This is a genomic window from bacterium, assembly GCA_030652805.1.
In the GTDB taxonomy this organism is placed as follows: Bacteria; JAHJDO01; JAHJDO01; order JAHJDO01; family JAHJDO01; genus JAHJDO01.
This window is the reverse complement of the sequence record JAUSPT010000043.1, coordinates 1-47,906: the sequence shown is the minus strand read 5'-3', so window position 1 is coordinate 47,906 and position 47,906 is coordinate 1. Positions and strand designations below refer to the sequence as shown.

Here is a 47,906-nt window from a genome sequence, read left to right as displayed (position 1 = left end):
CGCCATGGCAGTTGGCTAGAGAGAAGGTGCCGGATCTGGACAAGCGCTTGCTTATGATTCCACCTATTGACCTTGATGTCGTGATCAGATTAGATCAGTCTTTTTCTGGCAAGGGGGGTAATGATGTGTTGACCGTTCCCTTAGTCGTAACGCAGAATGGGAATTATTCTTTGTCTGGCTTAAGCTTGTATATTACCTCACCAGACCTTATCAATCCTAATTCCTTACGGGCGAGTTTTTCTATGTACAACGGGTCGTTCTTTAAAGCGAATATCTCTTTAGCAAGTTTCTTATTGGATTCTCGGACTCTTTCAATCTCATTTTCAAGATTTGCAATCTGTTTATTCAGTTTTCTTTGCTCTATTATACAAGGGGTAAAAGCATATATAGCCAGGCATACAAACAGGATAACTATTACAATCAGTAATATCTTCTTTAGGTTGTTTTTTGAAGCATTCTGTTTTTTATTATGCATTAGCAGAGGTTATAGAAAACGCCTTTGCCTTTGTAAATTGCAGTATCACCAAGTTCTTCTTCTATTCTGAGCAACTGATTATACTTTGCGATTCTGTCTGTTCTGCACAAAGAGCCGGATTTAATCTGCCCTGCATTGGTTCCTACCACAACGTCTGCAATTGTTGTATCCGCTGTTTCGCCGGAGCGGTGGGATACTACCGCAGTATATCCTGCCCTTTTTGCCATTTCTATCGCATCCAGTGTTTCTGTCAATGTACCGATTTGATTGAGTTTTATCAGGATTGAGTTTGCTATTCCTTTCTCAATGCCCATCTTAAGTCGTTTAGTGTTTGTAACAAAAAGATCATCTCCAACAATCTGTATTTTACTTCCAAGACGTTTCGTCAGAATTTCCCATCCTTTCCAATCGTCTTCAGCAAGACCATCTTCAATAGAGATTATAGGATACTTATCAACCAGCTTTTCGTAATAATCTGCCATCTGAGAGGATGATTTTCCAACATCTCCTTCTCCAGCCATCACATACTTGCCATTCTTATAAAACTCACTTGCGGCAGGATCAAGAGCTATATAAATATCCTTCCCGGGAATATAACCTGCAAGCTTAATTGCCTCTACTATTACCTTTATTGCTTCCTCGTTTGAGGAGAGATTCGGAGCAAAGCCTCCTTCGTCTCCAACTGCTGTACTATATCCTTTCTTTTTAAGAACTGCTTTTAAACTATGAAATGTTTCGGCAGCCATTCTATAAGCATCTTTGAACGAACCAGCTCCAGCAGGCATAATCATAAACTCCTGCAGATCAACATTGTTGTCTGCATGGCTTCCTCCGTTAATAACATTCATCATTGGTACAGGAAGTTCCTTTGCATTGACGCCGCCTATATACTTATACAAAGGCTGTTCTAGTGCAATGGCTGAAGCTTTTGCAACCGCAAGGGAAACACCAAGAATTGCATTTGCTCCCAGTTTAGCCTTATTAGGAGTGCCGTCTAAAGAAATCATAATACTGTCAATTTCCGCCTGCTCTGTAGCATCCATATCCAGAAGTTCAGGAGCAATTATATCGTTTACATTTTCAACTGCTTTACTAACACCTTTTCCAAGAAATCTTTTTTTATCTCCGTCTCTCAGTTCACAAGCTTCATGCTCTCCTGTAGATGCGCCGGATGGCACAGCCGCTCTTCCCATTGCGCCACATTCCAATTCCACATCAACTTCAATTGTTGGATTACCTCTTGAATCAAGAATTTCCCTCGCAAATATATCCATTATAGCTGTCATTATAGTATTCCTCCTCTATATAGTTATTTCACATTGTAGGGACAGATCGAGACCTGTCCATTGCACTTGGGGATTATAGCAACAATGTTCTCTAAAGAAAAGGGGATTTTATCAAGTATTCTTTGATTCTTTCGCGACCTTCGTTTTCTTTATCACCCTTAAAATATAGCTCAATAAAATCAACTTTATCACTTTGACAATGAAAAGCGTAAATAATTCTCAAAGAAGAACCTTTTAAATACCGACAAAATAAGCGCGCTTTTACAATGACACACTGCTCATTTTTTGTAATGACATTAAAATGTTTGCTGTTTCCCAAGGGCACGACTGCGAGCACTCTCTTGAATTCTGCCAAGTCATCTGGCAGTGATCTATATTTTTTCGCCAGCCGTTTAAATTCCTTGGTGAATTCCAGCGTTTCATTAAATCTCATCGTAATAGTTTCTTACAGAATAGCGTTCGTCGCGATAAAACACGCTTTCATAAGAAAGCTGCTGCCCTTCCTCGGCTGTTTTCCAAGGAATATCTTCGTGCGAATAATTTTCTATTTCTTTGGCGTTTTTATCGGCAAGACGAGCCAACACTTCGTTAATATGCTCTATCTCGCGAGCGGAAAATTTATCTAAATTAGGTCGTTTTAGCGGTAAATACTTTTTTTGTTCATACTTAAAATACTGACTCTTTACCGCTTCAATTTCTCCCTTTTTCTGCATATCCACAAAAATATCCTTTAATTCCACGGAAGTGGGTCCGTGATGATTTTTAATGTAGGTTGCACCCATCAAATTTTCTTCAAATTTTTCGTAATAATCAAAATCAATAAAGTAAAGTAATTTATGAAGCACTGTTTCACCAACATTCGGCTTGCCACCAACTTCTCCCAGTACATACAAAAGAACTTGTTTGAATTTATCAAGATTTTTACTAGTCACACGAATTTGAAGATCACCGGATAATTTTTGCTTTGGTCTTTCTTCAAACACCACCTTGCATTCCGGAGCGTTGCCAGCAAGAAAATTCTCAAACGAAATGTCAAAAATGGAAGCTAGTTTTCCTGCTTCTGAAATAGTTAATTCCCGCTCGCCTTGTTCTATTTGAACATACGTCGGTCGTGAAATGCCAATCTTTGACGCTAGATACTCCTGCGTCAGATTGTGCTTTTTGCGCATTTGTCGGATGAATTTTGAAAGCATAGTTTTATTCCTTTGTTAACTACTTTTATTTTAGCCAATGTAAAATTTTTTGTCAATAGCAATGTAAAGAAATTTAACATAATTATATTTCATTCAGAACATCAACCCAAATAAGCCCGAAATAATATATTCGTATTATCCATAAATGTCCATTTGTCTGCTTTCTGCACATAGCAATTCTACATCAAGTCTCCCTAATTCTTTTTTAATATGGGCAGAAAAGCCAGTATTGGCGACTATCATTTTATCAAATTTAATATTGGAATTTAACATGCTCGTGTAATGAAAAACATCTCTAATTCTTGCTTTCCCTTCAACAAATTCTTCTTTATTTTTCCAAACTTTAATAGTTAATTTTGGTGGCAATTCGTGATATAAATAAAATTTTCCCCAATAGGGAAACATTTTTTGAAAATCAATCTCAAATTCGTCTGAATTTAAGTGTCCTTCTATAAAATTTTGCAAATACTCAAATCTTTCATCTATTAAACTGGCTAATTTTAATAATCCTTTTCTTTTATCAGAAAAATCTACTTGATCCACTAAGTCTGAATAAAGAAATGTTGTGTGCCTAACAAAATTCAGATACAAACCCTGAGCCCACATTTTCCCTCCAAGTAAAATTTGAAAAGCAGTGCTAGGAAATGACATTTCTTCTAACTGTTCATCTTTTAAAATTTTAGCTATTTTTTTTATTCTTACAGAAGCATGACGAAACCAATTTTTATCATAATAAATATATTTTAATGCTTCCTTAATACAATCTTTCTGTATAAAAAAATTAGCGTCATTTCTATAATATTGAATTATTTTAATGATATCCTGCGAATAAGGCGTCGTCCAAATCAATGGTAAATACGATGATGTTTCTAAGCAAATATTCAATTTATTTTTTGTCATAATTATTATGCGTTATAAATTTCAGCAGAAAATTTTTTAATTTTCTTCATAACTTCTTCTTTGCTTTTCCCACTTTTCATCAATTGCAAAACCTCATCAACCATATTGCAAAGAGTTAGTTCGATCCATTCTCTTGTAATTTTTTTTGTAATTTGTTTTTTCATAAGTTTGCTCTTTTATTCAGTTTTTCTAAATTTCCATTAGCTATGTTTGATTTTATATTTTCAATTTCAGTCAAGTGAAAAAAATATTTTGTTTTTTCGCCGAGCGTTTGCAAATATCCACATTTGACCCAGTTTCTAGCCGTTGCCGTTGATATACCTAAAAAATTAGCAGTGCTTGCAAGATTTAGCACTGCCTCGTTTTTATTATTCATTACTAATTTTGGGAAACCATTGGCCATTTATTAGCTAAGTCCTCAGTTGAGCACTCTTCAGCACCCCCAATTCCACACTATAGGACAGGTCGCGACCTGTCTCTACTTGCTTGCAATCCTGTTGACTATTCCTCTTTTTCATCTTCTCTCATAGAAAGATTTTCAAATTTAGCGTACTCCTTAATAAAAGCCAATTCAAAGGATCCAGTTGGCCCATTTCTCTGCTTACCTATATTTATTTCTGCTCTTCCCTTATTCTCTTCAGTTTCTTCATACAATTCTTCTCTCACCAGAAGCAAAACTACATCTGCGTCCTGCTCTATAGCGCCTGATTCCCTGAGATCTGATAACTGAGGTCTGTGTCTTCCTTCTGCCAGACGTCTCAACTGTGAGAGCGCAACAACAGGAATATTTAATTCTTTTGCTAATCCTTTTAATGACCTGGAAATTTCCGATATTTCCTGCTGTCTGTTCTCTGACCCAGATTTGCCGCTCATCAATTGCAAATAGTCTATTATGAGAATCCCTATATTCTTGCTTGCCTTAAGACGCCTCGCTTTTGCACGCACTTCCAGCCCGGAAAGATTAGAACTATCGTCAATATAAATTGGCGATTCAGACAATCTCCCAGCAGCATTAGTAAGCTTTGGCCAGTCCTTTTCTCCAAGATAACCTGTTCTCATTTTGTGCATATCAACTCTGGCTTCTGAGCACAACATGCGTTGTACAAGCTGCTCTTTAGACATTTCCAAGCTCAATATGCCAATAGGTATTTTTTCTTCAACTCCAATATGATGGGCAAGAGAGAGAGCAAAACTTGTTTTACCCATGCTGGGTCTGCCCGCAACAATAATAAGGTCTGAATTCTGCAGCCCTGCCGTTCTGTCATCAAGCTCGTCAAACCCTGTACGAATACCTGTTACATGAATTTTTTTATCAATTATATTCTCTATAGTCTGGAATGTATCCTTTAATATAGACTTTACTGCAACAAATTCCCCTTTCATTTTCTGCTGGCTTACATCAAAAATAAGTTTCTCTGCACTGTCTAATATTACATCAACCTCTTCATCTCCTTCATAGCTCTTTGTAATAATTTGGGTAGATACATTGATTAAATTTCTGAGCGTTGCCTTCTGCTTTACAATTCGCGCATGATGCTCAACATTAGCAGCTGTTGCTACGCTACTGACTAATCCTGATATATAGCTTGGTCCTCCAGCATCCTTTAATTCTTTTCCCTTTGTCAGGTGTTCAGTTAGTGTGACTAAATCCACAGCTTCGTCTTTATCATACAAAGATACTATTGCAGAGAATATTTTCTTATGAGCGTCTTTATAAAAATCCTTGCTATTTAATATTTCAAGTGTCTTTCCAATAGCTTCTTTTTCAATCAGCATAGCTCCCAGCACAGATATCTCTGCGTCTATATTCTGCGGAGGCAGTTTATCTACAGGCATCTTCTTCATTCTTTAATATAGTCCATTTATAAAAAAAGTTTTATATAGTAGTACATTGCTGGTGCTGTAAATAACAGGCTGTCAAACCTGTCCAGAACCCCGCCATGGCCCGGGATGCTACAATCAGTATCCTTTACTTTTGCATCACGCTTCATCAATGATTCAGATAGATCCCCCAGCTGACCAGCCAGGAACATTACTATTGCAAGCGCAATCATATGAATTACAGTAAGTGTTTTCATAAACATTAGTTTCGCAATAATAACTCCAATAAAACTTCCAATACAAGCTCCTATTAATCCTTCATAAGATTTGTTTGGACTTGCCTTCAGAGGCAATTTATGTTTGCCGAACAACGTTCCAACTGCATATGCCCCTGAATCTGTAAGCCATGTAACAGCCAGCATTGTAAAAATATATGCTCTTCCTGACGGCAAATTTCTAAGAGCAACAAGATGCGCTAGGAACCATCCTGTATATATTACTCCAAAACTCGTTATTCCTGTAGTAATTATTGAGCCTGCTATGTCATTCTTGAGGAGCTGGAACGTCAGTACAATGAGAAACACAACAAATAAAATTATGCCAGCTAATATTTGTTCTCCTCCATAAAACGAAAACACCATACATACACAACCTAGAGACCCAATAAGTTTAGGAATATCCTTTTTTATGTGTTTAATTAGATTAGTAAATTCTAAAAATGCAAATACAGACACAGTCGCAGTAAACAATGTAAATGCTATTCCTCCATTGTATGCCAAAAGAAGAAAAATAGGGATGCAAAATACAGCAACTGCTATTCGACTGCGTAACATAGCTACTATTTTATCCGTTATGTTTCCCAAACCGCCTTTGTCTATTTTGATAATCCAAAATCGCTTTTATATACTCTGTTTGCTCAAAATCCGGCCAATATGTATCTGTGACCCAAATCTCAGCGTATGATAATTGCCAGAGCAAAAAATTGCTAATCCTCATTTCTCCGCTTGTTCTGATTAAAAGATCCGGGTCCGGTAAATCAGAGGTATATAAATATTTAGTAATTATATTCTCATTTATATATCTCGTTATAATACCTTTTTCAACATCATTTACAATGTTTTTTACTGCATTCGTAATCTCTTGCCTGCTGCCATAATTGATAGCTAAAGTAAACGTTAAGCCTTTATTTACAGATGTCTTCTTTAGCGCATCATCCAGAGCTTTCTGAATATCATCTGACAATTCTCCTGTATTTCCAATTACATTAAGCCTTACATCATTCTTGTTAAAGGTTGATATTTCTTTTTTGAGATATATCTTAAATAAGGACATAATTGTACTAACTTCATTTTTTGTACGTTTCCAGTTTTCAGTGGAAAATGCATACATGGTCAGAAATTTTATACCAATGTTTGAGGAAGTTTCAACAATGCGCCTAACAGTTTTTACCCCTGCTAGGTGTCCTGCAGATCTTGGTAAATTGCGCTTCTTTGCCCATCTGCCATTCCCATCCATTATAATAGCAATATGTTGAGGAAGCTTCTTATGGTCTAATTTTGACAACAGCTCTTCTTTTTTACTCATCACAGCTCACTTGTTACTGTCTTCCTTAGCTATTGCTTCTACAGGGCATACTTCCACACATTTACCGCATTCTGTGCATTTCTCAGCAACAATGTAGTATTTGTCATCATTTTCTTCAATAGCTTCTGCTTCACACTCATCAACACACGTGCCGCAACCAACACATTCATCTGAGATTTTATGAGCCATGTCTTAGTCCTCCTCTTTTTAGTGTTATCTTAATTAATCTGTTTAAATTATCGTATTCATAAGCCAGGTATGCTCAAGGTTACGATAGGTAAAAATCAGTGAAAAGATTAAGAAAAGTGTTGAGAATTTCTTCATGTTGTGAATAGATTTTTCAAATCGCCATCAACGCCTTTTCCTTGTTGCCTACAACTTCATCAATCTGACCAATGTGCTGATCTGTGATTTTCTGAATATGTTCTTCATCTCTAAAAGCATCGTCTTCAGGCACCTGTCCATTCTTTTGTAGGTTTTTAATTTCTGCAATAGTATCCCGTCGTATTCCTCTTATAGAGATCTTTCCTTCTTCACCTATCTTCTTTACAATCTTTATGAGCTCTTTTCTTCTTTCCTCAGTAGGAGATGGAACAGGTATACGCAACACTTTGCCGTCATTTATAGGTGTCAGTCCAATATTAGCCTTTATTATTGCTTTTTCTACATCAGATATTATGTTTTTATCCCACGGCTGGACAATAATAAGCTGAGTCTCTGGAACAGAAATACCTGCTACCTGATTGAGCGGCGCTGGCGAGCCATAACAGTCAACCATAATATGTTCCACTAAGGAAGCGGATGCTCTTCCAGTTCGTATTGTAGCCAGTTCCACCTTTACTGCCTCAATAGATTTTTTCATTTTGTCTTCAGCTTGCGAAATAATTTGCTTTAGCATTCTATTTTGCCTCCTTTACAAAAGTTCCTATATTCTCTCCCATTATAACTTTTCTAATATTCCCCTTTTGAGCCATATTAAAGACAACAATTGGCAGATTATTATCCATACAAAGAGAAATAGCAGTACTATCCATAACTTTAAGCCTCTTTGTTATTACTTCAATATAGTTAATTGAACTAAATCGTTTTGCTTTCTTATTAGTTAGGGGATCTGAACTGTACACTCCATCAACTTTTGTTGCCTTAAGTACTATTTCAGCTTCTATTTCTACTGCACGCAGGGCAGCTGCAGTATCAGTGCTGAAATACGGATTTCCTGTCCCCCCTGCGAAAATCACAACTCTTCCCTTCTCTAAGTGCCTGACAGCCTTCCTTCTTATATATGGCTCTGCCAGTTTCTGCATTTCTATTGCAGTTTGTACTCTGGTAACTACTCCCATATTCTCTAACGCTCCTTGAAGTGCTAATGCATTAATCATAGTGGCGATCATTCCCATATAATCAGCAGTAACTCTATCTATTCCATTCTTACTTGCTGGCACCCCTCTAAATATATTCCCCCCTCCTATCACAACGGCAATTTCTACACCAAGGGCCTGTATCTCATTAATTTGTTCTGCAATAAGAGCTGTTTCTTCAAAATCTATACCAAATTCTCTTTTGCCTTTGAGAGCTTCTCCACTTAATTTGAGTAAAATCCGTTTATATACAGGCTTTTTCATAAAACAGGTTATCCTCCAAGTTGATATCGAGTAAATCTACGAACCTTGATGTTTTCTCCCAGCTTGGCTACTTTAGACACTATATATTCGCTAACAGACATTTTACTATCTTTAATAAATGTCTGCTGTAACAAACAGAATTGCGAAAAGAATTTCTCTAGTTTGCCATTAACTATTTTTTCAATAGCACGTTCTGGCTTGCCTTTACTTTGCTCCCCATATATCTCCCTTTCCTTTTCAATCACATCACAAGGCACGTCTTCCTTAGAAATATAAGAAGGATTTGTTGCAGCAACATGCATTGCTATATTCCTGGCTAGGTCCTTAAATTCATCTGTTCTAGCAACAAAATCAGTCTCGCAATTAATCTCTACCAATACACCTATTTTATCTCCATGATGTATGTAGGAGGCAATAATGCCTTCCATGGCCTGGCGTCCGGTTCTTTTCTTTGCGCTTGCCAACCCCTTTTTACGCAGAACATTCGTAGCCTTTTCCAAATCCCCGCCTGCTTCTATCAAAGCCGCCTTGCAATCCATAATACCTATAGCAGTCGCTTCCCTTAATTTTTTAACCAAATCTGCACTTATTCCCATTATAGAAAAACTCCTTTATTTATTATCCTTGTTTTTAGCAGTTTCTTTCTTAGCTGTCTGAGTTGCCTTTTTTTCTCCAGAGTCCTTTGCTTTTTCTTCTAATCTACTTTCTTGTTCTTTGCTGGATTCTTTTTTAACCTGTTTCACTTTTTCTTTCTTTTCTTTAGTCTTCTCCTCAAAAATATCCTTTTCCTCTTTTCCTATTGCCTTCTCTTTTTTTTTATCTGTTCTTTCCTTTTTCTCTTCAGGAATTTTCTTCTTCCCTTCAATAATCGCATCAGCCATTCTTGTGGTAAATATTGCGATTGACTTAACAGCATCATCATTACCAGGAATAGAATAGTCTATTCTATCAGGATCGCAATTCGTATCAACAATTGCAACTACAGGAATTCTTAACTTATTTGCCTCCAGGACAGCAATCTTTTCCTTTTGTGTGTCCACTATAAATAATGCACCTGGAAATTCAGTCATTGCCTTAATTCCCCTAAGATATTTATTAAGCTTATCTTTTTCTTTATTTAATCTGATAACTTCTTTCTTAGGTCGCGAGTCAAATTCTCCTTTTTCCTCCATTTGTTCAATTTCAAGCAATCGACTTATACTCTTACGGATCGTCTGAAAATTCGTAAGTGTACCCCCCAGCCATCGTTGATTTACATAATACATTCCACATCTTGTCGCTTGCTCAACAATAGCTATTTGAGCCTGCCTCTTTGTACCGACAAATAAAACGGATTTTCCCTGCGCAGCTAAATTCACCAAGAATTCATATGCTTTCTCTATCTTTTGAACAGTTCTTTCAAGATTTATGATATGCAGACCTCTTTTCTGCCCAAAAATAAATTCTTCCATTTTTGGATTCCATCTATGCGTCTGGTGTCCAAAATGGGCACCTGCCTCCAAGAGGTCTTTGACTGGAATAGTTGACATGCCTTTCTCCTTTTTTTGGTTTTTCCCTCCACCCTTATCGTTTCCCGCCAAAACGCCTTAGAAAAGGCGCACCCTTAGCTGAGATCAAAAGATGTGCGTTTTTACAACTTCAGTTTTTGATGTTATCACAAAGTTTCTTGTATTGGCAAGCAGAATGTAATTTACTGAGCACCTTATATTTTATGCGTGCAGATTTCACTTTTTTAATAAAGGTTCTGGTCTCCTCAAAGGGAATTTCTTTTTTCTGTTTTTGCCATTTTTTTATATTCCCTATCCCTCCATTATAAGCTCCCAGAGATAAGTCAATATCATTATTAAATTCCTGCAATAATTTCTTCAAATAGTATGTACCGATTCTGATATTAATTTCAGGGTTATATAAAGAATTCTTATTGTATTTTTTTATGTTTAGTTCACGTGATAGAGATTTCGCTGTTTTTGGCATAATCTGCATTAAACCTATTGCGCCAGCTTTAGACACTGCTTTGGCATTAAACTTGCTCTCTGTTTCTATAACTGCCATTATGAGAGCTGGATCCATATTATATTTTTGAGCGAATTTACGAACTATTGGTGCGCACTTTATAGGACCTGCTAACGTTTTTGCAAGCAAAAGTATTATGCCTGCAACTATCAAGAATACCGAGTATTTTAATACAGATTTACAATTCATCTCTCAAAAGGAGATTTAAGATAGCCTTCTGAATGTGCAGTCTGTTTTCTGCTTCATCGAATACAATTGCATTAGGACTGTCTATTACTTCATCTGTTATTTCTTCCCCTCTATGTGCAGGCAGGCAGTGCATAATTAACACATCGTGGTTTGTATTTAAGAGAAGCTTTTTATTTATCTGAAATGCCTGAAACATAATTTTTCTATCTGCTTTTTCTGATTCCTGCCCCATGCTTACCCACACATCGGTATAAACAATATCAGAATCCTTGACTGCATCTTCCGGGTTGTGTGTAATAAATAGCTCTTTAGTTATCATCTCTTTGGAAGGCTCATATCCTTCTGGACATGCGATTTTAAGTACTATACCTGTTTTCTCAGCACCATATATCCATGAATTGCAGATATTATTCCCATCACCTATATAAGCAACTTTAATGCCATCTAATCTGCCTTTTTTCTCAAGTATAGTGAACATATCAGTAAGTATCTGACATGGATGCAACAGGTCAGTAAGCGCATTAATTACAGGAATATTTGTAAACTTTGCCAGATCAGTGACATTTTGATGTGAAAAAGTACGCACAACAATGCCATCTACCCAGCGCTCAAGATTTTTGGCTACATCCTGAACCGATTCTCTGTCCCCTATCTTTTCTCCTATCAAGCGCTCATAAACTGTATGGCCTCCAAGCTGATACATGCCCACTTCAAAGGTCATTCTTGTTCTAAGAGAGGGTTTTTCAAAGAGCATGGCTATGGTCTTTCCAGCTAGTAAATGATTATGGCTTTTACCCTGCTTTTGTTCTTTCTTTAATTGCGCTGCAAGGTTGAAGATTTTATAAATCTCTTGTTCTGATAAGTCCTTTATTGATATCAAGTCTTTTTTCATATAAAAATATCCTTTCTGCTATCTATACACTTTCTATGCCAAGTTTTGCTCTCATTTCTTTTGAAGAAATTATCTCGTCATCCTTGTTTTTCATTCGATCCAGAGCTATCTGATAATCGGCAAATTCAGAAAAGTACTTTTCAAGCATCTTTAATACCCCAACTCTTTTTATTCTCTGTTGTAATTATATAACATACTGGATTAGATTTGTAAATTTTTTGTTAATTTTATCTTTAACCTGAAAATCCTCTGTCATTCTTCTGCTTTTACTTGCTTTTTCCGACAGTTGCTTATTCCCCCAGACAGATGAAGCAGTCTGTTGTCCCCTCCACCGCAACCGCCTGCTTTAGCTGGCGGTTATCTATAGATTTGGTAAGAGCAAGAATTTTGTCAACGATTGTGGCAAATGTCGTTGAGGTATTTGGAGAAAAGGTTGCTGTTCACTTTTTAATTTCATATTTTGGTAAAGGGAGAAGATTATAAGATAAATGAGATTATTGGAAGGATAGCAAACAGCAAGTAGTATCATGCCAAGGGCTGAGAGTGATTTTCTTATTTGTTCGTCTTTCTATGATATTCGTCGATAATTTCATCAATATTTTTTTCTTGGTTTTCAACCGTTAGAACAATTTCATATCCACCTTCTTTTTTTAAATCATATAATGCCTCAATAACCTGAGCAAATGCATGATGATCTTTTAAACTTAACCATTTTTCAATTTCAATACAAATTTTTGCCATAATACCCTCCTCACAATTTTAAATTTCTATTAATGTGACACATGTTTTTTACTTTGTCAGTGTTTAGTCTCTTGTTAGCACAAAGTTAGAAATGAAGTTTCTTTCGCTTCCGTTTAGATTTCTTCTCTTGCTTCAATTCTTTTTCTCGGATCTTTCTGCAAACCATGCCTTTTTCTATTTTTCCATCACCTTCAAGGATTTGAGCTTTGGAGAATTTTGCTAGAGCTTTTATAACTTTTATTCTTCCAACCTTTTCTTCTTCCGAACCAAGCACTTCTCCAGTATCTGGATCCGTCACTTTTTCTCCCTGAGAGAAGACGTCTAAAACGTCTCCTTCCATAAGGATACCTTCACCATAGTTGAGCATAATCCCTTTTGTTGTGCTTATTACCTTTATAGGGTATATAGCCGAGACAATCACATTGACAACAGAGTTTGATGTTTTTCTCATTACGTCAGAGAGTACTTGCCCGCTTGCGCTAGCCATATCGACTTTGTCTTCTACTTTTAGGGCTCTTCCTCCTTTTTGGGTTTCTTCAACTGTATCCGCGATCTTAACTGATCCAGACTTAACCTCTATAATCTTTATATCTACCGACATTCGAGCAGTTTCTGCGCCCATCGCGACCCCACCAAATCCCATGGCTTTTTTATCAATACCATACTGCGTAATTGCTCCGAGAAGCAGATAATCGACACCTTTTAATCCCCCTAATGTATGAGCTGTGGATTCGTCCAGCAAACCAGACTCACCCAATCCCTGTTCCTTGATTATCGCTGCAAGTCTATCACGTTCAATCACATCAAACTTTCGAGTCTTCGAGAGGGCTGTGCTTAGCATATCAATAAACGCCTTGGTATTTTCGGCGGGCTCCCTACGACCGTATGCATGTCGATCTTTATCCGTTTCGCTTAATTCAGCCCTGTATTCAATCTTACCAATAGCAATAGTGCATTTCTGGGCAAATGCTGGTGCGGTTGGGTTGAGAAACATAGCAAGAGCAACAAGACCAAAAGCTACAACAGATTTTCTTTTGCGAACCGAACAGCCAACAGTTTCATAAATCATTTTCCTTCTCCTTTCTTTTTTATTAATTTACACATTTGTAAGCACTATACACCTTGCAATAGTTAGGTGTCAATAAAAAAACAAAACTATAACATAATAAGTTATGGAATTGTCTATAACTCTGAAATTAGGAAGAAAAATAAAAGAGCTTCGCAGAAAATGTGAATATACACAAGAAGAGCTTGCCCAGTTGGCAAAGATTGATTACAAATATCTGCAAAAGATAGAAGGGAAAAATCCTCCAAATATCAAAATAGAAACTATAGAAAAACTTGCCAAAGCATTCAAAATAAAGCCATCAAAATTACTAGAGTTTTAAGATTGTCTTCAAACGCTGGATTGCCCGATCAAGTCGGGCAATGACTATTAAGAAAATTTTTCGCGTCTCGTAAAAAATTTGACAAATGACAATATTTGTGACACAGTGTAGATGACAATATTTTAAGACAGGAGGATAAGTATGAGAACAACAATAAGAATAGATGACGAGATTGTTAAGGAAACTATGATTCTAACAAAAGCAAAAAACACGAATAGGGCTATTGTAATTGCTGTAGAGAGCTTTGTTAGAGACAGGGGGACAAAGGGACTTTTAGATCTTTTTGGTAAAGTAAAAATAGAGGACAACTGGAAGGAGCTAAGGAATGCAGAACTCAAGGAATGATATTCTTGTGGATACTTCGGTTTGGATAGAGGCTTATAGAAAGCCAAACTCTAACCTTGCAGTGGACCTCAAAAAACTTTTAGAGGAGCATTGCGTGGTTACAACAGGAATTATTATAGCGGAAGTTCTGCAGGGAGCTAAAACACAAAGCGATTTTGACAGTTTAAGGGTTCACCTTGTGACCTTGCCAATTCTGTCCGAAAGCATAGATGATTGGGAAGAAGCAGCACATAAATCATATACGGCAAGAAAAGAGGGTTATTTGGTGCCTATATCAGACTGTTTGATAGCAACAATTGCCGGAAAGAATAATTGCAGAGTTTTCACTATAGATAAGCATTTTAAAGTTCTTAAAAATGTTAAGATATGGACAAATTAAAAACTGAGACGAGATTGCTTCACTTCGTTCGCAATGACATTTTCTAATATGTGTCCCAATATATTCACAGCTTTATCAATCTCTTTTTCAGATACAATAAGAGGAGGAAGAAAACGCAGGACATTACCTGAAGTGCAATTTATCAAAAGCCCTGCTTTTTGGCATTTTTCAACAATTTCCTTACATTCAAAGTCCAACTCTACTCCAATCATTAAACCAATACCACGAACTTCCCTGATAAATGAATATTTCTTTTTGAGCGCTTCAAGTTTGCTCTTAAAATAATCCCCCATTTTTCTAGCATGTTGTGGTAAATTATTTTTAAATATTATTTTTAGTGTTGTTAATGCAGCAACGCAGCAAAGCGGATTGCCGCCAAATGTTGATGCATGATCTCCTGGCCCAAAGCCTGAAGTAATTTTGTCTTTGGCAATCAATGCTCCAATAGGTAGTCCGCTTCCTAAACTCTTTGCCAGTGTTATCATATCCGGTTCTACATTATGGCGCTCATAAGCGAATAGTTTTCCTGTTCTTCCAAGGCCACATTGGATCTCATCAAATATTAAAAGAATTCTTTCCCTGTTACAGAGTTTTCTCAACGCAGTTATAAAATCTTTTTTTGCTATATGAATACCACTCTCTCCCTGAACAGGCTCAATCATAATCGCACAGGTTTTATCGCTAATACATTTCTTAATGCTTCCTATATCATTAAAGACAGCACGTTTAAATCCACCTGGCAGGGGCCCAATACCTTTCTGATACTTTGCATTATCTGTTGCTGTAATAGTTGCTAAAGTTCTTCCGTGAAAGGATCCAGTCATTGTAATTATTTCGAATTTGTCTGGTTTTGTTGATTTTCTTGCAAGCTTTATAGCAGCTTCATTTGCTTCTGCTCCGCTATTACAGAAGAAGCACTTGCCCTTAAAAGAGTGTTTAATGAGCAATTCTGCAAGTTCTGCCTGTTGAGCAATATGATAGAGATTTGATACATGAATCAATGTGGAAACTTGTTTTTTAATAGCTTCCACAATTTCAGGATGGCAATGTCCTAATGCATTAACTGCAATCCCCGAAAGAAAGTCCAGATACTTTTTCCCGTCAGCATCCCAGACATACATCCCTTTCCCTTTTACAAGTGCAATGGAACGCTCACCATATGTGTTCATTATGTATCTTTTACTTAACTTTATAATTTCAGCAGTATCCATAATTTAAAATTGAAAATTAATTTTTTATAAGCTCTGTTCCTATGCCTTTATCAGTAAATATTTCCAATAATAAAGAATGCAGGATTCTTCCGTCAATGATGTGCGATTTTTTAACACCTGCGTTCAGTGCTTTCTCGCATGCATGTATTTTTGGTATCATGCCTCCTGTAATTACACCTCTCTTTTTAAGAACCTTGATTTCAGATACCTTAAGTGTAGACATTATTGATTCCACATCAGATTTATCCTTTAATATGCCAGGAACATCAGTTAATAAAACCAGTTTTTCAGCTCTGAGTGTTGCTGCAATTTCTGATGCAGCAGTATCAGCATTTATATTGTAGGTTTCTCCATTTTCTCCAAGTCCAAGAGGCGCTATTACAGGAATAATGCCATGATTACAGAGCTCATTCAATTTTTCCGGCTGTATTTTGATAATTTGCCCTACAAATCCCAGATCCATATTTCCTTCAAGTTTAGTTGCCATAATAAGAGATTCAGATTTTCCATTAATGCCAAGAGCATTACCTCCTAATTCATTAATCAGAGAAACAATTTCCTTATTTACCCCCTCAACAAGCACTTGCTCTACAACTCGAATTGTTTCTTTATCAGTAACACGCAATCCATCCACAAATTGAGATTTCTTTCCAGTTTTCTTAAGTGCTTCAGTTATAGCATTTCCACCGCCGTGAATAATAATCGGGTTCATTCCAACATACTTCATAAACACAATATCCTGCATAATGGCTTTTTTGATCTCTTCATGCTCCATTGCGCTTCCGCCATATTTTATCACTACTTTTTTTCCGTGGAACTTTTTGATATATGGCAATGCTTCTATGAGCACCTTTGCTTTTTCAATCAGTTTTTCCATAATTAATTCAATTCCTCATGTGTGGTAATGCGCATTTATTTTTACATATTTTTCTGATATGTCACAAGTATACGCGGTTGAACTGTGACCGCCAACGTTTAAATTGATTGCTATTATAATTTCTTTTTCTTTCAATATCTTATGCACTTTTTCTTGAGAGAAGTTTGTGCTTATACTATTGTGAACTATTGGTTCAGAGTTAATTGCAATATCAATTTGCCCGGGCTTAATCTTTATGCGTGCCGCACCTAAACTGGAGAGGATTCTTCCCCAGTTGGGGTCGCATCCGTTAATGGCTGTTTTTACCAAATTGGAATTAGCTACTGCTTTAGCTGCGCGTCTGGCATCCTTTACGCTTCTTGCGCCTTTAATCTGTACTTCAACTAGTTTTGTTGCTCCTTCACCATCAGCAGCAACCTTTTTTGTAAGATATGTGCATACATAATTCAGTGCATCAGTAAATTTCTTATATTCAGGTGTATTGAATTTAATTCTTTTATTTCTTGAGGTGCCATTTGCCATAATGATAACTGTGTCATTAGGGCTCATATCTCCATCTATACTCAGCATATTAAATGTAGTGTTCACGCATTCTCTCAAAGACGCAAACAATTCTTCATATTCTATGCAGGCATCTGTTGTTATGAATGCGAGCAATGTAGCCATATTAGGAGCAATCATTCCTGAGCCCTTGGCAATTGCACCGATTTTTATATTGTCCTTTGTTCTGCCTTTAATCCCTGTATCTACAGCCACTTCTTTTATAGTGGTATCAGTTGTAAGAATAGCTTCAGCAGCATCTTTAGAGCCGTCTATGACGAGTTTATTAGAGATATCTTTAATGCCTTTTTTAATTTTATTCATAGGGAGAGGCACCCCAATTATACCAGTAGATGCTACAAGTACACCTTGCTTATCTATATCCAGGTATTTTGCAGTGTATTCAGACATTTCTAAAGCATTGTCTCTTCCTGTAGCACCATTGCATGCGTTGGCATTACCGCTATTAATTATAATTGCCTGAGATTCTTTTCTATGTAGTTTCCCTAGATCAAGCAAAACATGAGCAGATTTAATTTGATTTGTTGTAAACAAACCTGCAGTTACTGCAGATTTGTCTGAAAATATAAGAGCAAGGTCCTTTTTAGATGATTTTATTCCACAATGTAGCCCTGCCGCTTTAAACCCTAGGGGAGCCGTAATGCCGCCTTTTATTATCTTCACTGAGTTGCCTTTATGGAAACACTGGTATGAAGTTCAGACCTGCGGTTTCTTCAAGCCCGCATACTATGTTCATGTTTTGCACAGCCTGTCCACTGGCGCCCTTTACCAGATTATCAATTGCAGAGATAATGATAATTTTATGTGCCTCTTTGTTTTGAAAGATACCTATGTCACAGTAATTTGAGCCATAAACATGTTTTGTCTGAGGAGCTGTGCCTTCAGGTAATATCCGAATAAAAGGGCTTTCTTTATAGAAATCTTTATATATATCAACCACATTAGCAAGAGCCTTATTCTCCTGTACAGAAACATAAGTTGTGCTCAAAATACCGCGTGTTACAGGAATCAAGTGTGGGGTAAAAGTAATTTGTGTAGTCTTTGCTTTATTCCCTGTAAGTTCCTGAATCATCTCTGGCAGGTGTCTATGCGTATTTATATTATAAGGAGTGATGTTTTCATTTACCTCTGAAAATAGACTTTTCAAGCTCAATCCTCTTCCTGCTCCAGAGAGGCCTGTCTTTGAATCTACAATAATAGAGTTTGTTTTTACCAGTTCGCCTGAAGTAAGCGGCTTAAGAGCAAGGATTGCACCCGTTGGGAAACAGCCCGGATTAGCTATAAGCTTTGCCTTCGCAATATTAGTTTTATAGATCTCAGGAAGTCCGTATACTGCTTCCTTGAGCAGTTCCGGATGGGTATGCTTAGTTCCATACCATTTTTCATATATGTCAGCATCTTTAAGGCGAAAATCCGCACTCAAATTAATAACAGTTTTCCCTAGCTTCAGAAATTGGTCAGTCAGGTCTAAGCCAGAACAGTGTGGAAGCGCCATAAAAATGACATCAGCCTTTTCTGCAACCTGTTCCGGGTTTTTTAGGGTATTACATGGCAACGTTATCTGATTATACATATGAGGGAATGCTTCACTAATATTTGATAGAGATTCTCCTTTTCTCGTCAAGGATGTAATTTTCACATCAGGATGATTCAGGAGGATTCGTATAAGCTCTACACCTGTATAGCCAGTTGCACCAACAATTGCTACTTTTATCATATTCAACCTCTTAATATTTTGAGAGTTTTATTCTATATATATATGTCTAGCATGTCAACGCAAAGCCACTACTTTATCAAGCTTACTATTTGTTTAAATTTGTCCGTACCTGCTTCTCTTAATAACTCAAACACTACCATCTCTGTAGAAACGGGAATTGCACCAGCCTGAGCCATTCTTTCAAAACCAGTTTCTCTATTATTTTTAGTTCTGGATGATATGGCATCCTTAACAAAGAACACGGAATAGTTTGATTTTAGTCCGTCTAGTGCCGTTTGCATTATGCAAATGTGAGATTCTATTCCGCATAATATTAAATTGTTCCTTCCCAGTCCTTCCAGCTTTTCTGAAAAATTACTGTTGCCAAAACAGCTGAAACATATCTTCTCTATTGGCTGCCATGGAACTATTAAATCTTTTATTTCAGGAATTGTCGGACCTAACCCCTTAGGATATTGTTCAGTTACTGTAATCGGAATGTCAAGTATTCCGGCAGATTTTATCAATGTAACAGTATTGTCAATAACAGTGCGCTTGTCAGATATCTTAGGAACAAGTCTTTCCTGTATATCAACAATAACAAGTACGCTATCATTATTAGAAATCAGCCTGATATCAGAAGTAGACATTAAAATTTTACTACCGGTACTTCTTTTGCTTTTTCTTCTACCTCGAAGTATTCAGCTTTGCTAAGCCCTTTTAACCGTGCGAAAAAGCTGCCCGGTATCATACGAATATGCGCATTAAATTCCTGAACACCTCTATTATATCTCATTCTCTCAACAGCAATTCTGTTTTCTGTTCCTGAAAGCTCGTCCATGAGTCTCGCAAAGCTCTCATTTGCCTTAAGGTCAGGATACCTTTCCACAATCATTAACAGACGAGAAATAGCCGTATTTAGCTCTCCTGCCGCTTGAATTTTTTCTTTGATTGATTTATTTCCTTTAATAGTTCCTGCAAGCTTTCCTCTGGCATCAGCAACATAAGTGAAAATTTCTTTTTCGTGCTTTGCATACCCTTTAACTGTGTTTACCAGATTAGGTATTAGATCATTTCTTCTCTGCAACTGGTTTTCAACCTGTGCCCAGGCAGCTTTAACATTCTCATCCATTCTTACAACCTTATTGAGCCCACCAATGAAAAAGCCTATAAACCCAATAATTACAACAACAATTACTATGCCTACCAAACATCCTTTTTTCATACATCCCTCCTTTTTTTAGCAGTCTTTGACTGCAATTTACCAGCTTCCGCTTGCGCCTCCGCCGCCGGACATGCCGCCTCCAAACCCGCCAAAACCTCCACCAAAACCGCCAGAACCACCTCCTCCCCAATAGCCACCTCTGCCAGCCATTGATCCAAAAAGCAATACTCCAAGAAGACCTGTCCTTGAACCTAAGATAAGCATTAAGAATAACAGTGCGAAGATTATGCTTACCATGGAGCTGGAAGCTGAACGCTTTCGCACTACATACGCAGTTTTTGGCAAGGAATTCAGCCCTGATAGCTTAACATTATATTCCTTGGCAACAAGATTTGATATTGTAGCAACAGCGCTTACAAGCCCCTTTCCAAACTGACCTGCTTTAAAGTTTGGCACCATTTGAGTGCGAATAATCTCTCCGCAAAGTCCATCAGGCAAAACTCCCTCCAATCCATAGCCAACCTCTATACCGACCTTTCTCTCCTTCATTGCAAGAACAATTAATATCCCGTTATCCTTCCCCTTTTTACCTATCTTCCACTTTTCAAAAAGACCGTTCTTATAAATATTGATCTCAGAGCCTTCAATGTTCGGGACTGTTACAATTGCTATTTCCGCAGATGTTTTCTTCTCAAGTTCAGTAATTAAATTAGTTATTATGCCCTTCTCACTACTGCTCAGAACATTGGCGAAGTCATTTACATAGCCGGTGTAATTAGGATATCTATCTGCTCCGATTACAATGTTCCCATGGAATAAAAGAAAAATACAAAACAATGTGGATAGTAAAGTTGGGGAATTTGAAAAAGGCTTTTTTATTTTGCGCCATTTGAAAAGCTGTGAATTAAGATATAGGTTGCCTGTCAAAATAAAATAGAGCGAGGCTAAAACTCTGATGAATCTATTAAGCCAAGCGTCCTTTGAGAATTTCGCAAGTTTGCTACCCTTTGAGTTAACGGTTCTCATTTTAGTTCATCCACTATCAATGCAAGTTTTCTTATTTCTTCCAGATACGTTTCAAATGCTTGCTCAGCAGGTTGCTCACCAATTTTTTCGTCACCCTTTTTATCTCTTAAGATATTAAGAAATATCTGGTCATTTATATTGAACTTGTTTTTCATAAGCTTAATTACATCTTCTTTTGCAGTTGGCAGAGTTTCTCCTTTAAGACGAAGTATGTTCCTGAATATTGGAAATAATGAGGTCAGAGAATCTATCATAAGCGTCTCTATTCCCTTTCGCTTCAGGCCAATCTCAAGATATGACTGTCTTAAGCGTATCAGTTTACCCTTTATCTGGGATTCGCACTGCAGCCTGATATTTTCCTGATTTATTTTAAGACCCTCCAGAATGTCCTCTCCATAAACAAGAAGATGGTTTTCCTTCATTTCAAGAAATTCTATTGGGAAAACATCTGTTGAAGTTTCAATATGACGCATAGTTAGGAAAAGCGGAGCAGTTATTCTTTTTTTTCTGCTTTTCGCAACAAGTTTTAAACTTTTTTTAAGCTCATTCAATCCGAGACTATTAAAGACTATCATTATGTTTATATTAGATTTTTTGGGCACAAACTCTTTGCCTGTTGCACTCCCATAGAGAATTATTGCTCTTATATTATCTGAGTGTATCTCAACCAGTTTCTCACAAAAAGGAACAATACTGCTTTTAACTTCTTCGCAAACGTTATTTAAAACATCAATGTTTAGATTTTTCATACCATCGCCTCCCTTTACTTATTTGAGTATTTTTGATTATACCAGAGGTTTATTTATCTTACAAGCCGTAGGGGCGAAACCGTGTTTTCGCCCTTTATTGTATGATTTTTATTATTAATCGGGCGATTACATAGAATCGCCCCTACAATGTTGATTATTCTTTAATTTCTTATTAATTTTTCTTGTATAACGTCGTGCATAACCGTCTTTGGAAAGACATGCGAAACGCGGCTTTTCAAAGTACGTGTAGATGTATCTTGTTGGGCTATTTCAGTTTTCGAATTTCATTCATATTCTGGTTGAACCAGTCTCCCCACGAATCTATCAACTTCTGTCCCGCAAGAGAGATGGTTGCATCCGCCTTGCCGTTGCCTTCAACAACAAGGCGGAGACCTGCAAGAAATTCATTCTCAAAATGGTCTCCCCATCCGTCGTACTTCTGGTTGAGGAAGTCGATATCGACTTCCTCAGCGTGGGCAAGAGCAACACGATAGTGCCGCATCAATTCATCTACGTCTGACTCGCTCATAACAGAGAATGCAGAGCCTCGGTTGACAACGCGTGAAGCAAGGTTGGCTGACTCTATGGTTGCGACGAAGTCGGCAATCGTTTCCTTCTCGTGGTATCGGGTGTTGACATCTGGCACGGAAGTAAACATCAGAAATGCACATACCGGCCAACAAATGAAGCCTAGCATGCTGAGGGCGAACGCACCGATCAGTCCTTCGATCATGTTGCTGATAAATTGAAAGACCAGACCAAGTCCGAAGAGTGCAAGTGGCGCCCACCAGACCACCTTGAATCCGTAGTACACGAGGAAAACGAGGCCTGTGATCATGCCAATGAACCCAGTGAGGATCAAGAAGGAGAGGAAGACTTGGCTTGCGCCCCGGAAGCGCTTCGTATGGAGTTGCTGGTAGAAAATGAACATCGAGAAGAAGCAGTATGGTATGACCACAGTCCATGGAAGTGCATCAATCATGTCTTATCTCCAAGTCTAACACCCAAGTTTAGCGACGCGGGTTACCGCGTTCGCTGTAGCGATTTGTTAGGGGTAAAAACCTATTTTGTAACATTACTATTATTATTTGTTGTATTGGTATTGCTTACTCTGCCTGGCGTATAAACAGGAACAGTATCAGAAGAATGGAGTTGATTTCTCCCGCGAATAAATTGAAGAAATGTTAGAACAAGTATTATGACAGTAAGCACAAAAATGATTTTAGTGAATAAGTTTGTGCTTTTTTCTGTGCTTAACTGTTCAATAGTTCTACTGCTGCCTCTTGATTCCAGCTCTTGTACGGCAGCTATATGTTGGGCGCAACTTGGAACCCATGAGTGCATGGCATTTATTAAGTCATCATCTGAAGAATTCTTAAACTCTTCTCTGTATTTGTCGATTGCTTTTTGTTCTGCCACTATATCAACCCCTAACAACTATCTTAAAATACTCTTTATTTTGAATATTACTGTACATAAAAGTCAGCTTTTTCAAAGTGCTACTTTGTGCAAAACTTCAGAAATAAAAGTCTGATATTTTATTCCAAGTTTTTTTGCTTTTTGTTTTATACTTATTATATCCTGACTATTAACACGAATGTTCAATACCGCATCCTTTTTCCGTCTTGCAATTGCTTGAGATATTTCTTCTAATTCCTTACTCTCAACATTAACAAATTCTCCAGCCATTAAAGCATCTTCTATTTCTTTTTCCTGTCTTGTTAACTCAATATTTTTCTTCATTCTTTAACGGACTCCATTTAATTTCTCTCATTCCGAATCAATTATAACGCAATACTTTTGTATATACAAGATTTATTTTATTCAGCTCTTGACGGGCACAGGTCATTGAGAATACATTTATTACAGATGGGTTTTCTTGCCTGACATATTTTTCTCCCATGAGATATGAGCAAAAATGAGAACTCGCCCCATTTATCTTTTGGGACGATGTTCATAAGGTCTTTTTCTATCTTTTCAGGATTATCATTCTTTGTTAAACCCAATCTCTGCGATAACCTTTTCACATGAGTATCAACTACAATGCCTTCAACTACTCCATATGCGCTTGTTAGCACTACATTTGCTGTTTTTCTTGCAACTCCAGGAAGAAGCAGTATCTCTTTCATTGTGTTTGGAACCTGTTCGTCAAATTTTTCTATAAGCATCTTAGAGGCATTTTTTATATTCCTAGCCTTATTCCTGAAGAAGCCTGTTTGTCTTATATCTTTTTCTAATTCAGAAAGTTCTGCATTAGCATAATCCTTTACAGACTTATACTTTTTAAATAATTTTTTTGTTACTTTATTTACCCTTTCATCCGTACATTGCGCAGAGAGTATTGTTGATACAAGGAGTTGAAGCGGAGTTCTGTAATACAGCGTAGTCTTTGGGCTAGAATATTCTTTTATCAGTCTGGAAATTATAAAAAGGATATATTTTCTTTTGTCTGTTTCCAATAATTCTTAAACTCCTCGTATTTCTGAGTTGTCTTTTGTTTGAGGGATTTCGGCAGGAGAGATTTCATAGCTAAAAATACTGTCTTTGCCTTTGGAAATATACGAGACTCTCCTGTGAATTTACTATCCTTAGGCAGCAGAACCACTAAGAAAACAAGCAACACGCCTACAATGCATGCGCCTTTAATAAAGCCAAATAATGCTCCTCCTACATGGTCAAGTGCCCTTAAAGGAGATTTTTTTACCAACTTATTACAGAAATGTCCTAATACTAGAATAGCTCCAGCGCTAATAACAAAAAGCACTATAAAGCATAACCCTTTTATAAATACTGAATCACCCATCTTTTCTCTGAATAATTCAACTAAAAACACATAAAAGCGGCTGGCAATAATATACCCAATAATAATAGCGGCCAAATTTATAATAGTTTTGAAAAAACCTTTAACTCCACTCCATACAGTTACTATTCCTAGAATCAAAACTATGATAAGATCCAGAGCATTAAGTGTCATTATAATTCCCCCCGTTTTTCCATAGCTTTAGCTAATGTCGCCTGATCTGTATACTCAATATTTCCACCAACAGGGATACCTCTGGCAATTCTGGTTACTTTGACCCCTAATGGCTTTATTATCTTACCAAGATACATTGCTGTAGCCTCACCTTCTGTATTAGAATTTGTTGCTAATATAACTTCCTTGATACCTGAGGATATTCTTTTCAGCAGTTCTTTTATTTTTAAGTCATCAGGGCCTATTCCGTCAAGCGGAGATATAGCGCCCATTAATACGTGATATGTCCCTTTATATATTCCTATTTTTTCTATTGCAATTACATCATTTGGTTCTTCAACGACACATATTATCTCTTTGTCTCTCGCAGGACTAGTGCAAATCTGACAGTGTTCTCCTTCTGAAAAATTATTACATATAGAACAGTATCTTGTTTTCTCCTTTATATCTACAATAGCTTGCGCAAGTTCCCTAGCTTCCTCTTTAGGTATTTTCATCAGATGAAATGCCATCTTTTGAGCACTTCTTGGACCAATGCCAGGCAACCTGCCTAATTCTTTAACTAGTTTGTCAAGAGATTCTGTGTAATACACTATCCTCCCCCCTATATAGTAAGGCCTGGTATATTCAGACCTCCTGTTAATTTACTCATTTCCCCTGTAACCATCTCTTTGGATTTACGCAATCCTTCATTAATAGCTGCAATAACAAGATTTTCAAGCATCTCTATATCGTCTGGATCTACTACTTCCTTCTCAATTTTGATCCCAGTTATTTCCTGATTTCCATTAGCTGTTACTGTAACCATTCCCCCGCCAGCAGTGGCTTCTACTGTCTTATTTGCCATTTCCGCCTGTATTTTAGCCATATCTTTCTGCATTCTCTGTGCTTGTTTAAGGAATTTACCTATTCCTGCCATTTTCTCCCTCCATCTTTTTTTTAGTAATTTTAACAACTTTAGCTTCAAACTTTTTCATTACAGTTTTAACTGCGGGATTGTTTAGCAATTTTCCATTCTGCTCTTCAGCTTGCTGCTTTTCCTCGTTGTTTTTAGACGTATGGTTGTCCTTTTCCATGGGGACACATCTTACTGTTATACTATGTCCCAATACCTCTAATAATGCCTCTTCAACAAATTTTCTCTCAGCTTCAACCTTTTCCAAAAACAACCTGGCGTTTGGTCCAAATCCAATTTCTAATGTACTCATTTCCAGGTTTATAGGAGCTCCTTCTGATAAAAAGACTCCCAATATCATTTTTTGTTTTTTTAATGTTGAGATTATTTCTGGCCACTTTTGCTTCACAATATCTATGGTTAAATCCTGTTGAACTGGTTTTGCTTGAACTGTTTTCTGCTGCCGAATGGAACTGGAAACTGGTTCTGTATTTGTGTCCGGCTCTGCGACAGAGTAATTAGTTCCTTTTTCTAATTTTTTTTCCAATTCTCCTAACTTTTCTACAATTTCCCCCAGCATAACAGGAGACATAGTATTTACTATCTTAATCATCGCAATTTCAAGAAAGGCTCTAGGGGTTCTTGTTGTTCTTATGTTTTTTTCAAGAGAAGAAATCATCTCAAGTATCTGCCACAACCGGGCTTTTCGAAACTGTTTTACCTGGAGAACTAATGTCTCTTTCGTATCCTGAGAGACATCTACTAGGTTTTCTCCATGCTCTCCAAGACTAATGAAAAACAGGTTCCGAAAATAGTTAATGAGCCCATTTGCCACCTGTCCTATGTCTCTTCCTTCGTTTACTAATTTATCAACCAGTACTAATAGTTTAACAATATCTTTGTGCAATATATTCTCAGCAAACTGAAAATATATATCCTGGCTGACTAAGCCCAAAAGACTGTTTACCGTATTTACAGTAATTTCCTTATCTGGAGAGAAGGAAATCAATTGATCCAGTACACTTTGAGCATCCCGTATACTGCCATCTGCGTTTTTTGCTATTAAAAAGAGAGCTTCATCGGTTACTTTGATTTTCTCAGCTTTAATCATATGTTTTAAATGTTTTACTAAGTCTTGTGTTTGTATTCTTTTAAATGAGAAGTGCTGACAGCGAGACAGAATAGTTAAAGGAATCTTATGAGGCTCTGTTGTTGCAAATATAAATTTAACATGTTCTGATGGCTCTTCCAATGTCTTGAGTAATGCATTAAATGCTTCTGTTGTGAGCATATGAACTTCATCTATTATATAAACCTTATACTTCCCCTGAGAGGGCGTATATCTGACATTATCACGTAAATTTCTAATCTCATCAATTCCTCTATTAGATGCGCCATCTATTTCAAGAACATCAATATTATTTCCTTCCGCAATTTCGAGACATAGGTTGCATTTATTACAAGGCACTGCATCTTTTACTTGCGGACAATTGAGTACTTTAGCAAGTATTCTTGCTGTAGAGGTTTTGCCAATACCTCTTGGCCCACTGAAGATATAAGCATGTGCCAGATGCCCTGATGTTACAGCATTTGCTAGCGTTCTAGTTACATGTTCCTGCCCAACAAGTTCAGAAAACTTTTTAGGTCTCCATTTTCTTGCAAGTACCAAATATGACACGAAAAAACCTCCTTACTACAGATAACCTCTGCCGCACACCATCCTTTGATCCTGCCTTTTAGCTAGTTATTCAACAGCCAGCTCCAGCCAGATATTCCCATAACACCCAAAAATATTTACTTACCGCTGCTCCCTTCCAGGCCTAACGGGGTTTGCAAACTTTTGCCGCATGGGATCCAGCCTTCATCGCCACTTATCCAACACCCTTCCAAAAGACACATTGACCTCAAGAAGGAATTCAATCCTGCTGTAGCGGATTGCAGGTCATCCCGAGTTTACCTCAGGAATCAGGGCACCGCTATCTCCCCATCTAGTGCGACAGAATTAAAACATTCTATAATTCAAATTATTTTAGCGTATTTGATATAGAGTAGCAATTACTTTTTTTAGGATTTTGGAATTTATTTGGATTTGTAGTTTAGAATTTAGAATTTTTAAAATCTTTTAATCTTTTTCTATCCCAGCTGCGTTAAATTTTTTGTTCGTCAGATCTTTAACCTTATCAGCTCTCAGGTCAATCGGAAAAGAAGGAACAGCCTGAGAACCTGCGAAACCTGACCTTTGTGTAAGCAAGCCTGTCTTGCTGAGATCTATGGATTTAAATCCTATCTTTTTAGCAGGAGAGCCCGGTTTGAGGTTGAAATCCCCGTTTTCCGGGTCAACAAAAAGCGGATCCGCAATAACGGAATGTTTATCACAGCCTCTCAGTCGCCATTGATCGATTGTTTCGTCTTTAAATAGAATAGGTAAGCCGCTGCAATTGAAATAAATATTACACTCCATTACTATCCCCGCTGATGGGTCCTCCTGACGGATTATGTTATCTCCGAGCAAAGGCACTCGTCCCTTCCAATAAACGATGTTTTGCTTGAAGGTGAACGAACAATGTTTTTCTAACTTAGTGCGTTCGATTTGAGATTTTCCACCAAAGGCGAAAATGTTGTTCCTGACAAGATTCTCTCGTCCGAAATGCTGGTGGAATCCCTGTCCATTACACCGGTAGCAGACATTCTCAGATGCTTCAATACCGGAAGCACCCTGGTCGAAATAGATTCCCCAGCCGCCGTAATCAAAGGCATTCACATCGTGAATATGGTTGCCGCGTATAATCGTGCCAGGCGATATACCTAACATGTAAAACGCTCCCATGTCGCTAAGAACATTCTGCCCAATATTATAAATATGATTATATTTAAGAATATTGTGGTGGGTCTGGCTCGGCTGGTAACCCCATACCCATCCAACTGAAATGCCAGAATAATATAAATCCGTAATTTCGTTATGTTCTATCCGGTTATAGCCGGAGTGCCCGATCCAGATACCAACGCCACCGGGATGTATCCGTCCTGCCTGGCAAATTAAGCAATCGCGAACGATATGATGATTTGAGCATGCTTGCCGGTCCTTTCCATTATAGAGATCATCTGCATCATATGTCTGTCCGAGCTTAATTCCGCCGGCACCCAAGTCTATAAGATCGCATCCTTCAAGCAGGTTGTGCTGACAGTCTCTGCCAAATTGAACTGCATACTCTCCTATATGTGTGATTGTACAGTTGATAAACCGGCAATGACGCATACCTTCAGCATAAACGGCTGCATCGAGTAATACTTCAGCCTGTGGACATGAGTAGCCTTTTTGGGGAGTAACCCAGTTTGAGTGCGCAAAAGTCAGTCCTTCAAAGCAAATATATTCCACCCATTTACATTGCTCTACTTCGCCCTGCAATAACAACAGCTGTTTTAGATATGGAGCAATCACTTCGGTATGCTCGATATTTTCTTCCGGCATTGAAATATAAGTCAGATTTCCACTTGTTCGGTCCAGATACCACTGGCCGGGATATTCCAAAGCCTCGCGCACATTCTCAATCATAAACCGATTGCCCTTAAAAAGAGCAGCGTAATACGCAGTACTGCATGTAGATCCTGTGAATGTAGCTATACCATCCTTTTCTTCCACACTCGCCAGACGCATCCGGGACATCTCCCAGATATGAAAGCAGAGCACTTCGACATCTGTCAGGTTGTGCCAGTCGCCGTGAAGTTCACCTTTATTGAATTTGAATCGGTTGTAACCTTTACCACACGCCTTTTCGGTGGCAGGCACTTCCTCCGCAATGAAAAAATAGCCTCTTCGGGGAAGCCGCGGACGGTGGCGGCGCTGATTATTTACGAAAAGTTGCGTGAAATTCCAATTGCTATTTTCGACTTCGTACAGATGAGTCTGCCACCAGCCTTTTTCGTTCTTTTCCCAGCCAGTGATTGGCCTCCCTCCGCTAATTACAGGCTTTTCGTTCGGGTATGCAGCGTAAATTACCGGTGCTTCGGCGGTACCTGAATCTTCTGCCCTGAAACACAAGGGCTTATTCAAATAATAAGTCCCCTTTCTGACATAAACTACAATCGGACGAGATATATCAGGTTTGGCTGTCTTAAACTCTCTTACTGCTTTTTGAGCCCGTGCCAGCGAGGCAAACGGGCCGTCAGAGCCACGTGTATCAGGCGAGTCCGGCTTGCCAGACCACTCGTCATTGCCATTCAAAGCCACGTAGAAATCCGCTGTTTGCTGAATATTCATTAATCTGTTTTTCTATCTTTTTACCTAGCTTACACCTTCCAAATTCTTTTATCAAATGCGCGTTCTTAACACTGCGGCAGTTCTATCTCATAGCGGTAGCAATTAAGATCATATCCATACCGAATCGGACAGGATGTACACATATCAAGTTTCATGAAGAGCAGCAGATTTTTTGTATCTCGATCCTCTATCATACTCCAATTGGAAAAACGTACTTTGCTGTAATGTTCCTTGTGTTTAGTATCTATAATGGCAATCATATCTTTTTTCACACAGCATGTACTGGTGTCAAGTTCGGCTATTTGCAGTGCAATTCTAGGATCGCAGCCGTGGCTTGGTTTATCGTTAATATTTATGATTACATACGCTCTCCCGTTTTTGGATGAACAGAAAGTATCGGGAAAACTAGTAGGAGAGTAAACGTAAGTTCCATCTTCGTAAGTTAATGGTTTTACTTTGCTCCATGTTCGCCCGTTGTCCTCAGAGGTAGCAAATAACTTCACGGAAGTAAATCCGGGGCTATCATGAGTAGGCAATGTAGAAGACTGACGACCGATAACAAATATCCTGCCATCAGGGAACTGACACGCATGAGGTTCATCAAATCCTTCAACGCTCTGTCTGGGTTCAGCCTTCACAGTTCCTCCCGGTTTCCAATCTATATCGCTTAGATCATGCCGCCATGTGCCGAGCCATGCTCTTGCAATAGCAGAATAAAAACCGGGTTCTCCTTGATTTTCTCCAGTAATCCAAAGCAGTTTTCCATTCTGGAGCTTAAGCATCCTGAAACCAATTGCTTTATTGCCTAAATCAACACGTTCCTGTTCGCTCCATGTTTTTCCCTCGTTCCGGGATATCTGCTGAAGATATTCATAGGTGTTTGCACCTAAGGCGTCGTCACGGTCAACATCACTCACCACTTTTCTAAAGTTCCTGAGTAACATACCGTTTTCTTCGTCCAGGAAATAGTCATAAGAGCTATCCTTAGTGAGCGTCCATGTCCTGCCACCGTCCTTACTTATCCCAAGCGCTGATATCAATATGGAATTAGCTTTGTTTTTGCTGGTGTAACTGATCTGGCTGCTTAACAGTGTACAACAAACTATATTGCTTGGCACGCTAAGTATCTTTCGGACAATAATACCTGTTCCCGAATTCTTGCGTATAGTAAGCGGCCGATACAGAGAAAATGCGCCAGGATTTGCCGCATGTTCAACTACCATACCCATTGTTTGTATGAAGAGCCTTCCCTTAAACTCAGAAAATTCAGGTTTGAAGCATCGCTCTCTTATCGTTAATTCTATAAGTTTACCATCAGGGATTTTACCATCGGCAAAGTGTACAAATACTTCTTTACCGTCTGCTGAAACAACAAATGATCCTGGAGTGTTCTTCACACTCTGCAAACTATCTAGCTGTTCAAGAGCTTCGCCATCTATGTAAATCTGTCCGAGTGTTTCCTGCAATCTTTCTCCTTTAACAGGTCTAACTTTTCCCGGTTCATCTATCACACCGCTCAACTCATAGGGATTGTAAGTCCCCTGCTCAAACAGGAATTTCGGCAGTTTTGCTTTGTAGACACCACGGCCAATATTCTGCCACCTAGCTTCAAAAACATCTGAGCCCTTCAGATAAACTTCTGCGTCAGGAGCAGCCGCCCTAAAGGTGATCAGACTTTCAGGGATATATAGATGTCCGTGCCGCACAAGTGGTACCTGTTCCCGATATGTCCCGGCGCCGATAATGACTGTATCGTACATATCAACGACAGAAGCAGCCTTAGAGATGGTCTTGAAAGGAAGATTTTCCGTGCCCGGATTTGTATCCTCCGCTTTAGGATGGTGTTGCGCAACATAATATTTTTTGCCCATAGATTCGGGTGCGTTCGGAAAGTATTTCCGTTTTTTTAACATTATCTCTCTCCTATGTTACAGTTGTTATAGTTTACAACCATTTTCAAAATTAACAATTTTTCAACACTTTAAAATCCTGGCGGCTGATAAACCAGAGGCTGAATCTGGAACCTTATTCTCTTGCGCTTTGCAGCGAGCTCTATAACCTGCGTAAGTTTCGGGTTGATGTTGGCACCGCGAAACATTATTGGTCCTTTACCTAATTCGCATTCGCCGGACACTCGCTTATCAATGTCCGGCGAGCATCACACGCAACGGCGCATTCGGGTTTTGCACGGCAATGACATTGCCATGCACATCAGTGCGAACTTTATCCACCACGTTCTCGAGCCGCAAGCGAATCAATTTCTGCGCTGGCTGCTCAAACCCGGACGGGCTCGACGATTCCAGAAGTTTCCTTAGAAAATTGTGTGATTGAAGATTCATATGATATTACCTCCCCTCCATGTATGGTTGCACCTGAATGAAGTTAAATATCAATTCCTGTCCGATTGGCCCGCATGGATTTTCGTTATTCTTCCAGTCGCTGATGCTCAACGTAGCGGTAGTCTCCCTGGCGCGAAACACGTACTTGTGGATGTTGATATAGTACCGGTTTTGATAACCGAAAGGTGGAAGCGCATAGGCAGCATACAGATGGGTGGAACCTCTGAGACATTTCGCCTTCTGGTACCAGTCTGCAAACGGTTCAACGTTGTCAACATGAATCGATACTGCATGGACTTGTTCGGCGGATTTTCCCTTGAGGAATTCTTGATAGTCTCCAGTGGCAACAGTAACCGAGTACAGTCGTCCAGGTTGAAGGTTCCGGATCTGCTGTGAGAAGACATTGGGTCTGTTCTTGGAGCGGCGCATCCAGAGAAGGTGTGTGTCCGTGAACGGATGGTAGGGTATTCGATTCTGGAGATATCCGTAACCCCTTTGAGTTTTGACGGCAATACTATCCTTTTCAGCCGGTTCGGTCTTCCAATCCTTTGTTCCCTGCGCAAAGTCACAGTTTGAGATATGCATGAGGGCGTAGGGATCGTCACTCATCCTACCCCTGTGTCCCTCCAATGCGTAGTGCCTGTATAGCTTTGCAACACAGCGGATATATTCCTCATTGGAGTGATGGCTAACGTATTGTTCAATACCAGCGATGCCGAACATTGCGGGCTGCGTCGCAAGATGCTGAAACTGCATGTCCAAAAAAGACTTGAAGTCGGCTTCAGGGTTCCAATCCTCTCTCATGAGGTAACTCAAGGTAACGATCATGTGCTCTGTGGCGCAGGGAATCGCCCGCTCCCAGTCGTCCATCTGCTCGCTAAGCCGATTATTAATATACAACCACGCCTTGCCCTCAGTCTCCTGTTCGTCAAGGTACACTTCCCATGCAAAATACGAATCATGTTTAACGATGGTTCTGATTAATTTGGCGGTCTTTTCGAAATCGTACATATTATAGGCGCCGTAGGGAATGATCATGTGATCAGCATATTTGGGATCTTCAAGGACTTTTGTGCAGGCCTCAATCCATGCGTCATAGTGGGTCCTGACCCCACCTGCAATCTTATTACCTGGAGGGAACTCGTCTATGATAATAGCGTGGATGTCAGGGTCATTCATACCCTGCGTTTTAACGATATCGTCGTAGATATCCTCAGCGATCAAACCAAATTTGGGTTTATAGACTATTTGGATCCAGCGTCCTCCATTCTCTTGAACCCAGTTCTTCGTATAAGGCGTGCCTCCTCCACTCAAGATCGTGTTGACATGCGGCAGAACATGCTGCTGCAGGAACTTGTGGTGATAATCGCCGGCGATGGCCGTGCCGGGTCCAACAAGAGGATAGTGCCCAAACGTGAGCGTTGGAACCGAGCGCACAATGAGTTTCTTCAGCGTGCCATTGCCACTGACAGTAATCAAGTGGTCACCTTTTTCCAGCCAGCGCATTGCTTCCTGATTTACCACTTTGTTTGGAGTATGAATTGTGGAAGGTTTTGCGTTAGCGATAGATAATGTCAGATTACCTTCAACCTCTGTAATAAAATATGCCCATCCACGTCTGGGATTGGTGAAACTATATTCCTTCTTGGAATTATTACCGGGAGATTCGTTTAATAACTCCCAGCATAGATTATTAAGAACCTTGATCTTTGACCACCCTTTTGCCCGTCCCGGCCAGGTCACTTCTGCTTCAGCTGATTCACCTTTATTAGCAGCAACTTGTATTGTATAATCACCCTCTTTCAGACTCTGTACATTAAAAATTGCTTCTGCTCTGCCCCAGGCAGGCAACATGCGCACCTTGCCGACAGACACAACTTTTTTTTGTTTATTAAAAAGTTCTGCCTTGATCGTCATATCTTTTGGTGTTTGGACAAGACCGCGATAATTTAAATCAGCAAAGATTGTTCCTGACTTAGGATTTACAATCGGTTTGATACCAATTGAATTAAAATTACCAATATCCTTATCACGACCTTTACCTGTCTGCATATATATTTGATATACTTCCTGCTCTGACAAAGAACGATTGTAAACCCGCACCTCGTCAATCAAGCCCTTGAAGTAATCACTCGCTCCTCCCATTCCGATGCATTTGCCAATCCATAGAGGCACGTCCATGGTGTTTGGAGTGAGCGCCTGAAAACTGCTGTGTACCAGAACCCCGTCCCTGTAGATAGTCACGGAATGGCCGTTGAAGGTCACGGCAAAGTGCAACCACTTGTCGGGAGGTGGGAAGTAGGCTTCGCAGTAGCTTCCTTCATGAGGAGCGTAGGAGTTCTTAGCATCGGATGTATACACCCCCAGTTCTTCATACTTCATCGTGCCCTGCCCCTTGTTGCGGATATATGTGTTGAGTGAAATAACCAGACGCTGATCCGGCTTTTCTTGACCTTTAGTCCAACATATTAATCCTCCCTGACAAACATTCTCCGGTTTGAACCAGAGCAAGACTGATCCAGTCTTCCCGATGCTGAGGCCATTATCATTACCACAGTCCACGTAGCCATTTTTACCGTCAAATTGTATTGTTGAACCAAAAGAGCCCTTAACCCACTTAGCTTCGCCCACAATCTTGCCATGATTGTTATTCCCGCTTCTGTCATTGAGAACATTACCCGACCCTTCATCAAAGGGATAGTATGCAACAAGTCCTTTTTCTGCAGTTTGACCGCTGACTGTAATCACCATCATCACACATGCACAAAAAATACATAAAAAACCTAACTTTACTACTCTAAGAATCTTCATTTTTAATCCCCCTGTTATTATGGTTTCCTGTTGTTAAAATTTTCAATTCCTCATATTGGTTAAAAGTGTCTTTGAATGATTTCCCATCTGCCTATCATTAATCTTCCTGAAGTTTAATCCGAATTCCTATTGCGTCAGCAGTGTAGTCCTCACGGCTAATTTTCCATTGTTCAGACATCGTAAAAACGAATTCTCCGGTTTCACGATCAAGATAGCATCCAAAATTACTGTAACGCCTGTCCGAAGGATCCATTTCTTCTGGTTTCTTCCAAAAATGACTAACTGTAGCTCGAATTAAACACTGTTTTTCAGGATCAAATTCTGCAATTGACAGAGGACTTCTTGGATAAGCTGAATAAACCGGCTCATTCTGGATATTTGCTACCCAGTAAATTTTTCCAGTATTCGGAGATTGTATAAATTCAGAAGGACTGGCTGCTGCCCACACAGTTTCACCATCATCATAAATTAACGGTATTAACTTACCCCATGTTTTACCTCCGTCTTTCGAAAAAGAACACATTCTTACGGATGGCACAGGCACACTTATTTTTTTGCTTCCCTTTGAACGGAATGTTGAAAAAAGAGTATTGCCGCCAAGACTTATTATATCAGCCTCGCATGGACCGCTTGGCCGATCCGGGGCGTCCATGTATTCTTCACTAGCTCTCCACTCAATATCACTTAGATCTTCTTTCCATTTTCCACGTAAAAAACCAGCAATGATACTCACGCCATGATCAGTATATTTAGTATCTCGTTTATTATCAAAAGTAGTAAATTTATTAATTGGTAAGACTATCTCACCATCACCATTAACAGCAAATCGGGGCATGCCATAACTAGCACTATTAAAGCCATAAGTAATACCAGGCAACCAATTTTCAGAATCAAACTCACTGCCGGTATGTATAACCTGCTTTAATCGTGACCATGAACGAGCTCCATCAGCAGAAAAACGATAAAACATTCTATAAGTGCGTGCACCAAGATTCATTGCACCCATAAATTGATGTGTGCCCTCGCAACTATTAACTAAACTAATACCTCTAAGTTCAAGCAATAATCCATTATTTGGATCAAGAATATATATTGGTATATAAAACTCCTTAGCGCCATTATAACCACTACGATCATCCCATAATATCTCCCCTTTCTCCCAGGATGCTCCATTATCATTTGAAGAAACGATTTGTATTAACTCTTCATAGTAATGTTTTTCTGTAAAGATACTGTCTTTAACTGGACCATGCCTTTTTAAGGTAAGAGCGCCAATCATTCTTTTCCCTTCTGGTTCAGCATAAGATGGCCAAAACCAGATTGACTGCTTTGGTTCCGCCTCAAAAAAAATCTGTTTTTTTGCTAATACTTTAATTTCCTTTGTCATTGTCATTCTCCTTAAAAATTAATTATGTATCTCATAAACATGAACAGCATATTTTCCAAAAGTATCTTTAAAAATTTCCCCTTTTGGTGTTATTTCGCGGTTTTCATTCTTCACGCTTATTTTCTTTGGCTTAAAGGGCAAACTAAAAGTTACATTAGCTGTGGGCATATCACGATTAGCACTAAGCAAGTAATATGAACCTTGATATTCTTTAAGGAGCGTAGAAATCTTATCGCTCCCCGTAACTTCTACTTTTGACTTAGATGTAGGAGCCAGGAAAATCGGTGACATATCTCTGAGTTCACTAACTAACTTTTTTAAATATTCCCAGTGACTTGCTTCAGGATCATAAAAGAGATGGGCGCCAAAATACATAAGCCCTTTTGCACCGTGTATAACGGAAAGGTATGCCTGAATTCGGTATTCTTCAGGCGTTGGAAAACGCTTGTTTTCTGCTTCACCCTTGTAGGATTGCGGCGCGACCCAGATCGGTTTGTCGGTCAAAGCGACATTATCCACAAGCCAGTCCGGAATAATTACTTCTGTCTGTTTCCCCTGAAGTGGGAAGGGATACCACCACCAAACGCCGATATCCATAAGTTCCGGCACGAATCTTCTCGGCTGAATGCGAAGCGTATCCCCCAGCAGGATGGGACGGTCAGGATCGATTTCCCTGATCAAATCGTACCATTTTTTCAAAGTCTCCGGTGTGTGAAACCCTCGTGCCATCTGCTCTTCTTCCATGTAGCAGAAGGCTGCCGGATGGTCCCGAAAAGTTAAAAGCCTGTCTCTGATCATGTCCCAGTCACGCTTGATCACCTCTTGACTCCCCGTATTTACGAGACACCAGACACCAACCTTCCGCGCCCAATCCATGACAGCCATACATTCTCTCACGGATGCGGCCGGAACCGATTGACTCCCCTCGAAGCCGTAGTGGTGGATAAAATTGAACCCTGCCTCAGCATATTCTTTATAGTACTTTGTCCTTGACATGCCGAACATCCCGATGGGAAAGAAAGGCTTTCCCTCAATAAATAACTGGCTGTCTTTAACTTCTATTTTTGGCCTGGGCCGGTCCATGAGATGAAACATCTCTTCCTTGCATGACAACACTTCGCCGGCTTTGTCGAGAAGACTTATTCGCATAAGATATTTCCCCGGCTTGAGGCCAGTGACTGGAAAGGCGTATGTCGTCTGAGGCTGGACAGGAGTAAGCCGGTCTTTTTTGAGCAGATTCCCATCCTTCTCCACCTCCACAATAATCACGCTTTCTTTGGCATCAGCATCACGAAGGTCAACAAGGATTTTTTCCGTAACTTCCTTGACGTTCTTTCCTGACCAGACATACGAAGGCTGGATGATGGAAGTTGTCAACACTTGTGAAACGATAACTTCCTTCTCGCCGGCAAAGAGAACCTTCTTGTCCTTTTCGAGAGATAGGGAAAGCTTAACCTTGTATTTGCCCGGCCCTTTAAGCTCATATTCAATCCCGATCTTTTCTTTCTGATTCCCGCTCGGGTTAAACGTCGTTGTGACAGCCGGCTGATTATCGACAAAGAGTTCCAGATTCAAACTGTCTTTTGATTTGGTGTAATTTTCGAGGACAAACTCCAGACGGTTCTTTCCTATGGAAACACGTTCCTCGTAGGGAGAAAGGTTGGCTGAATACGCATTTAGTTTTTTGATAACCAGGTCATCAAACCATGCTTCTCCAATAACTTCGGACATGGTAAACTGAGCTGCAGTGTGCACTGCCCCTGCCGGAACAAGGAACGTGCCTTCCAGCTTCTCCCATCCATCAGTGATCAGCTTTCCTAACATACGTTCAGGCTTGTGACCATGACCCAGTGCGTTTCGGTGATAAAGGTAGAAATTAACAACGTGTTCCTTCTTTCGTATATGTTCAAGCCGCGACTCCTTCTTCCGAGCAGAGTCGTCAAGTATGAAAGGCTTAAGCTTGCTCTTATAGAAACAGCTAATGTAAAGCTTGTCGCCCGGATTCACCGGGTGAGATGGCGATACTAGGCATACGCTCTGTCTGCTATAAATTTCTATCTTAGCTGAAGCATTTCCGAAATGCGCTTTTATAGTATCTACATATACTTTCGCCTTTTTTGGGTCAAGATCCCCAGGGTATATCCACCAGCCTTCAGCCGGGATACCGTCTGGTTTCGCCTTTTCGCAGCTAGGATTGCGGATGAGGTTTACCATCTCCTGGGGCGGCAGCTCTTTCAGTGTGACATTGTCATACCAAATCGTGCCTGTCCCACTATTCTGGAGATATAGGGCTATCTTCCCTGATTTTGCCGGGCTAAAACGGAGTTGACCTTTCTTCCATTCAGTCGACGGGGTTGAAAGCCAGTACGAGCGGTAATTCACCCCACACCCGTGCACCATGACATCGGCTTTGCCGGAGAAGTTGTCATCGGTCTTGTAGGAAAAAGAAACCTGATACTCCTGCCCCTCTTCTATCAGGACATACCGAAACCAGCGGGCAACCAGATCTTTACCTGCCAGTTTTCTCACCATCACCGAATACTGGCCGTTTTCTTTGACCGTAGAGTCCCATTTGAACGTTCCTGCCGGTTGTTTTTTACCACCACCAACATCTCTATTCCAATCATCAGGCAAGTTATCTGAATTTTTATCTTCCTCAAACCCGGGATTAGAGAGAAGGTTTTTTTCTGCTTGAACATTAACTGGATTTGTCAAAACCACACCTGCACAAAAAATACTTAAAAAACCTATCTTTACCGCTCTAAGAAGCGCACTCATTTTTTCGTCTTCTCTTCTGTTTTTTTAATTTATTCTCTTTTCCTACCTCGATTACCTGCATACTTATTTCTCAATCAGCCTCAATAATATAAGCTGCTACAGGAGGCATTATGTTATCGCCGTAATCGTCGGGACTGCGGTAAAAGGCGCATTTGGCAAAATTGGCGATGAGATCATCTTTGCTTAAAGAGTCCACATGCCCATCGGCAAAGAGACAATTAGCTCTCTTGTTATGCCTGCAATGCACACAGGCAGCTGCATCATTTGCATATCCATTAAAAATTTGCTTAAGCTCTGCGGGGCGCGAATCCATTGAATCCACAAGAAGTATAATCTCAGACATGGATGGTTGAGCGCCAGATTTACTCAGCATGGTGGGAATCTTATCCAATTTATGAAAACTATTACGACTAAAACTTGCATAAGTCTTAAGCCGCCGATTATCATCACTATTATCATATTGTCGCGGCTTATACGAAGGACAAAGAACTACACCCGTCTTAACATATTCAGCAGTACAACCCGCAGCTTGTCCTGTCAGATAATAACTCCACGTGTCTTCACTACCGCTACCGCCATGTACCTCGCCAGAATTTGCGCAAAGATATCCGTCCCAATCGTCCGCATACATCTGAAAAGCCAATCCGCACTGTTTTAAATTGCTCATGCATTTTACACTTCTAGCCATATCTCTTGCCTTCGTAAGTGCCGGTAAAAGCAAACTTGCAAGCAGAGCAATGATTGCTATTACAACCAAAAGCTCAATAAGCGTAAATGCAGCCCTTCCCCATGTCTTTCTTATTTTATCTAACATAGTTTTTCTCCTTTCTCATTTTCCATTTTAATTTTTGATCTTTGCATATTTTTTTCTCAAAGTAGATTCTCGAATTACCAACCTAGTATCAAGGGTAATATTTTCCGGGAAACAATCTTTATCTCCTGTCATACGCCTTACTAATAGCTGGGCAGCAAGCCGACCCTGCTCATACTTAGGCTGACTTACTGTGGTAAGAGACGGATTTAAAATGGCTGATGGGTATATATCATCAAACCCTACTAAAGCTATATCTTCAGGTATTTTTTTCCCTCTTTCTTTTATAGCCATCATTGCACCCATGGCTATTACATCATTAACAGCAAAAACAGCTGTTGGAGGGTGTTCCATTTTTAGAAACTGCTTCATCCCCTCGTAACCACCTTCTTTGCCCAATCCTTTCTCTAAAACAAGATTTCTATCTATTAATAAATTATGTTTAAGCAAAGCCTTCCTATATCCCTCTTTTCGTTCTCTAGAACTTATTGACTTGGTTGCACCACTAATAAAACCTATGCGATTATGACCTATATCTATGAGATGAAGAGTAGCTTCATATGCGCCTTTTATATTGTTGATAAAAATACGGTCTACGGAGAGATTAACGCCGTCTCGTTGAATTAACACAATAGGAATGTCTCTTTTTATAAATTCCTCAAGAATTTGAGAGGTGCTTTCTTCCTCTTTTTTCTCTGTGCATATAAATATTATTCCATCTACCCCCCTAAATAGGAAACTTTTTAGTATGCTGTTCTCTTCTTCTAACTCATTGTAGCTGTTGCCTAAAATGATATGATAACCACTCTTTTTTACTGTGTCGTAAACACCCTTAGTAACAGGCGGGTAGAAAGGATTGGAAATGTCAGGAATTAGCACACCTATTATCTGAGTCTTTTTTGTTATTAAAACTTGCGCAGTATAATTGGGAGTATACTTCAGCTTCTTTGCTGCTCTTTCTATACGACGGCGAGTTTCTTTTTTTACATAGCCTTTATTGTTAAGACAGCGGGATACTGTACCATGACAAACTCCTGCCTTTTTTGCTACATCGTAAATAGTTATCATATTTTACAAAACCGCTTTTATAACAAAATTACTATAGCTTCTCTTCAAAGATTACGATATCAAATCTATGAATTTTTGTCAATAGATAAAACCGTTTTTGTTAATTGTTCTGACCAGGGAACTAAAAATGTATCCTATAACAGTAACTTGGTCTGGGTAATTTAAAATAATCTTTTTCTAGTTCACTGTATGACTTTGTCATTAATAATATAAAATCTTTTGTTTCCCGTTCTTCATAAACCCTGAAATTTGAAAATCTTACAAGTTCAGGGTCACCCGGCGCTCTGTTTTCAACAATTGCCATTGTCTCTTTTTTAATACCGAGTGTTTTTGTATCGAGTTCAGCAATTTGAAGTATATCTCGTGGGTCACATTGGCCATACGTCGGTTCAGGAAGAATATTCGCTATCCAGTACCATTTGCCATTCTTCGATGACTTGATGAATTCAGAATATGCTGACGGAGAATACAGAGATGAATCATCGCTATAGGTCAATGGACGAATATCCTGCCATGTTATCCCCTTATCTTTTGAAACTCCACAATAAGGTAGTACTGGTATATTCGTTTCTCTGAAATTATGTCGAGGTGAAGCAGATGTCCGAACAACACAAAACATTCTTCCATCATCCAGATATGCTATTGTTGGCTCATCAGACCCACATACTCCGGCAGAAGTATAACCTCCGGGAAGCAGCATATGACCACCACTTTTCCAGTCAATACCACTTAGATCCTTACGCCATCTACCCAATAAACATACTGTATATACATAACCTTTAAAATACCAAATTTCCTGGGGTCTGTTTTCTTTCTGAAATATTTTCTTCATCTGTTCGTCTGTTGGCCAGAGATAACATGGCGCAACAATAGTCCCATCAGCCAGTTTATGAAGACGCCTTCCTTCCAGAACAAGAGAACTTTTTCCATACAGAACATCTTTTGCCCAATGTTCAGAATTGTATTCATCGCCTTTCTCAATTAATTGCTGCCTCTTTTCCCAAGTTTTGCCGCCATCGCGAGAAATATCATAAAAAAGACGACTCGTCTTAGGGCCTTTCTCGCTCCCGGCATTAGCAAAGTCCTCAACATATTCTTCATAACAGGATTGGTCACTCACAATACGGTCATGGACAAATCGTACTAATATTCCATTATCTGAATCTAAATAAAACGCACTAATGTCGCCTTCCCTGATTCTTTTATTAGGGAGCTTTTCCTTTGGGATAACTACCTGAGTATCTTTCCATGTTTTTCCGTTATCTTCAGATCTGAGCATTACTGCTGCATCCTTTCTTTCCACACCTCGAACTAAACTATTGTCCTTTAGTGAAGCATAAGACTGCGCGTGAACCCATCCAGTTTGACCTTCTACCCTTTGTTCAAGCTCCCGAGTTACACTAATTTTGTTAACCATTTTTTCTCCTATGTTATTTTTTTATTTCATAAACGTGAACAGCATACTTTCCAAAAGTATCCTTAAAACTCTTCCCATGAGGTATTATCTCCCTATCTTCATCTTTTACTTTAATCTTAACCGGTATAAACGGAAGGTTAAAAGTTACATGAGCAATTGGGACATCACGATTAGCTGTAATCAGGTAATAGGAATCTTGATATTCTTTAAGGAGCGTAGAAATCTTATCGCTCCCCGTAACTTCTACTTTTGACTTAGATGTAGGAGCCAGGAAAACCGGAGATATATCCCTGAGTTCACTAACCAGCTTCTTGAGGTATTCCCAATTGCCGGCTTCGCGCTCCTTGAAGATGTGGCCACCGAAGTAAAATAGTCCTTTAGCGCCATGGATAATGGACAAATATGCCTGTATTTTATACTCCTCAGGAAGCGGCCATCGCTGCCGTTTTGCACCCTTCGGCGGCTCTCCGAATCCCCAATGGCATTGTGGCGCTAACCATATTATCGCTTTATCCTTTTTTACCTCTGTAATAAACCATTCTGGAAGAACAATCTCTGTTTGTCCCTCACGGAGTGGAAATGGATACCAATAATCAATAGCAATATCTAAAAATTCGTATGGAAATCCTTTCTTTTTATCTCCATAATACCAATCAGCCATAGCAATTGGACGATGGGGATCAATTTCTCTGATTAGATCATGCCATTTCTTTATTTTTTCGTAGGAACTAATTCCGTGTATCATATGTTCTTCTTCATAATAACCAATAATTGAAGGATGGCTCTTGAGGGCATTAAATCGAGTCCTGAGTCCTTCAAAGTCCCCTTTGGACAATTTGACTCTTGGAGTGCTCATCAAGGTGAAAAGACCACATTTCCATGTGGTATCCAATTGTTTCATTGCTGCCTTATCTGACAAGAGGTTATCCTCATTGTCAAAACTACCTTCAAATCCATAACGGTGAAGAAAATTAAATCCGGCTTTAGAATATTCGTCGTAGTAAGCGCCCTGATACATGCCAATTGGGAAAAATGGTTTATCATCAATCAAAATTACCCCATTCTTAATCTTTATTATAGGTTTCTTGTGATCCATTATATGAAAAATTTCTTTTTCACTAAACAGATGTTTATTATTTTTATCCAGAAGACTTATTTCCATCTCATAATCACCGTTTTGAAAGCTACTTACCGGACACTTATAAGCAACTTCATTCTTATCAATATGGATGATATCTTCTTTAATTTTTTGACTATTTTTCGTTACTCTTATCTTCAACATGTATTTTTTGAATTCTTTTGCTGACAAATTAACTTTTATTCTCTCTGTAACTTCCTTTATTTTTTCTTCTGGCCATACATATGTTGGATAAACTAAAGTTGTTTCTAAAACTTTAGCAACAGAAATCTGTTTTTCTCCCGTAAAAAGGGCATCATTATTTTTCTTGTTTATAAGGGAAACTTTTACTTTGTGTTTACCTACAGTCTCTACCTTGTATCCTATATCTAATGTTTCCTCTTTATTCCCGGTGGAAGTGAATGACTTACTGTCGACCAATTTCCCATCAAGTGAAAGTTCTAACTGCAACTCTTCTCTTGCGTTTGTATAATTTTCCATGACAAGAGAAAGTCTATTCTCCCCCAGCCAAACTTCTTCTCTATATGGTGAAAGATTTAAAGAATATCGATTTATTTTCTTTATTACCAAATCATCAAACAACAGTTCTCCGAGACATTCGTTCAGAACCAATTGAGCTTCTACGTGTATCACATTGTCGGGGACTGTACATGTTCCTTCTAACTTTTCCCAATCATTGGTAACCGGTTTCATATCCATCTGTTTTACGTTACTGCCTCCATAAGATGAATGGCCTAACACATCCCGGTAACCAATAGTTAGTTTTACAAGATCTCCTTTCCTTCTCGGATGTGAAAGCTGCGCTTCTTTTTTAAGCGCTTCAGCATCAAGCTCGAAGGGTCTTAGGTTAGTTCGATAAAAAGCGCTAACAGATAATGTATCTCCAGGATTTACAGGATGGGGAGATGATACAAAACACACATATTGTTTATCATTAACCTCTATCTTAACCGAAGCTTTCCCTGAATGTGCATTCTTGGTATCCACATATACCTTTGCCTTTTTCGGGTCAATGTATGAAGGATATGTCCACCAACCTCCTGCTGGAAGCCCATTCTTGGTGGCCTTTTCAAAACCAGCATTGAGAATCAGATTTGTCATCTCATATGGTTTGGCCTTCTCCAAAACGATATTGTCATACCATATAGTTCCTTCTCCGCGATTCTGTAAAGAAATACAAATCTTGCCTGTCTTCTCTGGAGAGAAAACAAAATTCTGCTTTTGCCAGCTAATGGCTTCACCTGGAAATGGTAATCTTATCAAACATGATTCTTCATTAACTCTACATCCATCAACCAGCACATCTGCTTCTCCAGAAAATTTATCGCTTACTTTATAAGAAAAAGAAAGTTGATATTCTTCACCTCTTTTAACAGAGACAAACCTAAACCACCGAGCAACACTCTTTGCACCTTGTTCTCGTGTAACTGACACCGAATATTTATCGCTCTCTTTAACTTTATCGTCCCATTTGTAAATTTGTCCTCTCCCACCATCTTTTTTCCAGTCTTTCCCCTTTTCTTCAAAACCAGAATTTGTGAGAAGGTTCTTGCCTGCTTGTGCATTTACTGGATTCATTAGAATTACAGCCATATACAGGATGCTTAAAAGACTTAACTTCATTATCTTAATAATTTCCATTTTCCATACCCTTTCAATTAGTTTGCTCATATCGGGGACAGGGCATCTTTGATGTCTGTCCCCTCATCCTATACCTGAACCTGTGATAGTCTTATAATATGTCACTTTTTTGATAAAGTTCTTTAATTTGCTCAGCGCTTAATGCCTTATTGTAAATCCTGACTTCGTCGATTGCGCCGTTCAAAGAACCAGCTCCAGTAGACCCATGCGCTCCGATTATAAGGGGAGCAGAAGAATATTTAATGGTATCAGTTACTGATACAGGGGATTTAGCGACTTCAACACCATTAATATACCCTCTCATCTTTGACCCGTCATAAGTAAAAGCATAATGGGTCCATACTCCAAAAGGTTGATCACCAAAATATACTGTTTTTTCACCCTGCGTTACGAAATTTATTATAAAACGGCTTTCTCTAATAGCGTAAGAAGCAGTCCATCCGCCATGCGCTTTTGTAATAAATGCATCTGCCCAACTAATTCTGCTGTCTCTTTTTCCCCATAAAGAAACAGTAATATTACTCTCTGGGGCAAAACTTGCTGTATTCCTGCAGTCAACATAATCATCCTTACCGTTAAAGTGCAAAGCCTTGCCGAATTTTCCATCAACCCAGGAAGCTCCCAACGAGGTTCCTCTGTTAAAATTTCCACTGCTATCTGCGAGACGGGCTCCGGAACCTTCGTCGAATTTCCAATATGCAACCAACCCTGTTTCTGATTCCACATCAGCGGCAAAAACGTCTGGAATTGAAAACATCATCACACATGCACACAAACCACCTAAAAAACCTACTTTTACTGCTTTAAGAATCTTCATTTTTAATCTCCTTTTTATAGTTTACCTACTAAAACTTGCTTTTTAATCATTTCTTCGCTTTCTATTATCCCATCTTATCTTACCTCCTTTCTTTTTTGCTGGGATTGACCCTGTTACAATACATTCCCGTTTGATTTGTCCCTGATCTTTTTTATCCAACCTACCCCTTCCAAATTCTTTTGTCAAATGCGATTCCTTAACACTGCGGCAGTTCTATCTCATAGCGGTAGCAATTAAGATCATATCCATTCCGAATTGGGCAATCTTCAGACATATCAAGTTTCATGAAGAGCAGCAGATTTTTTGTATCTCGATCCTCTATCATACTCCAATTGGAAAAACGCACTTTGCTGTAATGTTCTTTGTGTTTAGTATCTATAATGGCAATCATATCTTTTTCCACGCAGCATGTACTGGTGTCAAGTTCGGCTATTTGCAGTGTAGTTCGAGGATCGCAGCCGTGGCTTGGTTCATCGTTAATATTTATGATTACATACACTTTCCCATTTTTAGATGAACAGAAAGTATCGGAAAAACTAGTAGAAGAGTAAACGTAAGTTCCATCTTCGTAAGTTAATGGTTTTACTTTGCTCCATGTTCGTCCGTTGTCCTCAGAGATAGCAAATAACTTTACGGAAGTAAATCCAGGGCTATCATGAGTAGGCAATATAGAAGACTGACGACCGATAATAAATATCCTGCCATCCGGAAACTGACACGCATGAGGTTCATCAAATCCTTCAACGCTCTGTCTGGGTTCAGCCTTCACAGTTCCTCCCGGTTTCCAATCTATACCGCTCAGATCATGCCGCCATGTGCCGAGCCATGCTCTTGCAACAGCATAATAAAAACCGGGTTCTCCTTGATTTTCTCCAGTAATCCCAAACAGTTTTCCATTCTGTAGCTTAAGCATCCTGGAACCAGTGGCTTCAATACGTTCCGGTTCGCTCCATGTTTTTCCCTCGTTCCGGGATATCTGCTGAAAATGTTCATAGGTGCTGAAACCTAAGGCGTCTCCACGGTCAGCATCACTTACTACTTTACTAAAGCGTCTGAGTAACATACCGTTTTCTTCATCCATGAAATAGTCATAAGAGCTATCCTTAGCGGGCGTCCATGTCCTGCCTCCATCCTTACTTATCCCCAATGCTGATATCAATGTGGAATTATCTTTGTTTTTGCTGGTGTAACTGATCTGGCTGCTTAATAGCGAACAACAAACTATATTGCTTGGCACGCTAAGTGTCTTTCGGACAATAATACCCGTTCCCGAATTCTTGCGTATAGTAAGCGGCCGATACAGAGAAAATGCGCCGGGATCTGCCGCATGTTCAACTACCATACCCATTGTTTGTATGAAGAGCCTTCCCTTAAACTCAGAAAATTCAGGTTTGAAGCATCGCTCTCTTATCGTTAATTCTATAAGTTTACCATCAGGGATTTTACCATCGGCAAAGTG

51 protein-coding genes, 1 other RNA gene and 1 pseudogene are annotated in these 47,906 nt (G+C 39.1%); 3 read left to right on the top strand and 50 right to left on the bottom strand.

The window, feature by feature from the left end:
* Window positions 1–163: 163 nt before the first annotated feature.
* The 20 genes and pseudogenes from Q7J67_04695 to Q7J67_04600 form a co-directional block, all read right to left on the bottom strand.
* A complete protein-coding gene (locus Q7J67_04695; GenBank protein ID MDO9464578.1) occupies window positions 164–475 on the bottom strand; it encodes a septum formation initiator family protein in 312 nt (103 codons plus the stop codon).
* Entirely contained in the window at window positions 475–1,761 is a 1,287-nt protein-coding gene (gene eno, locus Q7J67_04690; GenBank protein MDO9464577.1) for a phosphopyruvate hydratase, read from the bottom strand. The genes Q7J67_04695 and eno overlap by 1 nt, the downstream gene beginning before the upstream one ends.
* 91 nt (window positions 1,762–1,852) lie before the next feature.
* Window positions 1,853–2,194 (bottom strand): hypothetical protein, encoded by a 342-nt coding sequence (locus tag Q7J67_04685; protein ID MDO9464576.1) that lies wholly within the window; start codon window positions 2,192–2,194, stop codon window positions 1,853–1,855.
* Complete coding sequence (locus tag Q7J67_04680) at window positions 2,184–2,954, bottom strand: DUF4065 domain-containing protein (GenBank protein ID MDO9464575.1); 771 nt, start codon at window positions 2,952–2,954, stop codon at window positions 2,184–2,186. The genes Q7J67_04685 and Q7J67_04680 overlap by 11 nt, the downstream gene beginning before the upstream one ends.
* A gap of 135 nt (window positions 2,955–3,089) precedes the next feature.
* On the bottom strand, window positions 3,090–3,854 hold the full coding sequence (locus tag Q7J67_04675) for a hypothetical protein (protein ID MDO9464574.1): 765 nt from the start codon (window positions 3,852–3,854) through the stop codon (window positions 3,090–3,092).
* Window positions 3,855–3,859: 5 nt separating this feature from the next.
* Window positions 3,860–4,018, bottom strand: a complete 159-nt coding sequence (locus Q7J67_04670) for a hypothetical protein (protein ID MDO9464573.1) — start codon at window positions 4,016–4,018, stop codon at window positions 3,860–3,862.
* The gene (locus Q7J67_04665) at window positions 4,015–4,230 is read right to left on the bottom strand and encodes a hypothetical protein (protein MDO9464572.1); all 216 of its coding nucleotides are present in this window, start codon (window positions 4,228–4,230) and stop codon (window positions 4,015–4,017) included. Before Q7J67_04665 ends, Q7J67_04670 begins: the two co-directional genes overlap by 4 nt.
* A 125-nt stretch (window positions 4,231–4,355) precedes the next feature.
* A complete protein-coding gene (gene dnaB, locus Q7J67_04660) occupies window positions 4,356–5,690 on the bottom strand; it encodes a replicative DNA helicase (GenBank protein ID MDO9464571.1) in 1,335 nt (444 codons plus the stop codon).
* 26 nt (window positions 5,691–5,716) lie between these two features.
* On the bottom strand, window positions 5,717–6,538 hold the full coding sequence (locus Q7J67_04655; protein ID MDO9464570.1) for a phosphatidate cytidylyltransferase: 822 nt from the start codon (window positions 6,536–6,538) through the stop codon (window positions 5,717–5,719).
* A complete protein-coding gene (locus Q7J67_04650) occupies window positions 6,519–7,259 on the bottom strand; it encodes an isoprenyl transferase (protein MDO9464569.1) in 741 nt (246 codons plus the stop codon). Before Q7J67_04650 ends, Q7J67_04655 begins: the two co-directional genes overlap by 20 nt.
* Before the next feature lie 6 nt (window positions 7,260–7,265).
* Window positions 7,266–7,448: a 4Fe-4S binding protein gene (locus tag Q7J67_04645; GenBank protein ID MDO9464568.1), complete on the bottom strand. Its 183-nt coding sequence runs from the start codon at window positions 7,446–7,448 to the stop codon at window positions 7,266–7,268.
* Between the two features lie 151 nt (window positions 7,449–7,599).
* Window positions 7,600–8,157 (bottom strand): ribosome recycling factor, encoded by a 558-nt coding sequence (gene frr, locus Q7J67_04640; protein MDO9464567.1) that lies wholly within the window; start codon window positions 8,155–8,157, stop codon window positions 7,600–7,602.
* A 1-nt stretch (window position 8,158) separates the two neighbouring features.
* On the bottom strand, window positions 8,159–8,881 hold the full coding sequence (pyrH, locus tag Q7J67_04635; GenBank protein ID MDO9464566.1) for a UMP kinase: 723 nt from the start codon (window positions 8,879–8,881) through the stop codon (window positions 8,159–8,161).
* Window positions 8,882–8,889: 8 nt separating this feature from the next.
* Window positions 8,890–9,477: a translation elongation factor Ts gene (gene tsf / locus Q7J67_04630; GenBank protein ID MDO9464565.1), complete on the bottom strand. Its 588-nt coding sequence runs from the start codon at window positions 9,475–9,477 to the stop codon at window positions 8,890–8,892.
* Window positions 9,478–9,732: 255 nt separating this feature from the next.
* Window positions 9,733–10,410: pseudogene (gene rpsB, locus Q7J67_04625) on the bottom strand (30S ribosomal protein S2).
* 109 nt (window positions 10,411–10,519) lie between these two features.
* Window positions 10,520–11,083 carry a lytic transglycosylase domain-containing protein gene (locus Q7J67_04620; GenBank protein MDO9464564.1) on the bottom strand — a complete coding sequence of 188 codons (564 nt, stop codon included), beginning with the start codon at window positions 11,081–11,083 and terminating at the stop codon, window positions 10,520–10,522.
* Complete coding sequence (gene argF / locus Q7J67_04615) at window positions 11,073–11,975, bottom strand: ornithine carbamoyltransferase (protein ID MDO9464563.1); 903 nt, start codon at window positions 11,973–11,975, stop codon at window positions 11,073–11,075. Before argF ends, Q7J67_04620 begins: the two co-directional genes overlap by 11 nt.
* Window positions 11,976–11,997: 22 nt before the next feature.
* A complete protein-coding gene (locus Q7J67_04610) occupies window positions 11,998–12,123 on the bottom strand; it encodes a hypothetical protein (GenBank protein MDO9464562.1) in 126 nt (41 codons plus the stop codon).
* Between the two features lie 404 nt (window positions 12,124–12,527).
* Window positions 12,528–12,716 carry a hypothetical protein gene (locus Q7J67_04605; protein ID MDO9464561.1) on the bottom strand — a complete coding sequence of 63 codons (189 nt, stop codon included), beginning with the start codon at window positions 12,714–12,716 and terminating at the stop codon, window positions 12,528–12,530.
* An 85-nt stretch (window positions 12,717–12,801) separates the two neighbouring features.
* Entirely contained in the window at window positions 12,802–13,785 is a 984-nt protein-coding gene (locus Q7J67_04600) for a CsgG/HfaB family protein (GenBank protein ID MDO9464560.1), read from the bottom strand.
* 103 nt (window positions 13,786–13,888) lie between these two features.
* On the opposite strand from Q7J67_04600, the gene Q7J67_04595 reads away from it, so the two are divergent.
* The 3 genes from Q7J67_04595 (at window position 13,889) to Q7J67_04585 (ending at window position 14,828) form a co-directional block, all read left to right on the top strand.
* Window positions 13,889–14,104 (top strand): helix-turn-helix transcriptional regulator, encoded by a 216-nt coding sequence (locus Q7J67_04595; protein ID MDO9464559.1) that lies wholly within the window; start codon window positions 13,889–13,891, stop codon window positions 14,102–14,104.
* A 141-nt stretch (window positions 14,105–14,245) separates the two neighbouring features.
* Window positions 14,246–14,449, top strand: a complete 204-nt coding sequence (locus Q7J67_04590) for a type II toxin-antitoxin system VapB family antitoxin (protein MDO9464558.1) — start codon at window positions 14,246–14,248, stop codon at window positions 14,447–14,449.
* A complete protein-coding gene (locus Q7J67_04585; GenBank protein ID MDO9464557.1) occupies window positions 14,430–14,828 on the top strand; it encodes a PIN domain-containing protein in 399 nt (132 codons plus the stop codon). Before Q7J67_04590 ends, Q7J67_04585 begins: the two co-directional genes overlap by 20 nt.
* Here Q7J67_04585 and Q7J67_04580 read toward each other — a convergent pair.
* The 30 genes from Q7J67_04580 to Q7J67_04435 all read right to left on the bottom strand — a co-directional run.
* Window positions 14,825–16,039 carry an aspartate aminotransferase family protein gene (locus Q7J67_04580; protein ID MDO9464556.1) on the bottom strand — a complete coding sequence of 405 codons (1,215 nt, stop codon included), beginning with the start codon at window positions 16,037–16,039 and terminating at the stop codon, window positions 14,825–14,827. The two genes, Q7J67_04585 and Q7J67_04580, sit on opposite strands and share 4 nt — an antisense overlap.
* 16 nt (window positions 16,040–16,055) lie before the next feature.
* On the bottom strand, window positions 16,056–16,916 hold the full coding sequence (argB, locus tag Q7J67_04575) for an acetylglutamate kinase (GenBank protein ID MDO9464555.1): 861 nt from the start codon (window positions 16,914–16,916) through the stop codon (window positions 16,056–16,058).
* Window positions 16,917–16,931: 15 nt separating this feature from the next.
* A complete protein-coding gene (argJ, locus tag Q7J67_04570) occupies window positions 16,932–18,140 on the bottom strand; it encodes a bifunctional glutamate N-acetyltransferase/amino-acid acetyltransferase ArgJ (protein MDO9464554.1) in 1,209 nt (402 codons plus the stop codon).
* A 10-nt stretch (window positions 18,141–18,150) separates the two neighbouring features.
* On the bottom strand, window positions 18,151–19,194 hold the full coding sequence (gene argC / locus Q7J67_04565; protein MDO9464553.1) for an N-acetyl-gamma-glutamyl-phosphate reductase: 1,044 nt from the start codon (window positions 19,192–19,194) through the stop codon (window positions 18,151–18,153).
* Between the two features lie 68 nt (window positions 19,195–19,262).
* Window positions 19,263–19,823 (bottom strand): hydrolase, encoded by a 561-nt coding sequence (locus Q7J67_04560; GenBank protein MDO9464552.1) that lies wholly within the window; start codon window positions 19,821–19,823, stop codon window positions 19,263–19,265.
* A complete protein-coding gene (locus Q7J67_04555) occupies window positions 19,823–20,398 on the bottom strand; it encodes a LemA family protein (protein ID MDO9464551.1) in 576 nt (191 codons plus the stop codon). The genes Q7J67_04560 and Q7J67_04555 overlap by 1 nt, the downstream gene beginning before the upstream one ends.
* Window positions 20,399–20,434: 36 nt before the next feature.
* Window positions 20,435–21,364, bottom strand: a complete 930-nt coding sequence (locus Q7J67_04550) for a TPM domain-containing protein (GenBank protein ID MDO9464550.1) — start codon at window positions 21,362–21,364, stop codon at window positions 20,435–20,437.
* Window positions 21,361–22,113, bottom strand: coding sequence for a hypothetical protein (locus Q7J67_04545; protein ID MDO9464549.1), 753 nt, complete (start codon window positions 22,111–22,113; stop codon window positions 21,361–21,363). The genes Q7J67_04550 and Q7J67_04545 overlap by 4 nt, the downstream gene beginning before the upstream one ends.
* A gap of 265 nt (window positions 22,114–22,378) precedes the next feature.
* Window positions 22,379–23,095 (bottom strand): hypothetical protein, encoded by a 717-nt coding sequence (locus Q7J67_04540; GenBank protein ID MDO9464548.1) that lies wholly within the window; start codon window positions 23,093–23,095, stop codon window positions 22,379–22,381.
* Between the two features lie 80 nt (window positions 23,096–23,175).
* On the bottom strand, window positions 23,176–23,532 hold the full coding sequence (locus Q7J67_04535; GenBank protein ID MDO9464547.1) for a hypothetical protein: 357 nt from the start codon (window positions 23,530–23,532) through the stop codon (window positions 23,176–23,178).
* 72 nt (window positions 23,533–23,604) lie between these two features.
* Window positions 23,605–23,856 carry a hypothetical protein gene (locus Q7J67_04530; protein MDO9464546.1) on the bottom strand — a complete coding sequence of 84 codons (252 nt, stop codon included), beginning with the start codon at window positions 23,854–23,856 and terminating at the stop codon, window positions 23,605–23,607.
* Between the two features lie 77 nt (window positions 23,857–23,933).
* Entirely contained in the window at window positions 23,934–24,572 is a 639-nt protein-coding gene (nth, locus tag Q7J67_04525; GenBank protein MDO9464545.1) for an endonuclease III, read from the bottom strand.
* Window positions 24,536–25,087 (bottom strand): CvpA family protein, encoded by a 552-nt coding sequence (locus Q7J67_04520; protein MDO9464544.1) that lies wholly within the window; start codon window positions 25,085–25,087, stop codon window positions 24,536–24,538. The genes nth and Q7J67_04520 overlap by 37 nt, the downstream gene beginning before the upstream one ends.
* Window positions 25,087–25,683 (bottom strand): recombination mediator RecR, encoded by a 597-nt coding sequence (gene recR, locus Q7J67_04515; protein ID MDO9464543.1) that lies wholly within the window; start codon window positions 25,681–25,683, stop codon window positions 25,087–25,089. Before recR ends, Q7J67_04520 begins: the two co-directional genes overlap by 1 nt.
* Before the next feature lie 8 nt (window positions 25,684–25,691).
* Window positions 25,692–26,006 (bottom strand): YbaB/EbfC family nucleoid-associated protein, encoded by a 315-nt coding sequence (locus Q7J67_04510; protein ID MDO9464542.1) that lies wholly within the window; start codon window positions 26,004–26,006, stop codon window positions 25,692–25,694.
* Window positions 25,990–27,660 (bottom strand): DNA polymerase III subunit gamma/tau, encoded by a 1,671-nt coding sequence (gene dnaX, locus Q7J67_04505; GenBank protein ID MDO9464541.1) that lies wholly within the window; start codon window positions 27,658–27,660, stop codon window positions 25,990–25,992. Before dnaX ends, Q7J67_04510 begins: the two co-directional genes overlap by 17 nt.
* Before the next feature lie 31 nt (window positions 27,661–27,691).
* Window positions 27,692–27,979, bottom strand: an RNA gene (gene ffs, locus Q7J67_04500) — signal recognition particle sRNA large type.
* A 125-nt stretch (window positions 27,980–28,104) separates the two neighbouring features.
* Window positions 28,105–30,033 (bottom strand): right-handed parallel beta-helix repeat-containing protein, encoded by a 1,929-nt coding sequence (locus tag Q7J67_04495; protein MDO9464540.1) that lies wholly within the window; start codon window positions 30,031–30,033, stop codon window positions 28,105–28,107.
* Between the two features lie 272 nt (window positions 30,034–30,305).
* Window positions 30,306–32,153, bottom strand: a complete 1,848-nt coding sequence (locus Q7J67_04490; GenBank protein MDO9464539.1) for a DUF1565 domain-containing protein — start codon at window positions 32,151–32,153, stop codon at window positions 30,306–30,308.
* Window positions 32,154–32,381: 228 nt separating this feature from the next.
* The gene (locus Q7J67_04485; GenBank protein ID MDO9464538.1) at window positions 32,382–32,579 is read right to left on the bottom strand and encodes a hypothetical protein; all 198 of its coding nucleotides are present in this window, start codon (window positions 32,577–32,579) and stop codon (window positions 32,382–32,384) included.
* Window positions 32,580–32,585: 6 nt separating this feature from the next.
* Complete coding sequence (locus tag Q7J67_04480) at window positions 32,586–35,390, bottom strand: LamG-like jellyroll fold domain-containing protein (protein ID MDO9464537.1); 2,805 nt, start codon at window positions 35,388–35,390, stop codon at window positions 32,586–32,588.
* Between the two features lie 97 nt (window positions 35,391–35,487).
* Window positions 35,488–36,777, bottom strand: a complete 1,290-nt coding sequence (locus Q7J67_04475) for a sialidase family protein (protein ID MDO9464536.1) — start codon at window positions 36,775–36,777, stop codon at window positions 35,488–35,490.
* Window positions 36,778–36,795: 18 nt separating this feature from the next.
* Complete coding sequence (locus Q7J67_04470) at window positions 36,796–39,555, bottom strand: hypothetical protein (protein ID MDO9464535.1); 2,760 nt, start codon at window positions 39,553–39,555, stop codon at window positions 36,796–36,798.
* A 70-nt stretch (window positions 39,556–39,625) separates the two neighbouring features.
* On the bottom strand, window positions 39,626–40,369 hold the full coding sequence (locus Q7J67_04465; protein ID MDO9464534.1) for a DUF1559 domain-containing protein: 744 nt from the start codon (window positions 40,367–40,369) through the stop codon (window positions 39,626–39,628).
* Window positions 40,370–40,396: 27 nt separating this feature from the next.
* Window positions 40,397–41,434, bottom strand: coding sequence for a LacI family DNA-binding transcriptional regulator (locus Q7J67_04460; GenBank protein ID MDO9464533.1), 1,038 nt, complete (start codon window positions 41,432–41,434; stop codon window positions 40,397–40,399).
* Window positions 41,435–41,555: 121 nt separating this feature from the next.
* Complete coding sequence (locus Q7J67_04455) at window positions 41,556–42,851, bottom strand: sialidase family protein (GenBank protein MDO9464532.1); 1,296 nt, start codon at window positions 42,849–42,851, stop codon at window positions 41,556–41,558.
* A gap of 13 nt (window positions 42,852–42,864) precedes the next feature.
* A complete protein-coding gene (locus Q7J67_04450; protein ID MDO9464531.1) occupies window positions 42,865–45,660 on the bottom strand; it encodes a hypothetical protein in 2,796 nt (931 codons plus the stop codon).
* A gap of 61 nt (window positions 45,661–45,721) precedes the next feature.
* On the bottom strand, window positions 45,722–46,447 hold the full coding sequence (locus tag Q7J67_04445) for a LamG domain-containing protein (GenBank protein MDO9464530.1): 726 nt from the start codon (window positions 46,445–46,447) through the stop codon (window positions 45,722–45,724).
* Window positions 46,448–46,489: 42 nt separating this feature from the next.
* Window positions 46,490–46,633, bottom strand: coding sequence for a hypothetical protein (locus Q7J67_04440; protein MDO9464529.1), 144 nt, complete (start codon window positions 46,631–46,633; stop codon window positions 46,490–46,492).
* Window positions 46,634–46,643: 10 nt separating this feature from the next.
* On the bottom strand, window positions 46,644–47,906 hold a 1,263-nt coding region (locus Q7J67_04435), incomplete at its 5' end, for a sialidase family protein (protein ID MDO9464528.1).

Excerpts from the sequence above, each read along its gene's own strand:
- Q7J67_04680 (MDO9464575.1), bottom strand. The coding sequence starts at position 2,954 with ATGCTTTCAAAATTCATCCGACAAATGCGCAAAAAGCACAATCTGACG.
- Q7J67_04550 (MDO9464550.1), bottom strand. The coding sequence starts at position 21,364 with ATGAGAACCGTTAACTCAAAGGGTAGCAAACTTGCGAAATTCTCAAAG.
- Q7J67_04540 (MDO9464548.1), bottom strand. The coding sequence starts at position 23,095 with ATGATTGATGCACTTCCATGGACTGTGGTCATACCATACTGCTTCTTC.
- Q7J67_04530 (MDO9464546.1), bottom strand. The coding sequence starts at position 23,856 with ATGAAGAAAAATATTGAGTTAACAAGACAGGAAAAAGAAATAGAAGAT.
- Q7J67_04445 (MDO9464530.1), bottom strand. The coding sequence starts at position 46,447 with ATGAAGATTCTTAAAGCAGTAAAAGTAGGTTTTTTAGGTGGTTTGTGT.
- Q7J67_04470 (MDO9464535.1), bottom strand. The coding sequence starts at position 39,555 with ATGAGTGCGCTTCTTAGAGCGGTAAAGATAGGTTTTTTAAGTATTTTT.
- Q7J67_04645 (MDO9464568.1), bottom strand. The coding sequence starts at position 7,448 with ATGGCTCATAAAATCTCAGATGAATGTGTTGGTTGCGGCACGTGTGTT.
- Q7J67_04455 (MDO9464532.1), bottom strand. The coding sequence starts at position 42,851 with ATGGTTAACAAAATTAGTGTAACTCGGGAGCTTGAACAAAGGGTAGAA.
- Q7J67_04485 (MDO9464538.1), bottom strand. The coding sequence starts at position 32,579 with ATGAATCTTCAATCACACAATTTTCTAAGGAAACTTCTGGAATCGTCG.
- tsf (MDO9464565.1), bottom strand. The coding sequence starts at position 9,477 with ATGGGAATAAGTGCAGATTTGGTTAAAAAATTAAGGGAAGCGACTGCT.
- Q7J67_04610 (MDO9464562.1), bottom strand. The coding sequence starts at position 12,123 with ATGCTTGAAAAGTACTTTTCTGAATTTGCCGATTATCAGATAGCTCTG.
- Q7J67_04585 (MDO9464557.1), top strand. The coding sequence starts at position 14,430 with ATGCAGAACTCAAGGAATGATATTCTTGTGGATACTTCGGTTTGGATA.
- Q7J67_04590 (MDO9464558.1), top strand. The coding sequence starts at position 14,246 with ATGAGAACAACAATAAGAATAGATGACGAGATTGTTAAGGAAACTATG.
- dnaB (MDO9464571.1), bottom strand. The coding sequence starts at position 5,690 with ATGCCTGTAGATAAACTGCCTCCGCAGAATATAGACGCAGAGATATCT.
- argF (MDO9464563.1), bottom strand. The coding sequence starts at position 11,975 with ATGAAAAAAGACTTGATATCAATAAAGGACTTATCAGAACAAGAGATT.
- Q7J67_04675 (MDO9464574.1), bottom strand. The coding sequence starts at position 3,854 with ATGACAAAAAATAAATTGAATATTTGCTTAGAAACATCATCGTATTTA.
- argB (MDO9464555.1), bottom strand. The coding sequence starts at position 16,916 with ATGGAAAAACTGATTGAAAAAGCAAAGGTGCTCATAGAAGCATTGCCA.
- pyrH (MDO9464566.1), bottom strand. The coding sequence starts at position 8,881 with ATGAAAAAGCCTGTATATAAACGGATTTTACTCAAATTAAGTGGAGAA.
- Q7J67_04605 (MDO9464561.1), bottom strand. The coding sequence starts at position 12,716 with ATGGCAAAAATTTGTATTGAAATTGAAAAATGGTTAAGTTTAAAAGAT.
- Q7J67_04465 (MDO9464534.1), bottom strand. The coding sequence starts at position 40,369 with ATGTTAGATAAAATAAGAAAGACATGGGGAAGGGCTGCATTTACGCTT.
- Q7J67_04450 (MDO9464531.1), bottom strand. The coding sequence starts at position 45,660 with ATGAGCAAACTAATTGAAAGGGTATGGAAAATGGAAATTATTAAGATA.
- Q7J67_04650 (MDO9464569.1), bottom strand. The coding sequence starts at position 7,259 with ATGAGTAAAAAAGAAGAGCTGTTGTCAAAATTAGACCATAAGAAGCTT.
- argC (MDO9464553.1), bottom strand. The coding sequence starts at position 19,194 with ATGATAAAAGTAGCAATTGTTGGTGCAACTGGCTATACAGGTGTAGAG.
- Q7J67_04685 (MDO9464576.1), bottom strand. The coding sequence starts at position 2,194 with ATGAGATTTAATGAAACGCTGGAATTCACCAAGGAATTTAAACGGCTG.
- eno (MDO9464577.1), bottom strand. The coding sequence starts at position 1,761 with ATGACAGCTATAATGGATATATTTGCGAGGGAAATTCTTGATTCAAGA.
- Q7J67_04580 (MDO9464556.1), bottom strand. The coding sequence starts at position 16,039 with ATGGATACTGCTGAAATTATAAAGTTAAGTAAAAGATACATAATGAAC.
- Q7J67_04555 (MDO9464551.1), bottom strand. The coding sequence starts at position 20,398 with ATGAAAAAAGGATGTTTGGTAGGCATAGTAATTGTTGTTGTAATTATT.
- Q7J67_04665 (MDO9464572.1), bottom strand. The coding sequence starts at position 4,230 with ATGAATAATAAAAACGAGGCAGTGCTAAATCTTGCAAGCACTGCTAAT.
- Q7J67_04475 (MDO9464536.1), bottom strand. The coding sequence starts at position 36,777 with ATGACAAAGGAAATTAAAGTATTAGCAAAAAAACAGATTTTTTTTGAG.
- Q7J67_04595 (MDO9464559.1), top strand. The coding sequence starts at position 13,889 with ATGGAATTGTCTATAACTCTGAAATTAGGAAGAAAAATAAAAGAGCTT.
- Q7J67_04460 (MDO9464533.1), bottom strand. The coding sequence starts at position 41,434 with ATGATAACTATTTACGATGTAGCAAAAAAGGCAGGAGTTTGTCATGGT.
- frr (MDO9464567.1), bottom strand. The coding sequence starts at position 8,157 with ATGCTAAAGCAAATTATTTCGCAAGCTGAAGACAAAATGAAAAAATCT.
- Q7J67_04600 (MDO9464560.1), bottom strand. The coding sequence starts at position 13,785 with ATGATTTATGAAACTGTTGGCTGTTCGGTTCGCAAAAGAAAATCTGTT.
- Q7J67_04490 (MDO9464539.1), bottom strand. The coding sequence starts at position 32,153 with ATGTTAAAAAAACGGAAATACTTTCCGAACGCACCCGAATCTATGGGC.
- Q7J67_04480 (MDO9464537.1), bottom strand. The coding sequence starts at position 35,390 with ATGAAGATTCTTAGAGTAGTAAAGTTAGGTTTTTTATGTATTTTTTGT.
- Q7J67_04545 (MDO9464549.1), bottom strand. The coding sequence starts at position 22,113 with ATGAAAAATCTAAACATTGATGTTTTAAATAACGTTTGCGAAGAAGTT.
- Q7J67_04520 (MDO9464544.1), bottom strand. The coding sequence starts at position 25,087 with ATGACACTTAATGCTCTGGATCTTATCATAGTTTTGATTCTAGGAATA.
- Q7J67_04510 (MDO9464542.1), bottom strand. The coding sequence starts at position 26,006 with ATGGCAGGAATAGGTAAATTCCTTAAACAAGCACAGAGAATGCAGAAA.
- Q7J67_04695 (MDO9464578.1), bottom strand. The coding sequence starts at position 475 with ATGCATAATAAAAAACAGAATGCTTCAAAAAACAACCTAAAGAAGATA.
- Q7J67_04620 (MDO9464564.1), bottom strand. The coding sequence starts at position 11,083 with ATGAATTGTAAATCTGTATTAAAATACTCGGTATTCTTGATAGTTGCA.
- Q7J67_04670 (MDO9464573.1), bottom strand. The coding sequence starts at position 4,018 with ATGAAAAAACAAATTACAAAAAAAATTACAAGAGAATGGATCGAACTA.
- Q7J67_04560 (MDO9464552.1), bottom strand. The coding sequence starts at position 19,823 with ATGTCTACTTCTGATATCAGGCTGATTTCTAATAATGATAGCGTACTT.